The organism is Mycolicibacterium vinylchloridicum, assembly GCF_013404075.1.
GTDB lineage: Bacteria > Actinomycetota > Actinomycetes > Mycobacteriales > Mycobacteriaceae > Mycobacterium > Mycobacterium vinylchloridicum.
On the sequence record NZ_JACBJQ010000018.1, the window covers coordinates 1 to 54,997 of the forward strand.

The following is a 54,997-nucleotide window of genomic DNA, read 5'->3' on the forward strand; positions in this document are numbered from 1 at the left end:
GTGGCCAACGCCCACGGCACCGTCACCGGTGCCGCCGGCGGTGTGCTCCTGCGCCCCTTCGCCCGGCTCATCTCCAAGGCCGGTGACAGCGTCACCACCTACGGCGAACCCTGGAACATGAACTGACGACGAGCGTCTGACCCCGCTTTGGTGGAGCGGTTGGGCTAGCTGCCCAGCCGCTCCACCGCGGCGGCGATTCGCTCGTCGGTCGCGGTCAGAGCCACCCGAACGTGCTGCGCACCCCGGGCTCCGTAGAACTCCCCGGGAGCGACGAGAATGCCACGCTCGGCCAGCCAGGACAGGGTCGTCCGGCACGGCTCACCGCGAGTAGCCCACAAATACAGCCCCGCCTCGGAATCGTCGACGGTGAAACCCGCTGACCTCATCGCGGCGAGCAGAACATTGCGGCGGCGTGCATAGCGCTGCCGCTGCTCGAGTTCATGGGCATCGTCGTCGAGCGCGGCCACCATCGCCGCCTGCACCGGCGTCGGCACCATCATCCCGGCGTGTTTACGCACCGCCAGCAACTCGGCGACCACTTCGGCGTCACCAGCGACGAACCCGGCGCGGTACCCCGCCAGCGACGACGTCTTCGACAACGAGTGCACCGCCAGCAGACCGGTGTGGTCGCCACCGCTGACCGACGGATGCAACACCGAAGTCGCCTCGGCCTCCCAGGCCAAGCCCAGGTAACACTCATCGGAGACCACCAGCGTGCCGCGTCCGCGGGCCCATTCGACGACCTTGCGCAGGTGGTCGCGGCCCAGCACCTTGCCCGTGGGGTTGCTCGGCGAGTTGATGAACATCACCGCGGGCGACTCGGGACCCAGCTGGGTCACCGAATCGGCCGGGATCACCCTGGCGCCGGCCAGCCGCGCACCCACCTCATAGGTCGGATACGCCAGCTCTGGCACCACAACCACGTCGTCGGCTCCCACCCCGAGCAGGGTCGGCAGCCACGCGATCAGCTCCTTGGTGCCGATGACCGGCAACACCGCGTGCTCGGCCAGGTCGGTGACGCCATAACGGCGGTGCAGCGCGGCCACCGCCGCTGCGCGCAGCGCGGGCGTGCCGGCTGTCGTCGGATAGCCCGGCGCACTGCTGGCCGCGGCGAGGGCCTCCCGGATCACCGGAGCCACCTCGTCCACCGGGGTGCCGACCGAGAGGTCGACGATGCCGCCGGGGTGCGCCCGCGCGGTCGCGGTCACCTCAGCGAGGGTGTCCCACGGAAAGACGGGCAGCACCGCCGAGACGGGGTGCCGCCGCACACGCAGCGGGATGTGAGGCGTCAGTCCTCTTCCTTGGGCGGCAGATCCTTGACCGACTGCGGATCGTTATCGGTCTGCCCGACCTTCGAGGCGCCGCCCGGCGAACCGAGCTCGGCGAAGAAGTCGGCGTTGATCTGGGTGTAGCCCGACCACTGATCGGGGACGTCGTCCTCGTAGTAGATCGCCTCGACCGGGCAGACCGGCTCACACGCACCGCAGTCGACGCATTCGTCGGGGTGGATGAACAACATGCGAGCGCCCTCGTAGATGCAGTCGACCGGGCATTCCTCAATACATGCCTTGTCCTTGATGTCGACGCAGGGTTCGGCGATCACGTACGTCACTGAGGTTCTCCTCGGTCTGTCGTCTCTGTGTGGCTGTTCTTCGGTGTGGCTGTGTGTCTAGCGCGGGCGCTGGGAACGCCTAGTATCCGATGCCGGTAACCGGGTAGGCGAGTCAGTGTGCCCTAACTTTTCGGTCCCCGGTACCACTCCACTCAGGTGTTCCGCGCGGTTACTGATACTAGACGAAACGTATATTAACCAGCTACAGCAGCAGATCGCGTGCTGACACCGTCGCTGCGTCGACAATCGCCGGGCACGTCATACCGCATACGCGGAGCATCAAGTCGGACCGCTTCGCTCAGCAACCCTCGACCACGGCTGGCAAGAGGTCGCCGACGTCGCACTGACCTGGCTGAAGGCGCAGAACCTGACGAGCTGAATCAGGCCGCGCGGTCGGTGTAGGTGGTGGTGCGCTGACGGGCCGGGCGACCGATGCCCTCGGCGATGGCGACCAGCTCCTCCACCGACTTCGCCGACCCGTTCTCCGAACCTGCCATCCGCGAGATGGTCTCCTCCATCAGCGTGCCGCCGAGATCGTTGGCGCCACCGGTCAGCATCACCTGGGTGCGCTCCACACCAAGCTTGACCCAGCTGGTCTGGATGTTGGAGATCCTGCCGTGCAACATGATTCGCGCCAACGCGTGAACCGCACGGTTGTCGCGGTGCGTCGGGCCCGGCCGCGCGCCGCCGGCCAGATACAGCGGCGAGCTCTGATGCACGAACGGCAGCGGAACGAATTCGGTGAAGCCGCCGGTGCGGTCCTGGATGTCGCGCAACACATTCAGGTGGCCCACCCAGTGCCGCGGGGTGTCCACATGCCCGTACATCATCGTCGAGCTCGACCGCAGACCGACCTCGTGTGCGGTGGTGACCACCTCGATCCACATCGAGGTGGGCAGCTTGCCCTTGGTGAGCACCCAGCGGACCTCGTCATCGAGGATCTCGGCTGCCGTACCGGGGATGGAGCCGAGACCCGCTTCCCGCAGTGCGGTCAGCCAATCGCGAATGCTCAAGCCGCTCTTGGTGACTCCGTTCGCGATCTCCATCGGAGAGAACGCGTGCACATGCATGGACGGCACCCGCGCCTTGACCGCGCGCACCAGATCGGCGTACCCGGTGACCGGCAACTCGGGATCGATACCACCTTGCATGCACACCTCGGTGGCGCCCGCGACATGCGCCTCCCAGGCGCGGTCGGCGACCTCCTGCGTCGACAGCGAGTAGGCGTCGGCGTCACCCTTGCGTTGCGCGAACGCACAGAACCGGCACCCGGTGTAGCAGATGTTGGTGAAGTTGATGTTGCGGTTCACGACGAACGTCACGTCGTCACCCACAACATCCTTGCGCAGCGAATCTGCCAGTGCGGCAACAGCATCCATCGCAGGACCGTCAGCGGTGGCCAGAGCCAGGTACTCGTCGTCCGAGCATCCGGCCGGATCGCGCTCAGCGGAGCGCAACGCGGCCAGCACATCGGTGTCGAGCCGTTCCGGCGCGCGGGCGGCGAGCTCATGCACCTTCTCGCGGATCGACTCCCAATCGCCGAACGCGCTGCCCAAATCGCTGCGGGTCTCTGTCAGCCGGCCCTCGCTGTCGATCGCGGTATGCAGATCCGTGCGGCCCAGCGACTCGGTGGCCTCGTCGGGCTCCTGCCACGGGCGGCCCACCGGATTGACGTCGAGCGCGAAACCGGTATCCGGGTCGGCCAGTGCCTCGACATGGCCCTGCACCCGGGGATCGATCCACGCCGCGCCGGCCTGCACATACTGCGGCTGCGCCGTCAGTCGCTGCACCAGGTCGTAGCCGGCCTCGGCGGTGATCGCGGCGAGATCATCGAGCGCCGGCCAGGGCCGTTCGGGATTGACATGGTCGGGTGTCAGCGGCGACACCCCGCCCCAGTCATCGACGCCCGCTCCGATCAGGGCCAGGCACTCCTGGCGGGACACCAGGTTCGGCGGGGCCTGAATGCGCACCTTGGGCCCCATCACCAGGCGGGTCACCGCCAGGGTGGCCAGGAAGTCGTCGATGCCGGCGTCGGGCACCGCGGCCATCGCGGTGTGGTCCTTGGCCCGGAAGTTCTGCACGATCACTTCCTGGACGTGGCCGAATTCCTTGTGCGAGCGCCGGATTGCGTGAATGGTCTCGGCGCGCTCGGTCAGCGTCTCCCCGATACCGACCAGCAGACCGGTGGTGAACGGGATCGACAGCCGGCCGGCGTCATCCAACGTGCGCAACCGCACCACGGGATCCTTGTCGGGACTGCCATAGTGAGCGGCACCGCGGGTCTCATATAGCCGGCGTGACGTCGTCTCGAGCATCATGCCCATCGACGGCGCCACCGGCTTCAACCGCGACAGCTCCGACCAGCTCATCACGCCGGGGTTCAGATGCGGCAGCAGCCCGGTCTCCTCGAGCACGCGGATCGCCATCGCCCGCACATAGTCCAGGGTGGAGTCGTAGCCCCGTTCGTCGAGCCACTGCTTGGCCTCGGGCCAGCGCGCCTCCGGACGGTCACCGAGGGTGAACAAGGCTTCCTTGCAACCCAATTCGGCACCGCGCCGCGCAACGTCGAGGATCTCGTCGGGCTCCATGTACATGCCGCGGCCCTGCGCGCGCAGCTTGCCGGGCACCGTGACGAACGTGCAGTAGTGGCAGGTGTCCCGGCACAGGTGGGTCACCGGGATGAACACCTTGCGCGAGTAGCTGATCGGAAGCCTGCCCGTCGCGCCGCGGCGGGCTGCCGATTCCAGACCGGCGTCGCGCACCCGGGCCGCACTGGTACACAGTTCGGCGAGGTCTTCGCCGCGCGCGGTCATCGCGATCGCGGCTTCGTCCACATTGAGCGCGACCCCGTCGCGCGCACGACGCAGGACGCGTCTCATCGCGGCAGGCGAGGGAGCTTCAGACCGCGCCGGAATCACCGGCATGGGCAGCGGACTGCTGGGCTGCGAGTTCAGGGCCACTCCCCGGTAACCGTCGACAGCTGGGAAATCATCCGCGCGTCTCACAATCTGAAACTCGGGTGACGGACATGGTCCACACAGTAGTACCCGCATTAAGCGGCGTGGTCGCGTGTCTCAGCGGGTCACAAACGTGCAAACACGGCAAAGAAATTTGTAACACTGCACTGCCCGCAACGTAAGTTGTCATTGTTAGCTGCAATCCGAGTTGGGGGTTTAGCCATGACCGTGTCCATCCGTTCCTCTCTGATGGCAGGTGCGGCGGCGATGGTCGTCGGAACCATGGCGATCGCACCGGTGCAGCCATCGGCCCCAGCCTCGATCACGGCGGATTCCGTGCGCCTCTCCGCCGCGACGGCGCCGCTGGTCAATCAGGTCAATACCGCCGCTGCCGCGCTCGGTGCGGCCGACCCGGTCGCACCGGCTCAGCAACCCCAGGCCCAGAAGTCGGCGACAGCGAACAACACCGCGTCGAACATCATCGACCAGGTCTACGGCGTTGCCAGGTATTGGGCGAACTACATGTCGCTGGAACTTGGCCCCTGGCTCCTCGGATGGGTTCCGTTCGGCTATCTCATCAACGATCAGATCTACATCTGGTACCCGAATTTCACGCTCCCGGTGGTCGACAGCTTCGTCTACGACTTCCTCGATCCGGTGGTCAACGACTTCTGGAACCCGACCGTGTGGCGTGACGGCCTGACCGCCGTTTTGAACACCGCCCGGGTCGGGCTCAGCGTCGTGACCCAGCAGGAGATCGCCTACTTCTGGAGTCTGGCCTGGTTCCCGATCCCGCTGCCGCCGCTGCCGCCGCTGCCGTTCGCCGCAACGAAGGCGCCCGCCGGTGCGGCGAGTTCGGCCGCGGCCATGGAGAAGACCGCGACGACCAAGACCTCCGGAACGGGTCACTCCGCCCGGCCGCAGGCCGCCAAGCAATCTCAAGACACGACGGACACGGTCGATACACCCGATGAGCCGGTCGTCGCCGCGGCTGCCGGCACGCCGAGCGCCTCGAAGACCGTCAAGGCCGACAGCAGCAAGCCGTCGTCCGGCAAGAGCACCAAGGCCGGCAGCGACACCGGCAAGAAGTCGACGGGCGGCTCGGCACGCAGCCACGGCCCGAAGGCGGACAAGGGCGGCGACTAGCTGGATCGGTTGCGCCGCCACAGGAACCATGCCGGCGGCCCGGCACCCAGCGCCAGGAACGCCAGCACCGAATAGGCCATCACGCCGGGGCCGCCGAAGACGATGTCACCGCCTGGGCCGCCGAGCGTCAACGCGGCGACGGTGATCAACCACGTCAGCAACGGCAGTGCCGCCAGGCGCGCGGAAACCGCCCAGTGGGCGGCTGCCCACACCAGGGCGAGATTCACCAGACCGCTGACGAGGGCGCTGATCGGGAACGGCACCGCGCCGAGGTAGAACGGGAGAAGCAGCGCTCCGGCCACTGCCGATAGGACACCGTCGACGGCCAACAGCGCCAGCACCACCGCGCGGAGTGCCGGATCGGTCGTGCCCGGGTCTTCGGTGACCTCGACGGAGGCGGGCGGCTGCTTCAACCCCGTCTACTGCCCGAGGTCGAGACCGGCCAGAAGATCGGTCTCCCAACCACGCTCATCGGTGGGACCCGCCGTGCCCTCGACGAGGACGTAGTGTTCGGCGGACAGCACCGGCAGGACGACCTTGTTGGACAGGGTGAAGGCCCGCCGGGTCGGACCGACCAGCATCTGGGTGGCGTGGGCGGCGATGGCATCGACCTTGGCGTCGACATGTTCGGGTGCCTCGATGACGGCGGTGATCTGGTCGTCGGTGAAGCCGAACACGACGTCGGCGGGGGGCCGGATCCAGTCGGCCAGCACATCGGAGTCGCTCAGTGCATTGCCGGCCTCGCGAAAAGCGGTGGCGCCGATGCCACCCCAGTAGAACTTCGGCACCTTCCACGTCGCGGCGGCGACGGCGGCGGTGGTGATGCGGTGGGTCTGGATGTGGTCGGGGTGGCCGTAGCCGCCGCCGGGGTCATAGGTGGCCACGACGTGCGGACGCAGTTCGTCGATGATGGCGACCAAAAGGCCGACGGCTTCGTCGAAGTCGGCGTCGACGAACTTGGTGTGGCCGCGCTCGGGGGTGCCGGGCATACCCGAGTCACGCCAGTGGCCCGCGCCGCCCAGGAACCGCGGCCCGGGCAGGCCGAGCGTCTGCAGGGCGGTCGTCAATTCGTAGATCCGATAGCCGCCGAGCTGGTCGGCCGCATCGACTGCCAGTTCCAGCCACCGCTCGTCGATGATTTCGCCCTCTTCGCCGAGGGTGCAGGTGACGACGGTGACCTCGGCTCCGCGCTCGACGTAGCGGGCAATGGTGACGCCGTTGTTCATCGTCTCGTCGTCGGGGTGGGCGTGCACGAACAACAACCGCGGAGTCTCCTGCGAAGCCACGAGGGTCACCCTACCGTTGCCGGTGGCATAGATTCGGCCCGTGAACCGGCGCGACCTGGAGTTCGGCTGCGCGGTTTTGGCGATCGGTCTGCTGGCCGGTCTCGCCGGGGCTGCGACGACGTTGGTGCTGCACGCCGTCGAGCACCTCACCTATCACTACAGCTTCGGAACGCTGCTCGACGGTGTCACCGGGTCGAGCCCGGTGCGACGGGCGGTCGGCCCGATGATCGGTGGCACCCTGGCCGGCCTGGGTTGGTGGCTGCTTCGCAGGCGGACGCGGGTGCCGTCGCTCACCGACGCCATCGACGCGCCCGGTCCGATGCAGCGGTTGACGTTGACCATCGACGCCGGACTTCAAGTGCTGCTCGTCGGAGCCGGCGCGTCTCTTGGCCGGGAGGGTGCGCCTCGGCAATTCGCGGCCGCCCTCGGCGATTTGGGCACGTCTCGGTGGACGCTGACTCCGCAGGACCGCCGGATTCTGCTCGGCTGCGCAGCCGGTGCGGGTCTGGCGGCGGTGTACAGCGTGCCGATGGGCGGCGCCCTGTTCGCAATCCAGATCGTGCTGCGCAGCTGGAGTCTGCGAATCGTCGGCACGGCACTGATCACGTCGAGCATCGCGGTGGCGGTGGCCGCTCCGGTCACCCACCTCGAAGTTCCTCTGCACTGGCCCAACCCGGAACTGTCCTATCTGCTGACCGGGTTCGCCGTCCTGCTCGCCCCGGTGGCGCTCGCGGTGGGCCGGGGATTCAACCGGCTGATGGACTCCGCCAGAGCTCGTCGGGTCGGTGACTCGTGGCTGTTGATTCCGGCGGTCGCCGGCGCCGGACTGCTGATCGGCGTCCTCTCGCACTGGTGGCCCGAACTGCCGGGCAACGGCAAGAGCGTGCTGACCGTGAGCGTCGCCGACGGGCTGACCCTCGCGTCGGCCGCGGTCATCCTGCTGCTCAAGCCGATGCTGACCGCGCTGTTCCTCCGCGCCGGCGCCGTCGGCGGCATGCTCACCCCCGCGCTGGCGACCGGCGCGGCAATGGGTTCGGTGGTGGCGGTGGCGGTGAACACCTGGACGCCGTTGACGGTCAGCGTGCCCGCGGTGTCATTGGCCTGCGCCGCGGGCGTCCTGGCGATCACCCAGGGCGCGCCGACGTGGGCGGCGCTGTTCGTGTGGGAGCTGGCCCGCCCGCCGCTGTGGCTGCTGATCGTGTTCGCCGTCGCGGCGACCGCGGCCCATCTGCTCGACCGCCGACTCACGAGGCGCGCCGACCACGCGGCACTGCACTGACCTCACTTGCAGAGGTCGGCGACCTGCTTGCGGTCGAAGTCGCCCTCGGCCTGCCGGGCGGCCTGGCGTGGATCGCTGTACGGCACACCCGCCAGCGCGTTCATCCCGACATCCTGCAAATCGCGGGCGAACGACCGGATCGCATCGGCAAGACGGACCGGGGTATTGGCGTCGAGCTGACGAAGGAGGTAGTCACCGGCACCGAGCATCGCCAGGCTCGCGTCAGGGGCCGGCAGAGCATTGCGTGCCTGCATGGTGGCCACCATCTCGAACGCGTTGCACACCCGCGCCTTCGGATCACCGGGTAGCGCAACGGCATTGGCGTCGTCCGCCGATGCGCGCACCATCGCCCACACCGATATGGCCAGTGCGATCGCCGCGATCGGAATGGCGAACGGCGCCAGCCGCTGCCAAATTGTCGGCGCGGTAAACATTGGCGCAGAACGAACTTCGACATCTTCGTCGGCATCCGACATCAATTGACTATATCGGCGGGAAATGGCCCGGGAACCGACAATGGACGGATTTCCAGTGAAAGTGCATGAGCATCAATGTTTCTGGATAGCATCGACTGCAGAATGAATTCCCAATTTCGAAGATGATGACCCATTCTCGAAACAGCCCACCCACTTCTGACCAGTGCTCGCCGGGAAACGGTTTCTCAGCGACCCCTGACAACGGCCGCCGCATCAGGTAGAAGGACGTGGTGGAAAACTCGCCGCTTCGACAAGCAATGGCCCGCCGACTACACCGGCGTGCGATCGCCACCGGCGAGATCAGCGTGCCCGCGGTGCCCGGAATGCTCGAAGAATATGTGGCGATGTGCACGGGTCTTTTCGACAGCCTGGGCCGGGGGTTCACCGACGAGCAGATCGACAACCTGCGCAACATCCTGCGTGACCAGCTGGGCGAGGCCTTCGCCGCGTCACCGCGGTCGGAGATCGTGATCAGCTACGAAGCGCCAGTCGGCATGGTGGTGAATTACCACGTGAAGTGCCGCTGGTGGTCAGTCGAGGGCGCGTACGAGAACTGGATCGCCACGCGGGAACCACCGCTGTTCGGCTCCGAACCCGACGCTCGGGTGTGGACGCTGGCCGGCGAAGCCGCCGACCCCGCCTCGTTTCCGATCCTCGACCTGGGCGCGGGGACCGGACGCAATGCGCTGGCGCTGGCCAGGCGCGGTCATCCTGTCGACGCGGTGGAGATGACGCCGTCATTCGCCGAGACCATCCTCGTCGGGGCACAGAAGGAATCGCTGACGGTCCGGGTATTGCAGCGCGACATCTTCGCGACTCTGGACGACCTGCGTCGCGACTACCAGCTGATCCTGCTGTCCGAGGTGGTGTCCGACTTCCGGTCGGCGGATCAGCTGCGCGGAGTCTTCGACCTGGCCTCGCAGTGCCTGGCCCCCAGCGGCCTGCTGGTGTTCAACGCGTTCGTCGCGCACCGGGACTACACGCCCGACGAGGGTGCTCTTCAGCTGGGCCAGCAGTGCTACACGACGATCTTCACCCAATCCCAGATGTCCGGCGCGCTGGCCGGTTTTCCGCTGACACTGGTGTCCGACGAGTCGGTGTACGACTACGAGAAGGGCCATCTGCCGGCCGAGTCATGGCCTCCCACCAGCTGGTATGCCGATTGGGTCAGCGGCCAGGACGTCTTCGACGTGCCCCGCGCGGAGCGCCCGATCGAGATGCGGTGGTTGGTCTATCAGAAGGCCGGTGCCCTCGGCGGGCCCCGCGCCGGGTGACGAACTGGACAATATTTGCTGGCGCTGTATCGGGCTATGTACCTATCGGGTGACGCCCGTCACAGGAGCCCCACGCGCATCGCGATATTGCGATATTTGCGGGCGCGAAGACCCTCAGGTGAGCCGACATCACCCAGACGAACGGATTTGCCTGGCCCGCAAGGACTTTCTCCAGGTCAGGCAACGACGCCGGCGAACAGATTGGCAAAAATTCTCAGGAAGAGTCTTTAGCCTTATCAGCCTCCTCTCAGGTATCGTTCTGCATTAGCTATGCCGCAAACAGCGGAGGGAGACGGCATGCGACGGGCCTTGGGGCCATTCCTCACCACAGGAGTGGCGCTGGTGGCGGCCACTGTGGTCGTCGCAAACCCCCTCGCGCCCCCATCCAGGGATATGCAGATCTCGACCACCCAGTTGTCGACCAGTCCCGACCTGCTCAGCCCGTCCGACAAGTCACTGCTCAGCGCCCTGACGCCGCAGTTGCCGGTATCGAATCTCGGCCCGGCGCTGGCGCAGATCCTCGCCGCACTGGCCGCCGACGCCGACCGCATCAGCCGCGAGGTCGCCTCGGCGATCGGCCCCGATGTGGTGGTCGCGGCGGCCGCACCCGAGCAAACGGCCTACCGGCCCGAGCCCGTGGTCGCGCCGTTCATCGAGTCCCCCAACGCGGCTTCGCTCGCCGCCAGCACCGGCTTTGCTTCTGCGGTCGCCAGCTCTGACGTGGTGCAGGTGTTGAACGGCCTCGTCGCCGACACTTCGTATCTCGGCGGGAAGGTCGTCGAGGCCTCCGTCGCACTCGTCCAGGTCATCATCAGGGTCCCCGAGTTCGTCATCGTCGCGGTGGTGGACCTGCTCAACGGGAACATCACTGGCGCACTGGACACGGTCAAGGCGGCCATCAAGGCGTTCTTCGGCCCCGGGCTGATCATCCTCGACGGGATCCGAGACGTCCTCTATGGCCGGCAGGCACCGGCGGTGCCGCCGACCGCGGCCAAGCGCCTGGTCGAGCAGGTCACCGGTGCCGAGACCCCGAAGCCCGCGACGGGCGGGTCGGCACGTCCGAGCCGCGAGGGCACAGGCGAGGGCGAATCGGGTCGCAAGCAGGTCGAGACGCCGCAGGTGGCCATCGCACTCCGGCCCACCCCGACGGCATCGAGGTCGACCACGACGTCCACCAAAGCGCACAGCAACACCAAGGCGTCGTCGGGGTCGACACGCTCTACGGCGGGTTCGGCCCGGGATTCGAAGCCCGGCGCCAGCTCGGACTCGTCCTCCGACTGACCCGACCTGCCAAAAGCCGCAGCTCGTCTCCCGGGGCAGTCATTGCGCCTTCAAAAAACTCGCTCCGCAAAGGCGGATTTCCCCTTTTCTCAGTGTGCTCTCAGGTAGTTTTCGCTGGTCGGTACAGTTCGGGGGAAGGGGCTTGAAATGCCTGCAGCAATCAACGCGCTCCACAAGACCAGCATCGCGCTCGCCGGGGCAGCCGTCATCGCGGTCAGTCCACTGAGCCCGAGCCAGGACGTCCGGATCGCGTCGGTGCACCTACCCGAAATCCAGCTCACCGACCTCACCGTGCCGGCGTTCGGCGCGATCCCCTACCAGATCGGCATCAACGTGCTGGGCGACCTGCTCGCCGCGACACCGATCCTGGTCGGCAGCACCCAGCAGTGCGAGACCTACTGCCTGGGACCGAACACGCCCGCACCCGACCCGACCTACGCGCCGTTCACCGGCTGGGGCCTCGTCGGACTGGGCCAGGGGCTGATCTCCAGCCCAGTTGCGCTTGTCAGGGCATTGCAGGCCGGCCAGGACCCCGCCCAGGCGCTCGGCGTCGCGCTGCTCGCCATCCAGGTGCCGATCACCAACACCTTCAGCCTGCTGACGGCATCGCGCACTCCCTTCGGCGGCTTCGGGCTACAAGCCACCCTCGAAAGGACCTTCACCGCATCCCAGGACGCACTTGTTGCCGGCTATCAGATCGCCGCTCAAGCGCTGGTGCAAGGGCCACTGACAATGCTCGGCGGCGCCGTGGCCGGGGCGACGGCCTTCGCATCGACACTCGCGCAAACCGGCGATGTCGTCAGCGCATTGACCGCTGGTCGTGCACCGATCCAGCAGGCTGTCACCGCCGCCGTGTCCGACCTCGCATTCAAGATCGACACGGGGCGGGCGCGGGTGTACGCCGACCTCACCAACGGTCCAGGGGTGACCACCCGGCCGATCCCGACGGTCCCGCCCCCGGCCGGGGCAACCTCCCGCCTTGCCAAGACCACGAAGCCGACGAAAACTGTTGCCGACAACGACAAGTCAGTAACCAAGAAGGGTTCGGTCGCCGGCTCGAAGCGCGCGCACAAGGCCGCGTCCGCGGAATAGGACTACTGGGCGGCCTTGGCCCAGCGGCCGGCGTCACCGACGATGCCGACCGGCACCGCGCCGGTCAGGCTCACGTTCTGCACGCTGGGACCCACCGCGACGATGGTGGTGTCCTGCAGGATCGGCAATACCGTCGACAGGTTCCACAGCCGGGGTTCGACCAGATTGATCACGTCGTCGATCTTTGCCGAACCATCAAGGGCCGCATCGATATTGGGCTGAATGCTGCGGTCGCAGATGCCGGTGAGGTTCGAGGGCGCCTGCACCAGCGCGCCGGAGTCGGGCACCGGCACCGGCGGGGACGTCTGCGTCGTGGTGGCCGGGCCGGGCGACGGGCTCGATGACGGCGTCGACGATGTGGTGGAGGGCGTGGCGGGCGGGGCTGTCGGCACGGCGGTCGCCTGTAAGGCCGGGCACCCGTAGCGGGACGCGAGCACGGTGGCCAGGTCACCGCCCGCGGCATGCCAGCCGACGATCGCGTCGACTCGGTTGTTCACCAGCGCATCCCCATACAGCACCGGCGGATCGAGCGCCAGCACGGTCGCAGCGATGCCGACACTGCGCAGTTGATCGGCCGCGGTGTTGGCGACGGCCACGGCGGTCGGGTCGTTGGCGGCCACCCCGATCACCAGCGACAGCGTCTCGCCGTCCTTGCTGATCCGTCCGCGAGTGATCTCCGGCGGGCCGGGCTGCGGTGTGGCAGTGCGTGATCCGGCCGACGGTGGCGGCTGCACCGGCGATTCGGTTGGGGTGCGGTCGATCTGGAAGCCGGCCTGCTCGAGCAGCTCGAGCGACCGCTGCGGACCCAGTGCGGGCGGCGCGGTGGGCACATAGCCCGGATCGCTGGGCGCACGGACCTGGGCCTGGGCCAGGGTGACGGTGTTGTCGCTGCCGGCACCCACCGCGGCGAGCAGATCCACGTCGAGCAGGCCCAAAATTCCTTTGCGCACAGCCGGATCCGATAGCTTCGGCTCGACCGCCCGCAGGGTCAGCTGCATGACCCGCGGGGTGACGATGCGCGCCGTACGCACATCGGGGATGGCCGACAGCTGCGCGAACGCCGCCGCACCGCCGTGTACCTGCGCCACCTGCGTGTCACCGTTGCGGATCGAGTCGGCCAGGGCGGCAGGCGCACCCGCTCGGCGGAACAGGATCTGATCGGGATGGGCGGGCGGCCCCCAGAACCGGTCGTTACGCGCCAGCAGGATCTCGTCGCGCTGCGGGTCGATGTTGTCCACCCGGAACTGGCCGGCGGTCACCGGCAGCGCGCGGGCCAGGCCGGCCGGGAAGCCGCCGGGCACGTCCTTGACGATGTGGGCGGGCAGCAGATCGTTGAACAGCTCCCGCCACGCGGGGTATGGCTGGGAGAAGGTGACCACCGCGGTCTTGCCGCCCTCGATCGACTGCACGCCGGTGATCAGGTCGTAGCCCGCCGGGTCGACGACGCCGGGCTCGCTGACCATCTGGCGCCACAGGTACCAGAAGTCGTCGGCGGCGATCGGGGCGTTGTCGGTCCAGGACGCCTCGGGACGGATCTTGTAGGTGACGGTGAACGGGTTCTGGTTGGTCACTTCGGCCGAGACCAGCAGCGTGGGGTCCATCTCCCAGCGCGAGCCGGTCGACGTGGTCGGGTCGGGCACCGGCCGGAACGAACTGGGCAGGACCAGCGCGCTGATGGCGGCGTTGACCGGCGATTGATCCGAGAGCAGATGCGGGTTGAAGCCGGCGCCGATCGAGTCGATGCCCATGATGATCTGGGTGGCCCGGGCCGGTGGCGGCGGCGGTGCATTCGTGGTCTCGGTGCTCTGCGGAGCGGGCGGCGGACTGACCGTACACGCGGCCGTGACCAGCACCGACCCGAACACAGCCAGGGCTTGCAGGCTGCGTCGTCTGTCCGGCACGCCCATCAGAGTAGCGATAGGCCCGGGTCAGCCCTGCTGCTTGGCTCGGGACTTGGCCCTGGCCCGGCTGGTGGCGTCCAGCTCCACCTTGCGGACCCGGACGATCTCCGGAGTCACCTCGACGCACTCGTCGGCCGCGCAGAACTCCATCGCCTGCTCGAGGTCGAGTTCCAGCGGACGCGCCAGCGTCTCCATCACATCGGCGGTCGAGGACCGCATGTTGGTGAGCTTCTTCTCGCGGGTGATGTTGATGTCGAGATCCTCGGCGCGCGGATTGATTCCGACGACCTGCCCCTCGTAGGTGTCCTGCCCGGGCTCGACGAAGAACTGCCCGCGGTCGGCCAGCTGGATCATCGCGAACGGGGTGATCTGGCCGGCACGGTCGGAGACGAGCGATCCGGTGTGCCGGGCGCGGATCTCCCCCGCCCACGGCCGGTAGCCGTCGAACACCGCGTTGGCGATACCGGTGCCACGGGTCAGCGTCAGGAAATCGGTGCGGAATCCGATGAGTCCGCGGCTGGGCACGATGAAGTCCATCCGCACCCAGCCGGCCGCGTGGTTGGTCATCTCTTCCATGCGGCCCTTGCGGGCGGCCATCAGCTGCGTGATGGCACCGACGAACTCCTCGGGACAGTCGATCGTCATGGCCTCGAAGGGCTCGTGCAGCTTGCCGTCGACGGTGCGGGTGACCACCTGCGGCTTGCCGACGGTCAGCTCGAAGCCTTCGCGCCGCATCTGCTCCACGAGCACGGCCAGCGCGAGCTCACCACGGCCCTGGACCTCCCACGCGTCCGGGCGGCCGATGTCGACGACCTTGATGGACACATTGCCGATCAGTTCGGAATCCAAGCGGGACTTGACCATTCGCGCGGTCAGCTTGTGACCGGACACCTTACCGGCCAGGGGTGAGGTGTTGGTGCCGATCGTCACCGAGATCGCGGGCTCGTCGACGTGGATGCGCGGTAGTGCGTGTGCGTGGTCGGTGTCGGCGAGGGTGTCGCCGATCATGATCTCGGGAATGCCCGCAACCGCGACGATATCCCCCGCGACGGCCTCGTCGGTCGGGGTGCGTTCGACGCCCTCGGTGACCAGCAGCTCGGTGATCTTGGCGTTCGTGATCACGGGGTGGCCGTCGACGTCACGCATCCAGGCCACCTGCTGGCCCTTCTTGATGCGGCCCTTGTAGATGCGGATCAGGGCGAGCCGGCCCAGGAATGCCGACGCGTCGAGGTTGGTCACCAGCGCCTGCAGCGGCGCCTCGGGATCGCCCTGCGGCGGCGGGATGTGCTCGAGCAGCACGTCGAACAGCGGGTCGAGGTTCTCCCCGTCGGGGTTCTCGCCGTTGGCCGGTTGGGTGGTGCTGGCGATGCCCGCACGGCCCGACGCGTAGAGCGTGGGCAGGTCGAGCGCCTTCTCGGCGGCCGCCTGCGCTTCCTCGTCAAGATCGGAGGCGACGTCGAGCAGCAGGTCGTGGCTTTCCTCGACGACCTCGGCGATGCGGGCGTCGGGCCGGTCGGTCTTGTTGACCACCAGGATCACCGGCAGGTGCGCGGACAGCGCCTTGCGCAGCACGAACCGGGTCTGGGGCAGCGGCCCCTCCGAGGCGTCGACCAGCAGCAGCACCCCGTCGACCATGGACAGCCCGCGCTCCACCTCACCGCCGAAGTCGGCGTGGCCGGGGGTGTCTATGACGTTGATCACGGTCATGGAACCGTCGGGGTGATGACGGTGCACAGCGGTGTTTTTCGCCAGGATCGTGATGCCCTTTTCCTTCTCCAGGTCACCGGAATCCATCAGGCGTTCGATGGTGTCGTCGCCGCGGTGGGTCAGGGCACCGGACTGCCGCAACATGGCGTCCACCAGCGTGGTCTTGCCATGGTCGACGTGCGCCACAATGGCGACATTGCGGAAGTCTTGGTTGTTCACGGCCCTGATTCTCGCAGCGCAGGTGCCCTTTTGCGAAAACGGGGAAGGACCAGCAGGGCCGCACCCAGGAAACACAGCGCCCCGAGGAAGGTGCCGAGGTTGGCCAGCAGCTCGTCCTCGGTGATGCCGGTGCGCCGCACGAACGCGCCCACCGCGGAGGCGCCGAAGGCGATCGAGCCGATCATGTTGATCCACTCGGCCTGCCAGTCCCGCGAGCCCAGTGCGATCAGACCTATCGCGATGGTGGCCGCGGCCACCCCGAGCGCCGCACTGACCAGGAAGGCGATGGACCCCAGCGCATCCGGGGCCCAGACATAGTGGCGCCGCACCCCGGTGGCGTGCGCCCAGACCGCGCTGCCGGTGCTGATGTTGAACAGGATCGTTCCGGCGAATTGAATTGCCGCCGAGAGCCATTCCAGCCTCTGGGGCGGTGCCGACAGCATGAGTTGCATCCAGGCAGCGGCGGTGAAGAACCAGGATCCGATGAAGCACAACCAGTTGGCCGCACCGGCACCGGCAACCGTCGAGAAACCGGGCAGGGTCGCCAGCGCGAAGAAGGAGGAACCGACGGCGAACAGCCAGCACTGCCGCGACAGGGTCGCCAGGGTCCCCACACTCGGCATTTCAGCAGGCAATCCACACCGGATGCAAACCCCGCGGAGTTAGCCTGGGTTACCGCCGTCAATTGGAGGTTTGACATGACGGTTTATGAAGTTCTCACCATCGCGGTCATCGTCGTCCTGGGCACCGCGGCGACCGCCGCCATCTATCTCGGATTGCTCAACTGGATCGGCGGGGCGTACATCGTGCGGTGTGCCACGTGTCGGCACCTGACGGTCTCGTCGGATCGCCGGCAGCCGCAGTCCTGCGCGCACTGCCGCCATCCGGTGCTGATGCATCCGGTGCACGCCGCCCATCACCCGCGAGAAGCCGCCGACGTGCGAGTCACCGGCGACCCCCTCAAGTACTAGGTCCGATGTAGCCACTTCTCAGCGCCTCGCTCCGCTGCGGCGCATCGGCGTGACTAGGGGTAGGACAGCAGGACCATGACGCGCCCGCCTGGCGGTGGTGCGGCGAAATCATCCGGGTCGAACCCGTAGTACGTGCGTTGGTCGTCGGTGATCTGGTCGATCACCTTGCCGGTGGCGTGCAGCCGGCCGTCGCCGGCGTCTTTCATGACGCCACGGAAGTCGGGCACCGACATCGATTCCGCGAGCAACAGCGCCTGCCCACCGCCGTCGAGGTCGACCAGAATGCCGGCACCCGCGTAGTTGTTGCCGCCACGTCCCGTCCCGCGCGGCGCCCAATACACGGGTTCCGACGCCGTCCGACCTTCCACCCGCCGATAGTCGCCGACGTGAGTTTCGGCGTCCGCGACGGTGACCTCGGGCAGGTGCGCGATCGTCCGCTTTTCGGCCAGCCACATCCAGCCCAGCGGGATGCAGACGATGCCGTACATCAGCACCATCAGCATCAGCACCGGCTTCCAGGCGATCTCCCAGGACAGCCGCCGCGGTGACACCGGCAACCCGGACAGCTGATCGTCGAGTTCTTTGCGGCCGAATCTGAAGACGTACCAAGCCAATACCCGCGCGCACGCCATGCAGCCGAGGATGATCAGCCCGACGATCCCGGTGACGCGCCAGTAGAACGTACTGTCGCCCTGGTTGGCGGTGGCGGCGACCATGACCGCCGGAATAGGAGCGGTCAGCAGAAGCAGCAGGGCGTAGGACGGGTGGCTGCTCAGGTAGACGTAGTTGACCCGAGCCTGATTGTTGGCCGCATACAGGGTGAAATCACCGATGTCGGCGCGGACCACAGGCGCCCAAGAGCCTTGCACGACACGTGGTTTGACCAGTGAGCGCACGAAGAAGAACCCGGCGATCAGCGCGACCACGAGCGCGCCCCAGAAGGTGCCCGGCATCGACTCCCCTGTGCCCGGCACCCCGAACGCGCCGTGGATGTCGATGGCCTTGCCGATGAAGAAGGCCAGCGGCAGTGCGAAAAACAGTTCCACCAACCAGATCTGGATGAGCTGCGGAATCCGTGAGCCGATCCGGTCGAACGCCAGCACCCGTTGCCAAATGAAGCGAAGCACCGCCACGGCAAGAACCCTCAGCGCGAAATCGGTGCGGTCGGGGTGAATTCGACGGGCATGGCTTCCAGCCCGCTGACGAAGTTGGCGGGCCGCAGCGGCAGCTCGACACCCTCGGCAAGCCGCAGATCCGGCATTCGCGCCAGCACCCGCCGGGTCATGACCGTCAGCTCCAGGCGGGCCAGTTGATTGCCCAGGCAGAAGTGCGTGCCGAACCCGAAGCTGACGTGGTTGTTGGGGGCGCGGTCGATGCGGAACACATCAGGATCGTCGAAGACCGTCTCGTCGAAGTTCGCCGATTCGAACAGCAGCAGCATCTTCTCGCCGGCGCGCAGCGCGGTGCCGTGAAAGTCGGTGTCGGCGGTCAGGGTTCGGCACATGTTCTTGATCGGCGAGGTCCAGCGCAGCATCTCCTCGACCGCGCCGGGCAGCAACTCGGGATCATCGCGTAGAGCCTGCCACTGATCGGGATGCCTGCTCAGTTCGGCGGTCCCGCCCGACAGCGTGTGGCGGGTGGTCTCGTCGCCGCCGATGAGGATCAGCAGTGTCTCGGCGAGGATCTGCTCATCGGTGAGCCGCTGGCCGTCGACCTCGGCGGCGATCAGGACGCTGACGAGATCGTCGGCAGGCTCCCGGCGGCGGGACTCGACGAAGGCGCCCATGAACTCGTTGTAGGCGGTCAGCGCGTTGGCCGCCGTCATAAGCGATTCCTCGGAGGCCACCGAGCTCAGCGCCACCACCATGTCGTCGGACCAGGACAGCAGGGTGGCGCGGTCTTCTGGTGCCACGCCGAGCATGTCGCCGATGACGGCCATCGGCAGCGGTGCGGCCAGGTCGCGGACGAAGTCGCACTCGCCACGCTCGCACACCGCATCGATCAGCGTATCGCACAGATTCTCAATGGAATTCGCCTTGTCCCCGACCCGCTTGCGGGTAAAGCCCGCGTTGACCAGCTTGCGCCGCAGCAGGTGCGCGGGATCGTCCATGTCGATCATGTGCGGCAGCGGCGGGGTGGTCGGGCGGATACCGCCGGCGTTGGAGAACAGCTCGGGGGCGCGCTCGGCGTCGATCACCGCCCGGTAGGTGGCGGCGGCCGCCAGGCCGTTGCGGTCCCGGAAGACCGGCTGATGTTCGCGCATCCAGCGGTAGGCATCACGCGCCTGCATGCTGGCGTAGAACCGGCCGTCCATCAGATCGACGCCGGCGGTGACGTCCGTGAGCACGCCCCAGATCATAGGGCGACGGGCTCACGCCCCAAGGCGTTTCGAGAGCTCCGGCAGCCAGGCCCGGTCCGCGGGAACCCAGTCGAGTGCGTCCAGCTCCCTCGCGTCGACCCATCGCAGCGCGCGGTGGTCGTGCGGGTGCAGGGCCCCGCCGGTACGGGTGACGAGATAGGCGCGCAGGATCAGCGACTCCGAAATGGCCACGTCGGCGCCGAGCCGCTCACCGACCACGACGTCGACCCCGAGTTCCTCGCGCAGCTCCCGCACCAGCGCGTCGGCCTCGGTCTCGCCTGGGGATACCTTGCCGCCGGGCAGCTCCCACAACCCGGCGAGTTCCGGCGGACGCCGGCGCTGTGCCACCAGAACCGTCGCGCCGGAGATCAAGGCTCCGGCGACGACGATCTGGGACACGCCAATGAGCTTATGTCGTGGCGGGATTCGCCTTCACGATGGTCAGCTCGTAATCGTTGCTCTGCCACCCGTTGAGGAAGGCACCGATCGGGACGGCCATGTCCTGGCCGTATCCCGGCCCGCTGTCGTTGAAGTACACCGTGCCGTTCACCAGATCGACGGCGATCACCACCGCTTCGTGGTTGGCGCGGGTGTAATTCGGGGTCGCCGACGTCCGGTAGTCCGGCTGGGTGCTCCAGACCGAGTCGGTGTTGATGGTGACCATCGTCGCGTTGCCCGCGGCCAGCGCGGCTTCCAGGTCACTCAGCGCGATCTGAGCGTCGGCAGAGGTGGCACCGGTGATCCTGTTACCCGCCTCGTCGTAGACGCCGTACCGCTTGGTCGTCGCCGTGACATTCCAATCGGGGTTGGTGTTCATCAGCTGGACCGCGTCTTTGACCGCCACCCCGTTGGCGATGTCCTCGTCGAGGTACATCCGCCGGCCCGGGTAGACGACGCTGGCCGTGGTCTTGGCCAGATTCACCATCGTCGTCTCGTCGGGCTTGTTCCCGGTGACCTGGCCGACCGCCATCGCCGTCGCCATCAGGGTGCAGTTCGAGTAGCTCTGTTTGACCCAGTAGACGGAGTTGTCGCGGTCGCCGTAGTAGCCCGTACCGGGCACCGAAACCACGATCTCGCGCTCGACCGTGTCCGGCTTGGCCACACCCAGCCGGACCGCGATGGTGTGCAGAGCATGCTGCAGCATGCCAAGCGCGCCAGGCAGATCGGCCGCGGTTCCGTTGTCGACCCTGATCGTGAAACGGTCGGTGATGCCGGGGGTGACCAGCTCCGCGTTCGGCGTGTATCGGTATGTGCCCGTTGCACTGTCGTAGGTCACCGTGCCGTGAGTGGGCTGCTTGCTCACCCCGTAGGTGACCGGGTAGCCGTTGTTGCTCACCCCGTTGGCGTCTACCCGGATCGTCTTGCCGGAGCCCGACGGCAGGTACCAGGTCGGTGACAGCGTGGGCGTCCGGTTGAAGAAGATGTAGCTCAGCTGGCGGGACAGGTCGCTCCACATCGACGCCCACGTCTGCGTCGGTGTGGCCGCCGCCGTCGCGCGGGCCGTGGGCGTGACCGATCGCAGTGCGGTGGCCTGTTCGGCCGCAGCCGCGGCCGGTGCACCCGGATCACCATTGGTTCCGGCAACCCCGTTGATGCCACCCTTCCCGCCGGTGCCGCCGTAGGCGGTGCCGCCCCAGCCGCCGCTCGCGCCGGACCCGGCCGCGCCGCCGTCACCGCCGCCCTGGCCACCGTTGCCGCCATTGCCGCCGTTGCCGCCGATGGCGCCCTTGCCGCCGTTGAATCCGTAGCCGCCCGACCCGGCCGCCCCGGCCCATCCGCCGTCACCGCCGTCGCCGCCTCCGGTTCCGCCCTGGCCACCGTTGCCGCCGTACCCGCCGTTGCCGCCGCCACCGCCTGTTCCGCTTCCGGTGCCGGCCCCGCCACCCTGACCGCCGGCACCGCCGTTGCCGCCGCGGCCGCCTGCCGCGTTCGCGCCGCCGGCACCGCCGTCGCCACCATTGCCGCCGTAGCCGCCAAGGCCGCCATTGCCATTGGGATCGGTTGTGTAGCCGCCGAACGAGCCGACGCCGCCGTTGCCGCCGCGGCCGCCCGCGCCGCTGCGACCGCCGGTGCCATTCGCCGAAATGACGAACAGGTAGCGGCCGGCTCCCCCGGCACCGCCGTTGGCACCGCCGGCACCGCCGAACCCGCCGTCGCCGCCGTTGCCGCCGGGCGCGCCGTCTCCTTCGGCGACGGTGCCGGGCCATCTCGCGTTGCCGCCCTGGCCGCCCTGGCCCCCCTGGCCGCCGATTCCGCCGTTGCCGCCGCTGCCGAAGACGAAACTCCCGTTTCCGCCGTCGCCGCCCTTGCCGCCCGGTCCGCCGTCACCGCCCGTGCCGCCGTCGACGTTGGGGCCGACGACCGGGCTCGTGCCGGGCACCCCGGTCTGTCCGGTACCGCCGTCGCCGCCGTAACCGCCGCTACCGAAGACCGACAGCAGACCGACGTTGCCGCCGGCACCGCCGTCACCTCCGCCGAAGCCGCCGGCACCACCCGCGCCGCCGTTGCCCGACCAGAGTCCGCCGGTGCCGCCGTGGCCGCCGTCGCCGCCGTGGTCACCGGTGGCGCCGTAGTAGGGGCTGGTTCCACCGGCACCACCCGCGCCACCGTTGGCGAAGATCGACAACAGTCCCCCGCTGCCGCCGTCGCCGCCCTTGCCGCCGTTGGTGGATGCACCGCCTGCGCCACCGGTTCCGGCGAAGCCCCACACCGACACCAATCCGGTGTTGCCGCCGTGGCCGCCGTCGCCGCCGGTGGCACCGATCGGAATCGCGTTCCCGCCGGCGCCCCCCGCGCCGCCGTTGCCGAAGTAAAGGCCGCCGGTTCCGCCGTTACCGCCTTGCCCGCCAGTGCTGTTGACCTCGGCCTCGCCGGCGAGCACCCCGCCAGCGCCGCCCTTGCCGCCGTTGCCGAACATGCCGGCCGATCCGCCGTTGCCGCCCTTGGTGCCCTGCGCGAATGCCTCACCGCCGGCGCCGCCTGCGCCGCCGTTGCCGGCGATCAGACCGCCGGTTCCGCCCTTGCCGCCGGTGCCTGCCTCCACGCCTGCCCCGCCGGCACCGCCGTTGCCGAACCAGCCGGCCGCGCCACCGTTGCCGCCGTTGAACCCGGCACCGCCGTCGCCGAAGAATCCGCCGTTGCCGCCCTTGCACGCGTTCACGCCGGTGCAGGTGTCGGACGTCCACGAGTAGCCATTGCCGGCGATGAGGCCGGCGTTGGGATGCGCGGCGGTCCCGTTACTGAAGAAGATGCTGACGACCTCGTCGGGCGTCGGCATCGCCGGAACCGCTGCCGCCCTGGGCAACGTCACGCGCGCTGCCGCCGACGTGGGCTTCGACGACTTCGGCGCGGCCTTTGGCGTGGAGCGCACGGTCGGCCGATGCTGGCCGGTGGACTTGGTACTGCTGCTGGATGTGCTCGGGCCTTTCGCGCCCTCCGAGCCGCCCGCGTCGGCCGATGCCGTCGCGGGCATCGAGGCCAGCGCGGCACCGATGCCGATGGCTACCGCCGACGCGCCGAGCCAACCGCCGAACTCGACGGGAAGCGCCCTGATTCGGGTGATCGTAGGCATGGCAAAGGAATTCATCAGCGCCCCCGGAGTTGATGTGCGAATGTGCCCGGATTCCGTCCCTCTTCTCGAGACGGGGCCTGTCGAGCAACGCACGCAACGTAGCACCGTTGTGGCAAACACGTCCCGAAATTGAGACAGATGTCCCGGTTTCTCGGCCTTCCCCTCGGGTGCCGGCAGGAGAAGACTTGTGCCATGCCACTCACCGATGAAGAAATTGATTCCGCCATCAAGGATCTCGACGGCTGGGAGCACGCCGACGGGGCGCTGCGCCGTTCAGTGAAGTTCCCGACGTTCCTCGACGGCATCGATGCGGTACGCCGGGTCGCCGAACACGCCGAGGACCGCGACCATCATCCCGACATCGATATTCGCTGGCGGACAGTAACTTTCGCCCTCGTGACACATTCCGAGGGCGGGATCACCGACAAGGACGTGCAGATGGCGTCCGCTATCAACGGGATTGTCGACGACCGCTGATCGCGATCCAGGCCAGCGTGGCCAGCGTTGCCGCGATGTAGGCCAGGCCCGGCCAGGCCAGATACCACGGCCGGCCGATCTGCCAGATCGTCGGCTGGGCGAAGCTCAGCAGCCACGGCACCCCGATCAGCGTCAGCACCAGCCAGCCCCACCCCAGCACGCGCGCGCCCGCGCGCGATCGCCACGGGCCGTGGATGAGCCAAACCATCAACGGCAGCAACCACACCCAGTGATGGGTCCACGAGATCGGCGAGATCAGCAGGCCGAACAGCTGCACCACCAACAGCGAACCGAGCCGCTCACCGTCCAGCGCACGCCAGGCCAGCAGCGCCAGAACCGCGGTCACCGCGATGCCGGCCAGCACCACCGGCCCGTAGCCGGCGTCGTGGCCGAGGATGCGGGAGATTGCGCCGCGCCAGGATTGGTTGAACGAGGTTCCGATCGGGCCGACGCGTCCGGCGTCACCGAGCAGGTCGGTGAAGTAGAAGCGGGCCTGCTGCCCGATCACCGCGACCGACAGCGCGACGGTGCCGAAGAACACCACCGCCGAGAAGATCGCGGCGCCCCAGCGGCGCACACCCAAGAAGTACAGCCCGGTGACGGCCGGTGTCAGCTTGATCCCGGCGGCCACGCCGACCAGCAGACCTGAGAGCCACCACCGGCTGCTGTAGGCGGCGACCAGGACGGCCAGCACCAGGATGACGTTGATCTGGCCGTAGTCGAAGTTGCTGCGCAGCGGTTCGATCCAGATGCCCACCGCGGTCCACAGCATGGCGACGCGGTGACCCTGCCAGGCCGGCACGCCGAGCAGCCGCTGACTGACCCGGACCACGCCGTAGAGCGCGGCGACGATGCCGAGCTGCCAGCAGAACGCGACCAGTCCGAACGGCAGGAGGTGCAGCGGGTAGAACACCAGCGCCGCGAACGGCGGATAGGTGAACGGCAGCGGGAAGTCCGGCGTCTGGTCGGCGTAGACGTAGGAGTACAGCGTGCCGGGGTGGTCCAGCGCGCCCGCACCGCCGAGATAGACGTGAAGGTCGACGAAGTTCGCGCCGTTGGGCACCAGGTAGGTCCACGCGAACCGGGCGGCGATGCTGACGACCAGCACCACCGGGGCCAGCCAGGCTGGCCGCGCCGCCGAGGCCACCGGGGCCGCTGTGTCCACCGTGCGACTCTAGCGACGGACGCTGCGCCGAGGTCGATACCGGTCACCATCGGCCATCACTGCCGTAACGGTTGAATAAACACCACACGTGTCACTTGAGTAACTCTAGTAACGGACTACCTTCGGGTTAGACCTGCACTCGAGGGATTGGGATGACCATGCCACGTATATCAAAGCTGTTCGCCGCCAACGCAATTGCGGCTGCCGGGCTATGCTCGGCAGCCCTCGCGCTGAGCCCGTCCGCTGCCGCTGACCCGGGCGTCTCGCCCGCCGTTCCCGGCGTGCCCGCGCTCAACATGTTGCAGCAATTCGCCACGAACCCGGCCAGCGCCGCGGCGCTGCTGCAGACCTTCGGAACCGCGCTCAGCGGCGCGTCGGCGCTGACCGGAGCACCGTCGACGCTGCCCGTGTCGCCGATCGGCGGCGCGCCGGCCACGCTGCCGGTGTCACCGATCGGTGGCGTCCCGGCCGCTCCCGCACCGGTTGCGGCGCCCGCACCGGCCGCCGGCGGCATCGCCGGACCGATCATCCCGCTGCTCAACCAGCTCGGGGTGCCCGGCGACCTGGCCAACCTGACGCCGTCGAACGTGCCGTTCCCGGTGAAGATCGGCGACAACCTGGCGGTCGGCAACCCGGCGCCCATCGCCCCGGTGGCCACCGAGGTGGCCGGCCCGGCCGGTGTGCCGCCGGCCAGCAGCCCGGTCGCACCGACCACACCGGGTGGGGCTGGCATCGGCCAGCTGCTGCCGCTGTCCGCTCTGCCCTGACCAATCACCACCCGATGAGGGAGTTCACCGTGCCGCAGATCGCCAAGCCGGCTCTTCTGCTGACCACCGCCGCGCTCGTGGCCGCGACCAGCCTGGCGTTCAGCCCGGTCGCGGCCGCGGACCCGGCCATCCCGCTGGATCCCGGCCAGCTGCCCGGCCTCGACGCCATGCAACTGCTCGGGCCGGTCGTCCAGCAGGCCGCGGGGAACCCCTCATCGGCGCAGTCGCTGCTGCTCGCGGCGGCTTCGCAACTCGCTGGTGGCGCAGCCACGCCGGGCGGCTCGGCGGCGCTGGCCCAGCAGGTCACCAAGTTCGTGCAGGAGGGCGGGGCCGCCGGCCCCTCCGCCGCATTGCCGTCGGCGGCTCCCCCCGCCGCCCAGGCGACTGGCATCGCGCACGGCACCACGCCGCTGCTGACGCCCGGCACGGGCAATGGCCCCGTCCCCCTGCCTGAACACCTCCCCGATGGCGCCGCGCCCAGCGCGATCTTCGGCACCGAGGCGCATCTGCCCATCGGCATCGACCCGACGCACGCCGTCGGCCCGGCGCCGGAGGCACTTCCAGAGGTGCCCACCCCGGTGACGGTCGTGAACCCGGCCGCGCCGCCGACCCCGACCGCGACACCAGTCGGCAACTCGATCAACGTCGCGACACCGAACCCGGCGCCCACGGCGGCGACTCCCCCGAACTACGACCCGGCGGCGCCGCCGACGCAGGACTTCATGTACCCGTCGATCAGTAACGGCTGTCTGAAGGACGGCGGCAACGTCATCGCGACCGCGATCTCGGTGGCCGGCCCGGCGAAGATCCCCACCCCCGGACCGGCGGCCGGCCAGACCGCCTACGTGTTCACCGCCGTCGGCACTCCCGCCCCGGCCGCCGAGCAGAAGCTGCCGCTGAACGTCACCTGGGTCAACCTGACCACCGGTAAGTCCGGCAGTGTCACACTCAAGCCCAACCCCGACATCAACTCCGCGGGCCCGACCACGCTGACCGCCATCGCCGACACCGGCTCGGGCAGCATCATGTCGACGATCTTCGGCCAGGTGACCACCGTGGACAAGCAGTGCACCTTCATGCCGACGATCGGTTCCACCGTCGTGCCATAAAGCGCGAAAAGCCGCGCTAGGGTTGGGAAATCGCAATCCCAACTTAGGGGCGGTTCGTATGGAGATGCTCGATCCCCTTGACGCGATGTTGCTGACGGCCGAGCTGATCTCGAGCCCGATGCATGTCGCGCTCGCGCTGATCATGAGCCCGCCCGAGGGCATGACCGGCACGGCGTTCGTCGACGAGATGTATCAGCAGGGCCTGACCGCGTCCGACCCGGTGGACCCGCGATTGCGCCGGCGTCCGCACCGCGGAGTGGAGACCGGCGGCTTGTGGGTGTGGCGCGACGTGGCCGATCTCGACCTGAGCCGCCACCTGCACCGGCTGACGATGCCGCGCGGTTCGAGCACCGACGACCTGTGGGCGCTGGTCTCCGAGTTACACGCCGAGCCGCTCGACCGGTCGGCACCGCTGTGGCTGGCGTATCTGATCGACGGCCTCGACGGCGATCGGTGCGCCTTGTACATCAAGATCCATCACATCGTCGTCGACGGTGTCGCGGGCCTGAAGATGATCGGCGATTCGCTGACCGACGATCCGGATCGGCGCGCGATGGCGCCGTTCTACGCCAGCACCCAGCCCGCCAAATACCCGCGGCGCCGCAGCCTGAATCCGTTGTCGGTGGTGCGGGACGTCGCGGGCGCCGCGGCATCGGGGGTGAGTCTGGCTCGCCATGTCGCGTCGGCGGAATTGGCGAACATCATCGGCGGGCTGACCACATCCACGGTGGCGACGCCGTTCGGCGCACCGCACACCAGGTTCAACACCAAGCTGAGCCCGTACCGGGTATTCGCGGCAACCAGCTTGGACCGCAAGCGAATTCGAGCCATCCAGGATGCGGCCGACGTGACCGGCAATGACGTGGTGACGGCGTTGATCACCGGTGTGCTGCGGGATTGGCTGACCAAACAGGACGAGCTGCCCGATCAGTCGTTGGTGGCGCTGTGCCCGGTGACGGTCCGCGGGCGCGACGCGGCCGGCGACGACGGGCACGGCAACCAGTTCGGCCTGGGGCTGTGTCCGCTGCCGACCGCCGTCGAGGATCCGGCCGAGCGGCTTCGCCTGGTGCACTATGCGATGTCGAACGTCAAGCACCAGGTCGCCGCCAACGGGCCCGGCGCGATGCTGCTCGTGCTGATGCCGGCCGTCGTGCCGACGGCGCTGTCCCCGATGTTGCCGTTCGGCTCGCGGGTGAAGCCCAGCTACAACCTGCCGATCTCCAATGTGCCGGGACCGCAGACGCACAGCTATTTCAACGGAGCCAGCGTCGACGAGATCTACCCCGTGTCTGTCGTGTACGACGGGATGGCACTCAATGTGACGCTGTGCTCCTACGCCGACCGGATCGGCGTGGGCTACATCGCCGACCGCGACGTGGTGGGCGACGTCGACGACCTGGTTCCGCTGACCGAAACCGCGCTCGCGGAACTCGAGGCCGCCATCGGGGTGGCCTAGCTGCGTTGATCCAGAACTGAGAGCGAAAATTCGGGCGAATCGTCGCTCTCAGTTCTGCCTCAATGCCAGTTAGTACGCCATGAACAGGATTTCGTCCCGGCCATAGTCCATGCCGGGGTGCGCCGCGGCCAGGTGTTGCTTGGTCAGATCGACCAGCTCGTCCTCGTCCTTGGCACTGATCGCCTCACCACACGGGCAGTTGATGTGCGTCTTCATGCTTCCTCCTATTTCTTGGCTGCAGCTTTCATCTTCTTCTTGTACGCCCTGACCTCTTCCAGCGACCCCTTGTCGACCACATCGGCGATCGACATGTGGGTGCCGGCCTTGCCGTAATCGCCGGCCGCCTCGCGCCAGCCCTTGGGCGTGACGCCGTACTGCTTGCCCAGCAGGGCCAGGAAGATCTTGGCTTTCTGTTCGCCGAATCCGGGCAGGGCCTTCAGTCGGCGCAACACCTCGGCGCCGTCGGGGTCGCCGTCGAGCCACAGCCCGGCGGCGTTGCCGTCGTAGCGGTCGACGATCTCGCGGGCCAGGTCCTGCACCCGCTTGGCCATTGACCCCGGAAAGCGGTGCACGGCAGGCGTTGTCGAGAATTTCTCGGTGAACTGCTCGGGGTCGTAGTCGGCGACCAGCCGAGGGTCGATACCGCCGATCCGCTCGACGATCTTGCGCGGCCCGGCGAAGGCGGTTTCCATCGGGATCTGCTGATCCAGCAGCATTCCGGTCAGCAAGGCGAACGGATCCTCACTCAAAAGATCGTCGGACGCGGGATCCTGGGTGAGCTGCAATCTCGCCATGGCAGTCAGTTTAGGTCCAGGCACAGCTAGCAGGACAGGAGTGGCACATGTCGGGTGCGGTAGCGCTCGCACTGGCGGTCGCGCTCGCCGCGGTCGCGCTGATCGTCGGCGCCATCGCCGTCCTGACCCGCAGCGTGGTCAGCACTCCCGCCGAGCGCACGGTGCACGCCGCGCTGCACACCGCCTCGCTGGCGGCCCGCTCGCTACGCAAGGGCCTGGACGCCGACTCCGCCGCCGGCGCCGCCCCGCACCTGCGCAGCCTGACCGGCTCCGACGGCGTCGCGATCTACGACGGCGACACGGCCCTGCTCGCCCTCGACCCACCCGACGATGTGTTGTGGACGCCGGCCGCCCTGGAGATCTCTCACCACACCGCCCGCGACGCGATCGCCGGCCAGCGCCGGGTGCTGGCCCGCGAACAGTCCCCCGCCGTCGTGGCCCAGCCGATCCTCGACGACGACGGCACTGTGATCGGCGTCCTCGTCGTGGTCAATGCCGACGAGCCGTCGCCCGGAATGCTCGGCGCCATCGCCGAGGTCGCGCGCTACGCCGCCAGCCAGCTCGAGCTCGCCGAGCTCGACGCGTCGCGGGCCCGCCTCGACCGCGCCGAGGTGCTCGCGCTGCGCGCACAGATCAGCCCGCACTTCATCTACAACGCGCTGAACACCATTGCCTCGTTCGTCCGCACCGACCCCGACCGGGCCCGCGACCTCATCCTGGAATTCGCCGACTTCACCCGGTATTCGTTTCGCTCCGCGGGGCCCTACACGGTGCTGGCCGACGAGCTGCGCAACATCGACCGCTACCTGACGCTCGAGCGCGCCCGCTTCGGCCCGAATCTGTCGGTGACACTGCAGGTCGCACCGGAGGTGCTGACGGTCGTGGTCCCATTCCTGGCGCTGCAGCCGTTGGTGGAGAACGCGGTCCGGCACGGCCTGGCCGGACGCCAAGGCGGGTCGATCGAAATCGTCGCGCGCGACGAAGGTTCCGACTGTGTCATCAGCGTGGAGGACGACGGTATCGGCATGGACCCCGAGGTCCTGCGCTCCGGGCACGGCGACGTCCTCGGCGAGGGCGAGCAGACCGCCCACGTCGGACTGAGCAATGTCGACCATCGCCTGCGTGCGGCCTTCGGCAACGACTACGGTCTGGTGGTCGAGACCGCCCCGGACGCCGGTACGAAGGTGATCATGCGGGTGCCGAAGTTCCGCACGGGCGTCAGAGTTTGACCGGAGGAGACAACGATGGCAGGGCTGTGGGTGCTGGCGGTCGACGACGAAGCCCCCGCGCTCGACGAGCTCACCTACCTCCTCGGTGAACATCCCGACGTCGCCGAGGTGGCCGGCGCCGGCGACGCCACCTCCGCGCTGCGCATCATCAACGAACGCACCGTCGACGCGATCTTCCTCGACATCAACATGCCAGGCCTGTCCGGCCTCGAATTGGCCAGTGTACTGGGCAATTTCGCGCATCCGCCCGCAGTCGTCTTCGTCACAGCGCACGACGACAAGGCGCTGGCGGCCTTCGAGGTCGGCGCGCTGGACTACTTGCTCAAGCCGATCCGCAAGGAGCGTCTCGACGAGGCCGTCCGCCGGGTGATGTCCGCCCGCACCGCAGAGTCCGCCCCATCGGCCGACGAACCGCAGGCCGACACCATCCCGGTCGAGCTCGGTGGCGTCACCCAGCTGGTGCGCTGCGACACCATCGGCTGGGTGGAGGCCGAAGGCGACTACGCCCGCCTGCACGCCGCCTCCGGATCGCATCTGGTGCGAATTCCGTTGAGCACCTTGGAAGACCGCTGGCGCAACCGCGGCTTCCAGCGGGTGCACCGCTCCTATCTCGTCGCACTGAACATGGTGACCGGCCTGCGCACTTCCGGCGCGTCGACGATGGTGCGGATGCGCGCCAACGGCGCATCGGCGGCGGTCGAACTGCCGGTCAGCCGCCGCCAGGCCCGCGAACTGCGCGATCGGCTCATCCGCGACCCGATGCGGACCTTCCGCCCCGGTACCACCAATGACTAGGCCGAGCCGCCCGCAGCGCGAACGCGTGGTGCTGGCCCACCGGCGCGGCACCCGCGTGGTGCACACCCGCGTCGAGGTCCAGGAGCAGACCGAGATCGGCGACGCCCTGGTACGCGGCCTGGTGCGAGCCCAGCTCGGTCTGGCACTGCGGCTGGCCCTGCTGGTGGCCGGCGGCATGGCCGCGCTGCCATTGCTCAATGCGGTGTTCCCAGAACTGTCCAGCGCCAGCGTGTTCGGGGTGCGGCTGAACTGGCTGACCCTGGCGGTACTGGTCTACCCCGCGCTCTACGGTGTCGGCCGGCTGTTCATCCGGCTGGCCGAACAGGGCGAGCGCGACTTCATGGGCGTGGTCGACGACGAGAGTCCGCCATGAGCGCATCGACGGCGACGGCCCTCACCGCCGGTGGCCTGCTGGCCGCCGCCGTGGCGACGGTGGCTGTCGGCGCCTACGGGGTTCGGCTCTCGCGCACCACGTCCGACTTCCTGGTGGCCTCCCGCACAGTCGGCTCACGCTGGAACGCTGCCGCGATCTCCGGTGAATACCTGTCGGCGGCTTCGTTTCTCGGTGTCGCCGGGCTGATCGCCAAGTACGGAGCCGACGCGCTGTGGTATCCGGTCGGGTTCACCGCGGGCTATCTGGGCCTGCTGTTGTTCGTCTCCGCCCCGCTGCGGCGGTCCGGCGCCTACACCGTGCCCGACTTCGCCGAGTTCCGGCTGGGCTCGCCTCAGGTCCGCCGGGTCGCGATGATCGTGGTGGTGACGGTCTGCGTCCTCTACCTGATCCCGCAGTACCAGGGCGCCGGTATCGCCCTGAAAGCCCTTCTCGGCGTGCCTGTTTGGCTGGGCCCGTTGGTTGTCGGCGGGATCGTGATCGTCAACGTCGTCGGCGGCGGGATGCGGTCCATCACGTTCGTGCAGGCGTTCCAGTACTGGCTCAAGCTGACCGCCGTCGCCGTCCCGGCACTGGTGCTGCTGATGCATTTCGGTCACGGGCACGCCCAGCTCGGTGGCCCGCTCCCTCCGACGGTGGACCAGCAGACCGTCGTCACCGTCGAGACCGATGTCGTCGTCACCGTCGCCGACCCTGCCGGGGTGACGGTGAACTCTGAGCCGCTGCCCGGCGCCGGTCAGTACAGCCTGCCGGAGGGAACGACCCTGACACTGGCCGCGGGCGCCCAGACCCCCGTCGTCGCCGGGGCGCCGGCCAGCGGCACGGCATGGATTCAGAACGGCGGCGGGCTGGGTGGCAATCACCCTCTTTACCAAGTGTTTTCGATCATGGTGGCGACATTTCTTGGGGCGATGGGCCTGCCGCATGTGCTGGTTCGCTTCTACACCAACCCCGACGGGCGCGCAGCACGCCGGACGGCCTTGACCGTGATCGGCCTGCTGGCGTTGTTCTATCTGTTCCCTGTCCTGCTCGGGGTGTTCGCCCGGCTGTATGTGCCCCAGCTGCTCGTCACCGGCAAGGCCGACGCCGCCGTGTTGCTACTGCCGTCGGCCGCGATCGCCGGGCTGCCCGGTGAGCTGATCGGGGCGCTGGTCGCCGCGGGCGCCATCGCGGCCTTCCTCGCGACGTCGTCAGGGCTGCTGGTCAGCATCGCCGGCGCGCTGTCCACCGACGTATTGCGCGGCCGGGTCAGCGATTTCCGGCTGGTGGCGCTGATCGCGGGGCTCGTCCCGATTCCGCTGTCCCTCGTCTCCCCTGTGCTGGACCTGTCCCGCGGCGTCGGACTGGCCTTCGCCGTCGCGGCCTCGACGCTGTGCCCGCTGCTGGTGCTCGGCATCTGGTGGCGCGGGCTGACGGCGGCGGGCGCGATCGCGGGTCTGACCGTCGGCGCGTTGGCCTCCGGGGTGGCCATTCTGATCGCGGTCACCGGCTGGGTCGACGACGACGTGCTCGGCGGCTGGCTGACGACGCTGATCGGCTATCCCGCCGCCGTCACGGTCCCGCTGGCGTTCGCGACGATGGTGCTGGTCAGCCGGTTCACCCGAGGCGATGTGCCACCCGACGTGGCGCGCATCTTCGCCCGCATGCACGTGCCGGAACGGCTCGGGATGGGCCTGGAACGAGTCCCGCGCGGCTGATCAACAACCGTTCAGCGCCGACCGCCAACCGTTCACCGCATGGTCCGCGCGAGCCCTAGGGCTGTGATGCACCTCTCAATACGGTAGTGAACACATCGGAGTTCACACCCCCCGAACTGAGGAGCATGTGGTGCCCACAACCGACCTGCCGCCGGCCGAAACCCAACCCAGCGGCGCGGAGTATCTGGCCGTACAGGCCAGTCCCGAGTTCCAGGAGCTGCGCAGCACGTTGCGTCGCTTCGTCTTCCCCACAACGGCGTTCTTCCTGATCTGGTACGCCACCTACGTCCTTCTCGGCGCGTTCGCCCACGACTTCATGGCGATCAAGGTGTGGGGCAACGTCAACGTCGGCCTGCTCATCGGTCTCGGCCAGTTCCTGACGACGTTCCTCATCACCGGCCTGTACGTCCGGTTCGCCAACCGCGAGCTCGACCCGCGTGCCGAAGCCATCCGCACCGAGATGGAAGGCGCCGCGAAGTGACCACCACCCTGCTCGCCGAGGCCAGCCGGCTCGGCAACCCTGTCGTCAACATCAGCATCTTCGTGGCCTTCGTACTCATCACGCTGTTCATCGTGATCCGGGCCGGCCGCTCCAACACCAATGCCACCGAATTCTTCACCGGCGGCCGCGCGTTCTCCGGACCGCAGAATGGCATCGCCATCGCCGGCGATTACCTTTCTGCAGCAAGCTTTCTCGGTATCGCCGGCGCCATCGCGGTGTACGGCTACGACGGCTTCCTGTATTCGATCGGCTTCCTGGTCGCCTGGCTGGTGGCCCTGCTCCTGGTGGCCGAACTACTGCGCAACACAGGCAAATTCACGATGGCCGACGTCCTGAGCTTCCGGCTCAAGCAACGGCCGGTACGGGTGGCCGCCGCCACCTCGACGCTGACGGTGTCGCTGTTCTACCTGCTGGCGCAGATGGCCGGCGCCGGCGGACTGGTCGCGCTGCTGCTCGACGTCCACGGCCGCACAGCACAGTCCGTCGTGATCGCGGTGGTCGGTGTGCTGATGATCGTCTACGTCCTGGTCGGCGGCATGAAGGGCACCACCTGGGTGCAGATCATCAAGGCCGTCCTGCTGATCGCGGGGGCGGCGATCATGACGCTGCTGGTGCTGGTGAAGTTCGGCCTGAACTTCTCCGACATCCTCGGTTCGGCCCAGCAGATGGTGCACGACGCCACCACCAAGGGGGTGGCCAGTCGCGACGTGCTGGCCCCGGGCGCGCAGTACGGCGCCAACACCACCTCGAAGATCAACCTGCTGTCGCTGGGGTTGGCGCTGGTGTTGGGCACGGCGGGCCTGCCGCACGTACTGATGCGCTTCTACACCGTGCCGACCGCGAAAGAGGCTCGGCGATCGGTGGTTTGGGCGATCGGCCTGATCGGCGCCTTCTACCTGTTCACCCTGGCACTGGGCTACGGCGCGGCGGCCATGGTCGGCCCGGACAAGATCCTGGCCGCGCCGGGTGGGCAGAACTCGGCGGCACCGCTGCTGGCGTTCGAGCTCGGCGGCGTGATCCTGCTCGGCATCATCTCGGCCGTCGCGTTCGCGACGATCCTGGCCGTGGTGGCGGGCCTGACGATCACCGCGTCGGCATCGTTCGCCCACGACGTGTACGCCAGTGTGCTCAAGAGCCACAAGGTGACCGAGGACGAACAGGTGCGGGTATCGCGGATCACCGCGGTGGTGCTCGGTATCGCGGCGATCGGGCTGGGCATCCTGGCCAACGGCCAGAACGTCGCCTTCCTGGTGGCGCTGGCGTTCGCGGTGGCGGCCTCGGCGAACCTGCCGACGATCGTGTACTCGCTGTACTGGAAGCGATTCAACACCCGCGGCGCGCTGTGGAGCATGTACGGCGGTCTGATCAGCTGCTTGGTGCTGATCATTTTCTCGCCGGCCGTGTCGGGCAACAAGAGCGCGATGATCCCGGGCGCGGACTTCGACTTCTTCCCGCTGGCCAACCCCGGCATCGTGTCGATCCCGCTGGCGTTCATCCTCGGCATCGTCGGCACGCTGACGTCGAAGGACACCGGCGACCCCGAGCTCAACGCCGAAATGGAGGTGCGGTCGCTCACCGGCGTCGGCGCCGAGAAGGCGACCCACCACTGAATGAGGTGAGAATCTCGCCGGGTCCGGGAATGGTGTGGGTGTGCCGACGTTGTTGATGCACACATGAGCCTGACCCGGCGAGATTTCGCCTTCGCCCTGCTGGCCTACGCCCTCGCCGCGATCATGGTCGGCACCACCCTGCCGACCCCGCTCTACGCGCTGTACTCCGAGCGCATGCATTTCTCGGTATTGACCACCACCGTCATCTACGCCACCTACGCCGGCGGGGTGCTGTTCGCGCTGCTGGTGTTCGGCAGGTGGTCGGACGCCATCGGCCGACGTCCTGTTCTGCTGGCCGGTACGGTGTTCGCACTGGCCAGCGCCGTGGTGTTCTTGGTCGCGGACTCGGTGCCGCTGCTGCTGGTCGGCCGGGTGCTGTCGGGACTGTCGGCGGGCATCTTCACCGGCACCGCCACCGCGGCCATCATCGAGGCCGCGCCACCGAGCTGGCGGACCCGCGCACCTGCGGTCGCCACGATCGCGAACATCGGCGGACTGGGCTCCGGTCCGGTGCTGGCCGGCATCCTGGCACAGCACGCCCCCAGTCCGCTGACGCTGACCTTCTTCGTGCACATCGGGATGGTCGTGCTGGCCGCGATCGCGGTGCTGCTGGTTCCGGAAACGTCCAGCCGGACCGGAAAGCTGGGACTGCAACGACTTTCGGTTCCACCCGAGGTGCGGCCGGTGTTCGTCATCGCCGCGCTGGCCGCGTTCGCCGGGTTCACGGTCACCGGCCTGTTCACCTCGGTCGCGCCGTCCATGCTGACCACCATCATCGGGATCGGGGACCATGCGCTGGCCGGAGTGATCGCCGGATCCATCTTCGGTGCCTCGGCGGTCGCCCAGATCTTCGGTACCCGTATCGAACCACGGCGCGCCGTCGCGATCGGCTGCGCCATCCTGACCGCGGGCATGGGAATTCTCGTTGTGGCGCTGCACTATTCGTCGCTCGCCGGATTGATCGCCGCGGCGGTGGTCTCTGGTATCGGCCAGGGCATCAGCTTCAGCCGCGGACTTGCCGCCGTCGCCGAACTCACCCCCGCGCAGCGCCGGGCCGAGGTCAGCTCCACCTACTTCGTGGTGGCCTACATCGCGATCTCGATCCCGGTGATCGGCGAGGGTTTCGCCGCCCAGGCCTGGGGCCTGCGCACCGGGGGCACAGTGTTCGCCGTCGCCGTCGGGGTGCTGGCGCTGGTTTGCCTGGGGGCGATCCTCTGGCAGGAATCCCGGACGAAATCAGGTAGATCTACCTACGCCGACGCGGGCTAGATTTTCACCCATGACACTGGCGTTCCCCACGCCCGCAGAGGTTGCGGCGCAGACTTCGCCGGATCGCGACCGGGCTATCGACGTGATCCGGATCGGCTCGCTGCTCGGTGTGGTGGTGGGCCACACCGTGATGGCGACGAGCATCATCACCGACGGTGTGCTGCACTGGGACAACCTGCTGACCACCTCCCCTGTCTTCCAGGCCGCGACGTGGATCTTCCAGATCATGCCGCTGTTTTTCTTCGCCGGGGCCGCGGCCAGCATGGCGTCGTGGCGGGCCGACGTGAGCTGGGGCCAGTGGCTGATGAAACGCTGCGCCAGACTCTTTCGGCCCGTCTTCTACTACCTGACGTTCTGGGCGGTGGCGCTGACGGTGCTGCGCCAGGTCCTGCCGCCCCACGTATACGACCCGGTGGCCGGCGTGTCCACCCAGCTGCTGTGGTTCCTCGGCGCGTACGTGCTGATGCTGGCCGCGATGCCATTGCTGGCCCGGATCACCACCGCAGCACACCTGGTCACCGGCGTGACGGTGGTCTATCTGGCGGTCGCGACGGTCGACGCCGTGCGCCTCACGATTCCCGGCTGGCAGGCATTGGGGTTTGCGAATCTGGCGGTGTGGCTGATCCCCGGCATGTTCGGGGTGGCGTACCGCCGCGGGCTGCTACACCGCAGCGGCACTCTGCCTGCCGCACTGGCGATGTTGGCCGTCAACGTCGCGCTGGTTACCTTGGGCCCCTACAGCCTGAGCCTCGTCGGTATCGAAGGCCAGCGGCTGACGAATATGTCGCCACCGTCGCTGCTGTTGGCCGGGCACGCAATCATGATGTGCTGCTTGATCATTGCCGCGATTCCCGCGATCGGAAGGTGGGCCCGGCAGCCGCGGGTGTGGTGGTTGACGGCGATCGGCAACTCCGGGGCGATGACGCTGTACCTGTGGCACATGCCCGCCCTGCTCGGCGTACACCTGCTGTTCGACGTCACCGGCCACCCCCGCTACCCCGGCCGGCCGGACTTCCTGGCGATCTCCGTCGTACAACTGCTACTCATGGCGGTGCTGGTCGCGGTGTTGTTCGTGACGTTGCGGCCGCTGGAGAACAATCCACTGCCCGGCTGGGATGGCCCGGTCGCGGTCAGCGGTGCACGCAGTGTCGGCGTCGGAATCCTGCTGTGCGTCGCCGGAATCGCCACCCTGGCGTCGGTGAAATGGGGGCTGAAGGACGACGGCCTGTACTGCGTGGCGGTGATGGTGCTCGCGCTGATCGGCGCGCGCGTACTGTCAGCTCGCTTCAGACCATCTCCGCCGGCCGGCGGAAGTCATTCTGCGGCAACGCTTCCCGAGCAGATCGCGGGCTAGCCGCTCTTACGGCGGAACTCCCGGCGGTTCCCAGCCGCCCCGTGCGAGCGGGATTGCTTGGCGCCGGCGTCGGTGTGCGAGGAACCGCCGGCCGCCTTCGCCTTCTTACGCTCCAGCGCCTCACGGAACTTTGCCTTGGTGTCGTCCTGCGGATCGGACTCAGATTCGGCCATGCTGGTCAGACTAGCGTGGCAGTGCACACTTCAGCGGATGCCGGGCGGCATTCCGTAGACGTGCGAGATCGGCATCGTCAGCAGCACCCGCCGATCGTCGACCATCGCGCGACGGTAGTCATCCCAGTCCGGATGCTCTCCGGCGACATTGCGATAGAGCGCGATCAGCGCTTCGACGGTGTCGTCGTGCGGCGAGGCCGCCGGTGGGGTGAGGATGGCGTTGCCCTCGGCGACCGCATACGACCAGCCGTCATCGGAGGAGACCAACAGCGTGGCCCGCGGGTCGCGGCGCAGGTTGCGGGTCTTGGCCCGCGGCTCGGTGATGGACACCTCGACGACGAGATTGCGCGGGTCGAAGTGGTAGGTCACGTTGGACAACTGCGGTCTGCCGTCGCGTTTGATGGTCGCCAGCACGGCCAGTTTGTTACCCGCGATCACCGCGAGCAGCTTGTCGTCGAACACGTGACGGGACATCCATCGAGACTACGTCGCTAGCATCGGGAGCATGACCCGCTACGCGGCTTTCCTGCGCGGCGTGAACGTGAAAGGCACGACCATGAAGATGGCCGATGTCGCCGCCGCGTTCACCGGCGCCGGATTCACAAACGTCAAGACCGTGCTTGCCAGCGGCAACGTGCTGCTCGACAGCGGTGCCGCCGCGAAGACGGTCCGCACGAAAGCCGAAGCCGCACTGCGGGATGCGTTCGGCTACGACGCCTGGGTACTGGTGTACGACGTCGACACGGTGCGCAAGGTGGCCGACGACTACCCGTTCGAAGCCGAGGTCGAGGGCCAGCAGTCGTACGTGACGTTCGTCAGCGACACGAAGGTTCTCGACGAGCTCGCCGCGCTGGCCGACGATGCCGGACCCGACGAGAAGATCACCCGCGGCGACGGCGTCCTCTACTGGCAGGTGCCCAAGAACTCCACCCTGGACTCGACCATCGGCAAGACCATGGGCAACAAGCGCTACAAGTCCTCGACCACCACGCGCAATCTGCGCACCCTGGCAAAGGTAGTGAAATGAGCACCCCCAAGATCGACGCCAGCGATCTGCGCGGCGTCTCGGAGACCGCACTGATGACGCTGTACGGCCGGGCCCATCAGGCCGGCCTGCCCGGCGCGATCCTGCACGACCCGATGGCCATCACGCTCGTCGAGTCCATCGACTTCGATTTCGACAAGTTCGGCCGCAAAGGCCAGGAGATGGCCCTGCGCTCGCTGGCCGTCGACGCCTGCGCCGTGAACTATCTCAAAGAGCATCCGAGAGCCACGGTCGTCGCGCTCGCCGAGGGCTTCCAGACCAGCTTCTGGCGGTTGACCGAGGCGATACCCGACCCGCAGTTCCGATGGCTGTCAGTGGACCTGGCCCCGGTAATCGCGCTGCGCGAGCGGCTGCTGCCACCCTCACCACGGATCACCGCGCTCGGACAGTCCGCGCTCGACTACAGCTGGATGGACCGGGTGGACAGCTCAGGCGGTGTGTTCATCACCGCCGAGGGCCTGCTGATGTACCTGCGGCCCGAGGAGGCGATGGACCTGATCACCCAGTGCGCCAAGCGTTTTCCGGGCGGACAGATGTTCTTCGACCTGCCGCCGACGATAGTGAAGAGGCTCGCCCCGAAGGGGCTGAAGTCCTCGAAGCACTACCGGGTTCCGCCGATGCCGTTCAGCCTCAGCACCGTCCAATTGGCCGATCTGGTCAATACCGTGCCGGGAATCAAAGCGGTGCACGACGTCCCGATGCCCAGCGGCCGCGGCTTCCTGTTCAAGCGGCTGTTCCCAGCGATCTGGCACTTCGGTCCGACAAAGCGTTTCCGCGGGGCCTACACCCTGCTCGAATTCGGCTGAGTCCTAGCCGAACGCCGAGTCCAGGTACTGCAGCGCCTCGTGCTTGCCCAGCCCGAGCGCGCGGGCGGCCTCCACATAGGCATTCGCCGCGGCGGCCATCGCGGCGTCGGCCGGATCGGCCCGCGCCACGAACGTCCCGAATCGGCCGCGGGTTTCGACGATCCCGGCGGTTTCCAGCTCCCGGTAGGCGCGCGCCACGGTGTTGACCGCCAAGCCCAACTGGCCGGCCAGCTCACGCACCGTCGGCAATCGGGTGCCGGGTGGCAACCGTCCCTCGCGGATACCCGCGATGACCTGCGTTCTGAGCTGATCGAACAGTGGACGGGCGGCCGCTGCGTCTATGCGCAGTCCAAGCCCCAACTCCGACACACGCTAAGTATCGCTTAGACCGGCTATTTTGGGGGATGTGCGTATCGCGGTGCTGAGCGGGGCGGGGATATCCGCCGAGAGCGGCGTGCCGACGTTCCGCGACGACAAGACGGGCCTGTGGGCCAAGTACGACCCCTATGAATTGTCCAGCACCGACGGCTGGCAAAGCCACCCCGAGCGGGTGTGGGCCTGGTACCTGTGGCGGCATCACCTGGTCGAGCGGGTCGAGCCCAACGACGGCCACCGCGCGGTGGCGGCGTGGCAGGACTACGCCGATGTCACCGTGGTCACCCAGAACGTCGACGATCTGCACGAGCGGGCCGGCAGCAAGACCGTGCACCATCTGCACGGCAGCCTGTTCGAATTCTGGTGCGACACCTGTGGTTCTCGCTACCACGGCCCACTGCCGGACATGCCCGAGCCCGAGCTGGAGAAGATGCCTCCGCAGTGCGAGTGCGGCGGGCTGATCCGTCCCGGCATCGTCTGGTTCGGCGAGCAGCTGCCCGACGAGCCGTGGCAGGCCTCGGTCGAGGCGGTGGCCAATGCGGACGTGCTCGTGGTCGTCGGCACCTCGGGGATCGTCTACCCGGCGGCCGGGCTGCCCGAGGTGGCGCTGGCTCGAGGCGTGGTCGTGGTCGAGGTCAATCCCGAACCCACCCCGCTGACCGGTAACGCGACCATTTCGATCCGGGAGTCGGCCAGTTCGGCGCTACCGCGCCTGCTGCAGCGGTTGCCCGAGCTGTTGCAGGCCAGACAGAACTAGCCGGCCTTACTCGCCCGGCCCAGCGCGACCTCCTGCGCGGGCAGCGGCACCCACGCCGGCAACATGTCCTCGCGCCGCGCGGTGTCGATCGTGAACCCGGCGGCCGCGATCGAACGCTCGGTCGCGCGGTGGGTGTGGCAGTTGCCGGCGAACCGCGGCCAGATCGTGGCGTCGGCCAGCCGCTGCAGGCCGCCCCGCCAGCCGTCGCTGGCGATGTGCTCGAAGTAGCGCAGTTGCCCGCCCGGTTTCAGAACGGCGTTGAGCTGACGCAGCACCCCGTCGGGGTCGGCCACCGAGCACAGCACCAGCGAGCACACCACCGCGTCGAACGGTTCGGTCGGCGGCATGGTCTCGATCGTGGATTCGATCACCGTGACGGGAACCGGCGCCGCGGCGGCGGCCTCCTTGGCGAGTGGCGCCAGGCGGGTTTCGGGCTCGAGTGCGAAGACCTCGGTCACCGAATCGGGATAGAACGCGAAGTTGGATCCGGTGCCCGCACCGACCTCCAGGACACGCCCGGACAGGTCTAAGAGATTGGCCCGGCGGAGGTCCCGCATGGCTCGTGATTCATGGGCGGACAGCACCTTCCAGAAGCGGGCGAAGAAGGGGTTGTCAAAAGTTTCTGTAGCCATCGTTGTAGCGTCCTTTCGGCTCTAACCACCCTAGTCGCAGGCCGTTTTCGCCCCTGACCTGCGAGTAAGGTACTCGCCGGTAACCGGGGACCTGACTCATGGGTAACCAGCCACCTGACTCGGGAGTAAGAATTGCCATGGTTTTCCGAATCGTGGCTCAATGATTCCTTAAAAGTGACTCATAGAGTCCTGGGTATGTGGATCGACGACACCAGTGCCGATGTCATCAAGATCGATTTCGACGAGCTCTACCACGGCGATTTTCTCGTGGAGGGCGATACCTCGGAGCAGTTCGAGGATCTCCCCCCGCTCGCTAACGCCAGCTGAGCGCAGCGCCACAAGGCGCCACCACCGCTTGCGTGCGGCGTGGCGCCTTCTGGAACTTCTGAACGCGTGACAGTGCCCGCCTGTGATCAGGCGGGCACTTTCGCGTCTGCGGTGTCTTTTCCGGGCTCGACCATTGCGGCCAGCCGGCCGGCGATGATGTCCTCGGCTTCGTTGACGATGCGGCTGATGAGCTCGCCGCAGGTCGGGATGTCGTTGATCAAGCCCATCGCGGTGCCCACGGTCCAGATGCCGGCATCGATGTCGCCGTCGTCGAACACCTTGCGGCCACGCACACCGGCCACCAGATCCTTGACGTCCTCGAACTGACCGCCGCCCTTCAGGATCTCCACGACCTCGCGGGAAACGACGTTGGAGGCCACCCGGGCGGTGTTGTGCAGGCTGCGGAAGATCAGCTCGGTGCCGCGCTCGTCGCCGGCCACGATCGCTTCCTTGACATTCTGGTGGATGCAGGACTCGACGGTGCACATGAAGCGCGAGCCCATGTTGATGCCGTCGGCGCCGAGGGCCAACGCGGCCACCAGGCCGCGGGAATCGGCGAAGCCGCCCGAGGCGATCATCGGGATCTCGATCTTCTCCGCCGCGGCCGGGATCAACACCAGTCCCGGGATGTCGTCCTCACCCGGATGTCCGGCGCACTCGAAACCGTCGATGCTGATGCCGTCCACACCCAGGCTCTGCGCCTTGACCGCGTGGCGCACCGACGTGCACTTGTGCAGCACCTTGATGCCGTTGTCGTGGAACATCGGCAGGTGCGGGGCCGGGTTGGATCCGGCAGTCTCGACGATCTTGATGCCGGCATCGACGATCACCTGGCGGTATTCGTCGTACGGCGGCGGGTTGATGGCCGGCAGGATCGTCAGGTTGACCCCGAACGGTTTGTCGGTCATGTCCCGGGTGCGGGCGATCTCATTGGCCAGGTCCGCGGGCGTCGGCTGGGTGAGCGCGGTGATGAAACCCAGCCCACCGGCATTGGCCACGGCCGCAACAAGTTCCGCGCGACCGACCCATTGCATGCCGCCCTGGGCGATCGGGTGCTCGACACCGAATGCCTCGGTGAACTTCGTCTTGATCGTCATTCCCTTACCTCGGCGCCATCCGGATCGCGCCGTCCAGGCGGATCACCTCGCCGTTGAGCATCGGGTTCTCGACGATGTGCACGGCCAGCGCGCCGTACTCATCGGGGTCGCCGAGGCGGGCCGGGTGCGGCACCTGCTTGCCCAGGGAATCCTGCGCTTCCTGCGGAAGCGAGCCCAGCAGCGGAGTCTTGAACAGGCCGGGGGCAATGGTGACGACGCGAATGAGTTCGCGGGCCAGATCACGCGCGATCGGCAGGGTCATGCCGACGACGCCGCCCTTGGACGCCGAGTAGGCCGCCTGGCCGATCTGGCCGTCGAACGCGGCGACGGACGCCGTGTTGATGATGACGCCACGCTCCTCGCCGACCGGATCGGTCTTGGAGATCCGTTCTGCGGCAAGGCGCAGCACGTTGAAGGTGCCGATCAGGTTCACCTGGACGACGGCGTTGAACCAATCCAGCGGGAAAGGTCCGTCCTTGCCAAGGGTCTTGACCGCGTTGCCGATACCGGCGCAGTTGACGTTGATGCGCAGCGGCCCCATTTCCTCGGCGATGTCGAGGGCGGCCGACACCGACTCGGGGTCGGTGACGTTGGCCTGCGCGAAGCGGGCACGCGGACCGAGTTCGGCCACCACGTCTTCACCCTTGAGGTCGATCACCACGACCGATGCGCCCTTGTCGAGCAGTCGCTTGGTGGTGGCCAGGCCCAGACCCGAGGCACCGCCGGTGACGACGGCTACGGCGTCCTTGATCTCCACGAATGGGTTTCCTTTCGATAGGTCGACCTACTGGTTGGTCGGGACTATACCCAGTCCCGCAGAACGGCTTCGTTGTCGGCTCCCGGAACGCCCGGCGCCCTGGGTGTTTCGAGCCCGGTCCGGGAAAACCGGGGCGCGGGGGCGGGGAACGTCGAGCCCGCCTCGGTGTAAAAGGTGTCGCGCTCGGTGTTGTGCGGTTCGGTGTCGACTTCGGCGAACGACAGCACCGGTGTGCAGCAGGCGTCGCTGCCGGTGAAGACCTTGGCCCAGTGGTCGCGATCGTGGGCGGCGAAGGCTTCGGTGAGCACCGCTCGCAGTTCGGGCCAACGGGTGGTGTCGTTCTGATCGGGCAGGTCGGCGGCGTTCAGGCCCAGCTTCTCGAGCAGTTCGGCGTAGAACTGCGGTTCGATCGCGCCGACCGCGACGTAGCGGCCGTCGGAGCATTCGTAGGTGTCGTAGTAGGGCGCGCCGGTGTCGAGCATGTTGGTGCCGCGGACGTCGCTCCACATGCCCATGTGGCGGAAGGCCCACATCATCTGAGCCAGCACGCTGGAGCCGTCGACCATCGCCGCGTCGACGACCTGCCCCTCGCCGGAGCGTTCCCGCTCCCACAATGCGGACAAAATGCCGACGAGCAGGAACATCGAACCGCCGCCGAAATCGCCGGCCAGGTTCAGCGGCGGGACAGGACGTTCATTGACCCGGCCGACGGCGTGCAACAAACCATTGAGCGAGATGTAGTTGATGTCGTGGCCGGCCTGCTGACTGCGCGGGCCGGTCTGACCCCAGCCGGTCATGCGGCCGTAGATCAGTCGCGGGTTGACCTTGGCGCAATCCTCCGGGCCCAGCCCGAGACGCTCGGTGACGCCGGGGCGGAACCCCTCGATGAGTACGTCGGCCTTGGCGACGAGCCCGAGCACCATGTCACGGTCGGCCGGATCCTTGAGATTGGCGCCGACCGAACGACGGTTGCGCAGCAGGTAGTCATTGCTGGGAGTCCCGGTGCCCTTGCCGAGCCGATCGACCCGGACGACGTCGGCGCCCAGGTCGCCGAGGATCATCGCGGCGTGCGGGCCCGGGCCGATGCCGGCCAATTCGACGACGCGCAAACCGCTCAGTGGTCCGGCCATAGGTGTCTACCCTCCAGTTGATTGATCGCCGCCTTAACTATTTACACCTGGGCTGACCCGGCGCGGGCTGCGCCCCCGGATGCGCCTAAGGTGCAGCCATGACGACCATCGACGCTTACGCCGGGATCCCGGAGTTGACCGTGTCGCTCGACGGCGGAGTTCTGACGGTCACGCTGAATCGTCCGGACAGCCTCAACTCACTCAATGCCGCGATGCTGCGCACGCTGGCCGATGTCTTGGCGCACGCCGCCGACGACCCACAGGTGCGGGCGGTGCGCCTGGGCGGGGCAGGCCGGGGATTCAGTTCCGGCGCGGGCATCAGCGCCGACGATCAGTCGAACCGGCGGCCGGACACACCGGACGAAGTGCTGCAGGAGGCCAACCGCGCGGTGCGGGCGATCACGGGTCTGCCCAAGCCGGTGGTGGCCGTGGTGCAGGGGCCGACCGCCGGGGTCGGGGTGTCGTTGGCACTGGCCTGTGACATCGTATTGGCTTCGGAGAAGGCGTTTTTCCTGTTGGCGTTCACCAAGATCGGGCTGATGCCCGACGGCGGAGCGTCGGCGCTGGTGGCCGCGTCCATCGGCCGGGCCCGCGCGATGAAGATGGCGCTGCTGGCCGAACGCGTCTCGGCCGCCGAGGCTTTCGATATCGGCCTGGTCAGCACGGTGTACCCGGCCGACGAGCTGGAGGCCGGGGTGGCGGCGGTGATCGACAAGCTGGTATCCGGGCCGGCGATCGCGCTGCGCAAGACGAAGCAGGCGATCAACGCCGCGACACTGACCGAGTTGGATGCCGCGATCGGCCGGGAGAGCGAAGGACAGCTAACCCTGTTGGGATCCAAGGACTTCCGCGAGGGCACCAAGGCGTTTCAGGAGCACCGCTCGCCCACGTTCACCGACGACTAGCGTCCACTGTCGCGCGACGTCTCACTTTTCCGGAACGCGATATCACCCGTGATATCGCGTTCCGGAAAAGCCACCCACCAACGTGGAGACGGGGCGCAGGGTTCACCGGGAAACTGTCGGACCTCCTCGCCATCATAAGGCGGTGCCGAACTACACCTACCGAGCCGAGTGGTCTGACGACTACTGCCAGTACGTCGGACTGTGTCTGGAGTTCAAAGGCCGTTTCGCGACCGCACTGACGCCGCATGAAGCGATCGAGCGTGTTGAGAAAATGATCGCCCGAGAACTCGAAGAACTGGCCGACCTCGGCATCGATCCACCGCAGTCGCTGACCGACCACCACTACAGCGGCAAGTTCGCGGTCCGCACCTCCCCCGTGCTGCACGAGCGACTGATCGTCGAAGCCGCCGAGCAGGGCATCTCATTGAACAAATGGGTGAGCTACAAACTCGCGGGTCGCCCGGCGCCCAGCCTCGACGACCTTTCGACTGACCGAAAATCGTTGGACGTGACCTCGATGCGTCAGCGACCATCGACGTCATGAGCACGCCCTGCGACATCGACGAGCCGGTGAGAACCACCGGCCGATGGCGCGTGCTCGCGCCCTTCCAATTCCGTGAGTTCCGTCTGCTCATCGCGGCGATGTCGCTGTTCCTGTTCGCCGAGGGTATGTGGACCGTGGTGATGGCCCTGCAGGTCATCGCCCTGGCCGACGACCCCGCCGCGCTATCGCTGGTCGCGGCCTGCCTGGCCGGCGGCATGCTGGCCTTCATGCTGGTCGGCGGTATCGTCGCCGACCGCGTTCCCCAGCGCGCGATCATCATCGCCGTCGAGGCCGCCAACGCCACGGCAACCGGCGCCGTCGCCGTCCTCGGCTTGCTCGGCGACCTGCGGCTATGGCATATGGCCGCTGCCGCAACGGTTCTCGGTATCGGCGCGGCCTTCTTCTTCCCGGCCTACAACGCCTATCTGCCGCGGATCCTGCCGGCTGAACACCTGCTGGCCGCCAACGGCGTCGAAGGCGCTGTCCGGCCGACCCTGCAGCAAGCCATCGGTCCCGCGGTGGCCGGTGTCCTGGTCGGACTCACCTTCCCCGCGCTCGGCTCGGTGACGGTGACGGTGCTGATGGTGATCGGGCTGGTGCTCCTGGTGTCGATGCGCCCCGGCCCGGGCGAGCACATCGTCATGGCCGTCGAACGCGAAAAGCCCCACGTGCTCACCGATCTGCGCGACGGCCTGAGCTTCGTGGTACGCACGCCGTGGCTGCGCTGGACCCTGCTGTTCGCCAGCACCTGGGTGTTCCTGGCACTGGGCCCGATCGAGGTGCTGTTGCCGTTCATCGCCCGCGAGCGATTCGCCCACGGCGAGCAGGTCTACGGGCTGATGCTCGCCGCGTTCGGGGTGGGCAGTGCGATCGGCGCGGTCGTCGTGTCCTCGCGACCACTGCCGAGGCGCTACCTCACGGTGATGATGACGATGTGGGGGGTGGGCTCGCTGCCGTTCGTGATCGTCGGGACCACGTCCTCCCTGCCGGTGATGCTGATCGCGCTGTTCGTCATCGGTCTCGCCGAAGGCGCCGGCGTCATCTGGGGCACCTTGCTGCAGCGCCGGGTGCCGCCGCACATGCTGGGCCGGGTGTCGAGCCTGGACTTCTTCGTCTCACTCGCGTTCATGCCGGTGTCGATGGCTGTCGCCGGGCCGCTGTCGAAGGTGGTTCCCGTGGAGGTCATCTTCGCCGTGACCGGTATCGCGCCCGTGCTACTGGCCGCGATCGCGCTCATCGCGGCGCGGATGCCACGCGACGAAATCGCCCACCCGTTGAGCTAACGCCAGACGCCGAACATCGGCGGCAGTCCCAGCACCATGATCAGCCCCCACACCACGTGGGTGAGCACCGGAGCGAGGACTCCGCCGGTGGCTCGGCGTTCCCAGGCGCACACCGTGCCCAGGATGATGGCGGCGAAACCGAGCATCGGGTTGCCGGTCGCCGTCGTCGTAACGGCATACAACAGTGTGGAGACCACCACCGGATGGAACCTGCCCAGCGCGCTGTACAGCGCGCCACGGAAGAACAACTCCTCGGCGAAACCGTTCACCAACGTGATCACCACGACCAGCAGCAGGCTGCCGTGATTGGTGTATTCCAGTACCCGCGTGATGAATTCGGCCACCGGCCCGATCTCGCGGGCCACCAGACCGCCGACCACGAATATCCCGCCGAGCAGCAGCCCGACCGCGATCCCGGTGATGACCGGCCGCTGGTTACGGTCGCGCCAGCGGATACAGCCCAGATGCAGCGGCCCCGACAGCAGCGCACCCAACGCCCAGGTCGCAGCCAACGCAAACGTCAGCCAATAGAACGTCGTGTCGCCGGGCGTCCGGGTCAACGAGTAGCCGAGCAGCGCCGCCCCGAGCACCAGCACCACACACACCACGATCCGCCTGCGTCGCACCATCGACGGCCATTCCTGTTGCGGCGCAGCATTATTGGTGACAACAGCGCGAATGTCGGCCAGCGTGGCCATCAGGGGAGAACCTTCGACAGCAGCAGGTCCAGGCCGGTGCGGAGCGCGCCGGCCAACGGTCCGGGCACCGCGTCGATCAGCCCCAGCGCGGGTCGCGCGACCGCCGGCGTCACCGTCGCCACCATCCGCCGCAGCCGCAACACGTCTCCCCCGGCCCAGATCGGATCACTGTCGGCGAGGTGATGCGGGTCGGCCAGCTCGTCGACCGGACGCGGCCGCCGGCTGGACACCGCCGCGGCGACGGCGTCGTCGATGGCGGTGAGGCCACCCGGCGGATCGGGCACGTGGTCACGTAGGACAGTGTCGGAGGCCGTCATCGGATGGTCCAGCGATTCGATGAGATCGGCGGCCAACCCGCTCGGCACCGGCACCGCGGCACCCGCCACCCGGCCGACGACACCACGCGGCACGATGTCGCGCATCGGCAGGCCGGCACGGACGGCGCCGACCGCGTCGATATAGGTCGACAAGAGTTCGCGATAGGTCATCCTGCCCGGCCCGGCGATGTCGTACGACCCGGCGGGCACCACGGCCGGGTCGGCCGCGGCCAGCAAGTAGTACAGCACGTCCCGGATCGAGATCGCGTCGATGTCGTGATCGGCCCAGGGTGGCAACGGGATCAGCCAGAATCGGTCCCCGACATAGCGGACCATTTCGAACGACGTCGACCCGGCGCCGACGATCACCGCCGCCCCGAGCCAGACCAGTTCGGGGCCGCCGTCGATGGCGAGCGCCGCGGCCACCTCGGCGCGGCCGGCCAGATGTTCGGACAGACTGCCGCCGTCGGGCACGAATCCGCCGAGGTACACGATCCGCTTCACTGCCGCCGCCTTGGCCCCGGCCGCGACATTGGCGGCGCAGGCATTGTCACGCCGGCGAAAGCCGGGCTGGCCGATCGCATGCACCAGGTAGTAGACGACGTCGATCGGGCCGGCGACGGTGAACGCCGTCTCGACCGACGTCGGATCGTCGGCATCCAACACGACGGCCTGCACGCGATCACACCAGCCGAACCGGCCGAGCTTCGCCGGGTCCCGGGTGGCCGCGACGACCTCGTGTCCGGCCTCGAGCAGCCCGGCGATCAGCCGGGAGCCGACGTACCCGGTGGCACCGGTGACCAGAATCCGCAGTGCGTTCACGCTAGGACTATCGGCAATCTGGCGCCGGCGCAAACCTAGTCAGGGTCGCGGTGCAGGTCGATGAGGTGTTCGTACACCGCGGCGTTGAGGTTGTTGCCGTCCAGCTCGGCGTCGGTCAGCTCGCGCCGGACCTTGGCCGGCACGCCGGCCACCAGCGAGCGCGGCGGCACCACCATGCCCTGCGGTACCACCGCACCGGCGCCCACGATCGACCCTGCGCCGATCACGGCGCCGTTCAGCACGATCGCGCCCATCCCGACCAGAGACCCGTCCTCGACCGTGCAGCCGTGCAGCACGGCGTTGTGCCCGACGGTCACGCCGGCACCGATCCGCACCGGGAATCCCGGGTCGACGTGCACGGTGGCGCCGTCCTGGACATTGCTGCCGTGGCCGACGTCGATCCACTCGGCTTCGGCACGCAGTGTCGCCGAGTACCAGACGCTGACGCGGGCCGCGAGCCGTACCTGACCGATCACGGCCGCGTTGGGCGCGACCCAGGATTCGTCGTGCAGTTCGGGAGAGTGCCCGCGGATGGACATGATCAGGGGTTCGGCCATGGGCGTCATCGTAGGCAGACGCCCATCAGCTGCCCTGGAACACCTTGCGGTAGCTCGACGGTGACATGCCCAGACCACGGCGCAGATGGTGGCGCAGGTTGGCGCCCGAGCCGAGGCCGGCACGGCGGGCCACCTCGTCGACGGGCAGGTCGTGGGTTTCCAGCAGTTCGCGGGCCAACTCGACGCGCCGGCTACGCACCCACCCGCCGGGCGACTGCCCGGTCTCCTCACGGAACCGGCGGCAGAATGTGCGTGCGCTCATCCGGGCGTGCCGGGCCAGTTGTTCGATCGACAGTGGCTCGTCGAGATGATCCAGCGCCCATTGACGGGTGGCCGCCGTCGACGCGTACCCGCCCTGCTCGCCGGGGATCTGCCGGTCGATGAACTGGGCTTGACCACCTTCGCGCCACGGCGGGACGACGCAGTAGCGGGCCACTTCGTTGGCCACCGACGCGCCGTGGTCGGCGCGAATGATGTGCAGGCACAAGTCAATTCCGGCGGCCAGCCCCGCCGAGGTCAGCACGTCGCCGTCGTCGACGAACAGCACGGTCTCGTCGAGCCGCACACCGGGATGCAGCGCGCGCAGGTCGTCGGCCCAGCGCCAGTGCGTCGTGGCAGACCTGCCGTCGAGCACGCCGGCGGCGGCCAGGACGAACGCGCCGGTGCAGATCGACACCATCCGGGTGCCGGGCCGAATCGAGGCGAGCGCGGCGGCGGCGTCGGGCTCGAGCACCCCGTCCATGCGGGCGGGCCGGTACCGGGTTCCGGGGACGACGACGGTGTCGGCGCTCGCCAGCGCCTCGGGGCCCGCACCGGGCACGATCGCGTAGCCGTGCGTGGTGGCGACGGGTTCACGGCTCAATCCGCAGACCACCACGTCGTACAGCGGAGCGCCGTCGGGCCCGGAGGCCGCGCCGAACAAGAGCGGCGCGATCCCGGCGTCGAAACCGACGACCTGGTCCAGCAGCAGAACCGCCACCCGATGCACGCCGCCAGTCTGGCATGTTTTTGACGGATAGTGTCATTCTTGCCACTAGCCGAAGCCGCACCGGTCCGCCAGAGTGATCCGGTGACCTCCGCTTCCACGTCTGAGACCTCCGGTCAGCGCACCCGCACCGGTCTGCACTGGGCCTGGGTGGTGGCCGCCGTGAGCTTCTTGGCGATCCTCGGCGCGGCCGGCTTCCGATCCGTGCCCGGCGTGATGATGAACCCACTGCACCACGAATTCGGCTGGTCGCACGGTGTGGTCGGGCTGGCGATGAGTGTCAACATGATGCTGTTCGGCCTGACCGCACCGTTCGCCGCCGCCCTGATGGACCGCTTCGGCGTGCGCCCGGTGCTGGCGGCGGCACTGCTGATGATCGCGACGGGTTCGGCGGCCAGCGTGCTGATGACGGCGAGCTGGCAGCTGGTGCTGCTGTGGGGCGTGCTGGTCGGCGGCGGCACCGGCGCGATCTCGATGGGCTTCGTCGCCACCGTCGCGGTCCGGTGGTTCGAGCAGCGCCGCGGTCTGGTCACCGGTGTGCTCACCGCCGCGAGCGCCACCGGGCAGCTGATCTTCCTGCCGATCGTCGCCGAGGTGACGACCCGCCACGGCTGGCGCTGGGCCTCGCTGATCGTCGCCGCCGCAGCCCTGGCCGTGGTGCCGCCGGTGCTGCTGCTGATGCGCAACTACCCCGCCGACAAGGGCCTGCTCCCCTACGGCGCCACGGAAGCCGTAGCGCCGCAAGTGGTTCCGGCGTCGAGCTTTCGCGCCGCGTTCGACGGCTTACTCATCGGTGCGCGGGTGCCGGCGTTCTGGCTGCTGGCAGGCAGCTTCGCGATCTGCGGTATGACGACCAACGGACTGATCGGCACTCACTTCATCCCGGCCGCCAACGATCACGGCATGCCCACCACGGTCGCGGCGGGGCTGCTGGCGACCGTCGGCGTGCTCGACGTCGCGGGCACGGTCCTGTCCGGCTGGCTCACCGACCGCGTCGATCCTCGGCTGCTGCTTGTCGTCTACTACCTTGGCCGCGGGCTGTCGCTGCTGGCGTTGCCCGCGCTGCTTTCGCCGCATGCCGAACCGGGCACCTGGGTGTTCATCATCTTCTACGGGCTGGACTGGGTGGCCACCGTGCCGCCGACGATCGTGCTGTGCCGCGAGTACTTCGGTGCGCGTTCGCCGGTGGTGTTCGGCTGGGTGTTCGCCGCCCACCAGGTCGGCGCGGCCGTCGCGGCCGCCGGCGCGGGGCGGCTGCGCGACTTACAGGGCACCTACGATCTGGCGTTTCACCTTGCCGCCGGCCTGTGCGCGGTGGCCGCGCTGCTCTGCTGGCGGGTGCGCCGGCCAGGGCTCTGACCAGCCGTTTTACCGGCCGTTTTGAGACTCACACTTTGCTGCACGTACGATTCTTCGCGGCGCGGCGGTAACGGGGACCCGCATTTCGCCGACTCCACTAGAGACTCAAAGGAGCCGAAGTGAGCACTCGTACCAAGTCCCTGGGCGTCGCCGCGGCGCTGGCCGCCATCGCCGTCGCGATTCCCACCGCAGTCCAGGCCTACGCCGATCCGACGCCCACGACCACCACCCCGGCCGCGCCGGCGACCACGACGACGATCCCGGTGCCGAGCGTGAGCACGCTGCCCGACCCGCAGGGCCCGGGCTGCGACGCCTACAAGAACCGGATCCCGGCCGGTGCCGGCTCGTTCACGAGCATGGGGACGCAGAACGCGACGGCGGCCATCGCCGCCAACCCGGATCTGAGCACCTTCAGCGCGGCGATCTCCGGCGGGCTCAACCCGGCCGTCAACATCGTCAGCGTGATCGACGGCGGCCCGTATGTGGTGTTCGCGCCGACCAACGATGCCTTCGCCAAGCTCGACGAGGCCCAGCTGGCGGAGCTCAAGAGTGACCCGGCTCTGCTGACGTCGACGCTCTTCTACCACCTGGTGCTCGGCTACCTCGGCCCCGACGACCTGCACGGCAAGATGCCGACGCAGCAGGGCAGCGTCGTGGACGTCACCGGCAAGGGCGGCGACATCAAGATCAACGACGACGTGAAGGTGCTGTGCGGCTACACCGCCGCGGGTGCGTACATCTACATGATCGACACGGTGCTCAGCCCCGGCGAGGCACCGACGCCGAACACGGCGTCCAGCACCACGAGCACGTCGGCCACCGAAACGACCTCGACGACGCCGACGACATCGACCTCGCTGCCGGCCGAGGCGCCGCCGACCACACCGACGACAACGACGAAGCCGGCCTAGCGCGCCTTCCAGACTGGAGCACGCTTCTCGGCGAAGGCCAGCGGGCCTTCCTTGGCGTCTTCGGATTTCATCAGCGCGCCGATCTCACGCATGGTGCGCCCCCAACCGGCTTCGTCGGCGGTGATGACGCCGTCGTCCACACCGGCCGCGACGCGCTTGCTGGCCTGAACGGCCAGCGGCGCATTGACGGTTATCCGTTGTGCCAGAGCCAAAGCCGCATCGACGACGGTGCCGTCGGGCACCACTTCGTTGATCAGCCCCCACTGGTGCGCCTCGGTCGCGGTGATCGGTTCGCCGGTGAACAGCAGGTGCATGGCCACCTTGCGTGGCAACTGGTCGACGATGCGGAACACGCCACCGGCGGCGGCGACCAGGCCGCGCTTGACTTCCGGCAGGCCGAATTTGGCGCTTTCCTGCGCGACGACGAGGTCGCTGGCCAGCGCCAGTTCGGTCCCGCCGCCCAGCGCAGTGCCGTTGACCGCGGCGATGGTGGGTTTGTCGATGAAGTGGCGGACGTAACCGGCGAAGCCCCACTCCGGATGGTGCGGGTGAAAGAGGTTCTCCCGCCGCGAGATTGCCTTGAGGTCGGCACCGGCGCAGAACGACTTGTCGCCGGAACCGGTGATCACCACGGCCCAGACATCCGCGTCGTCCTGGGCCTGCTGCAGCAAGTCACCGACGGCGGTGCTCACCGCACCGTTGACGGCGTTACGCGCGTCGGGGCGGTTGATGGTGATGAGCGTGACGTTGCCCCGCCGCTCTGAAAGAGCGGCGGGGGTCTCGACGTCGGTCACTACAGCAGCTCGAGAATGGTGGCGTTGGCCTGGCCGCCGCCCTCACACATGGTCTGCAGACCGTACTGAATGTTGTTGTCCCGCATGTGATAGAGCAGCGTGGTCAGGATGCGGGCACCGGAACCGCCCAGCGGGTGGCCCAACGCGATGGCACCACCGTTGGGGTTGAGTTTGGACTCGTCGGCGCCGATGTCCTTAAGCCAGGCCATCGGCACCGGGGCAAAGGCTTCGTTGACCTCGAACGCACCGATGTCGTCGACGCTCAGCCCCGACTTCTTCAACGCCTTCTGGGTGGCCGGGATCGGAGCGGTCAGCATGATCACCGGGTCAGCGCCGGCCAGGGTGGCGGTGTGCACCTTCGCCAACGGCTTGAGACCCAGGTCCTTGGCCTTCTCGGCCGACATGATCAGCAGCGCGGCCGAACCGTCGGAGATCTGGCTGGAGTTGCCGGCGTGGATCACGCCGTCCTCGGAGAACGCGGGCTTGATCTTGGCCATCGACTCGACGGTGCCGCCGCGGCGGATACCGCCGTCCTCGAGCACCACGGTGTCGTTGCCGTCGGCGTCCTGGGTCTTGATGCCGACGATCTGATCCTTGAACGCGCCCGAATCCTGTGCCGCAGCAGCCTTTTCATGCGAACGCAGGGAGAACTCGTCGAGCTGGGTGCGACTGAAGCCCCACTGCTCGGCGATCATCTCGGCGCCGATGCCCTGGTTCGGCGTCTTGGCGTAGCGCGCCTTGAACGACGCACCGTAGGGGTTGCCACCGTTCGCGAGCGAGGCGCCCATCGGCGTGCGCGACATCGACTCGACACCACCGGCGACGACGACGTCGTAGTGGCCGGCGATCACGCCGGCGACGGCGAAGTTCAGCGACTGCTGGCTGGAGCCGCACTGACGGTCCACCGTGACTCCGGCGACGGTCTCGGGCCACCCGGCGCTCAGCACCGCGGTACGGGCGATGTCGAGCGCCTGCTC

General features: G+C 68.1%; 58 protein-coding genes (1 of these 58 cut by a window edge). 29 read left to right on the top strand and 29 right to left on the bottom strand.

Features of this window, described 5'->3' with window-relative positions; all coding sequences use genetic code 11:
- Positions 1 to 126: MspA family porin (locus tag HPC46_RS16395; protein ID WP_179471683.1), on the top strand; the 126-nt coding region annotated here is incomplete at its 5' end.
- Between the two features lie 38 nt (positions 127 to 164).
- On the opposite strand, the gene dapC is transcribed toward HPC46_RS16395, so the two are convergent.
- The 3 genes from dapC to HPC46_RS16410 all read right to left on the bottom strand — a co-directional run bounded on the left by dapC (position 165) and on the right by HPC46_RS16410 (position 4,536).
- The gene (dapC, locus tag HPC46_RS16400) at positions 165 to 1,268 is read right to left on the bottom strand and encodes a succinyldiaminopimelate transaminase (protein WP_325096690.1); all 1,104 of its coding nucleotides are present in this window, start codon (positions 1,266 to 1,268) and stop codon (positions 165 to 167) included.
- Positions 1,269 to 1,288: 20 nt separating this feature from the next.
- Positions 1,289 to 1,612, bottom strand: a complete 324-nt coding sequence (fdxA, locus tag HPC46_RS16405) for a ferredoxin (protein WP_005147036.1) — start codon at positions 1,610 to 1,612, stop codon at positions 1,289 to 1,291.
- Between the two features lie 380 nt (positions 1,613 to 1,992).
- Positions 1,993 to 4,536 (bottom strand): bifunctional FO biosynthesis protein CofGH, encoded by a 2,544-nt coding sequence (locus HPC46_RS16410; RefSeq protein ID WP_218894274.1) that lies wholly within the window; start codon positions 4,534 to 4,536, stop codon positions 1,993 to 1,995.
- A 255-nt stretch (positions 4,537 to 4,791) separates the two neighbouring features.
- Here HPC46_RS16410 and HPC46_RS16415 point away from each other — a divergent pair, with 255 nt between their 5' ends.
- Positions 4,792 to 5,715, top strand: a complete 924-nt coding sequence (locus tag HPC46_RS16415; RefSeq protein WP_179471685.1) for a hypothetical protein — start codon at positions 4,792 to 4,794, stop codon at positions 5,713 to 5,715.
- Here HPC46_RS16415 and HPC46_RS16420 read toward each other — a convergent pair.
- The gene (locus HPC46_RS16420; protein ID WP_179471687.1) at positions 5,712 to 6,128 is read right to left on the bottom strand and encodes a hypothetical protein; all 417 of its coding nucleotides are present in this window, start codon (positions 6,126 to 6,128) and stop codon (positions 5,712 to 5,714) included. The genes HPC46_RS16415 and HPC46_RS16420 overlap by 4 nt on opposite strands.
- A 6-nt stretch (positions 6,129 to 6,134) precedes the next feature.
- Complete coding sequence (gene mshB, locus HPC46_RS16425; protein WP_179471689.1) at positions 6,135 to 7,001, bottom strand: N-acetyl-1-D-myo-inositol-2-amino-2-deoxy-alpha-D-glucopyranoside deacetylase; 867 nt, start codon at positions 6,999 to 7,001, stop codon at positions 6,135 to 6,137.
- A 40-nt stretch (positions 7,002 to 7,041) separates the two neighbouring features.
- Here mshB and HPC46_RS16430 point away from each other — a divergent pair, with 40 nt between their 5' ends.
- Positions 7,042 to 8,280: a chloride channel protein gene (locus HPC46_RS16430; RefSeq protein WP_179471691.1), complete on the top strand. Its 1,239-nt coding sequence runs from the start codon at positions 7,042 to 7,044 to the stop codon at positions 8,278 to 8,280.
- 2 nt (positions 8,281 to 8,282) lie between these two features.
- Here HPC46_RS16430 and HPC46_RS16435 read toward each other — a convergent pair whose 3' ends face one another.
- Positions 8,283 to 8,756 carry a hypothetical protein gene (locus HPC46_RS16435; RefSeq protein ID WP_179471693.1) on the bottom strand — a complete coding sequence of 158 codons (474 nt, stop codon included), beginning with the start codon at positions 8,754 to 8,756 and terminating at the stop codon, positions 8,283 to 8,285.
- A gap of 257 nt (positions 8,757 to 9,013) precedes the next feature.
- Between HPC46_RS16435 and HPC46_RS16440 the strand changes: the two genes are divergently transcribed.
- From HPC46_RS16440 to HPC46_RS16450, 3 genes are all read left to right on the top strand, one after another.
- Positions 9,014 to 10,030, top strand: a complete 1,017-nt coding sequence (locus HPC46_RS16440) for a class I SAM-dependent methyltransferase (protein ID WP_179471939.1) — start codon at positions 9,014 to 9,016, stop codon at positions 10,028 to 10,030.
- 297 nt (positions 10,031 to 10,327) lie between these two features.
- Positions 10,328 to 11,311 (top strand): hypothetical protein, encoded by a 984-nt coding sequence (locus HPC46_RS16445; RefSeq protein WP_179471695.1) that lies wholly within the window; start codon positions 10,328 to 10,330, stop codon positions 11,309 to 11,311.
- 147 nt (positions 11,312 to 11,458) lie between these two features.
- The gene (locus HPC46_RS16450; protein WP_179471697.1) at positions 11,459 to 12,403 is read left to right on the top strand and encodes a hypothetical protein; all 945 of its coding nucleotides are present in this window, start codon (positions 11,459 to 11,461) and stop codon (positions 12,401 to 12,403) included.
- 2 nt (positions 12,404 to 12,405) lie between these two features.
- On the opposite strand, the gene HPC46_RS16455 is transcribed toward HPC46_RS16450, so the two are convergent.
- The 3 genes from HPC46_RS16455 to HPC46_RS16465 are packed head-to-tail and all read right to left on the bottom strand — an operon-like array spanning position 12,406 to position 16,853.
- Positions 12,406 to 14,310 (bottom strand): ABC transporter family substrate-binding protein, encoded by a 1,905-nt coding sequence (locus HPC46_RS16455; RefSeq protein ID WP_179471699.1) that lies wholly within the window; start codon positions 14,308 to 14,310, stop codon positions 12,406 to 12,408.
- Positions 14,311 to 14,331: 21 nt separating this feature from the next.
- Positions 14,332 to 16,230, bottom strand: coding sequence for a translational GTPase TypA (gene typA, locus HPC46_RS16460; RefSeq protein ID WP_179471701.1), 1,899 nt, complete (start codon positions 16,228 to 16,230; stop codon positions 14,332 to 14,334).
- Positions 16,227 to 16,853 carry a hypothetical protein gene (locus tag HPC46_RS16465; RefSeq protein ID WP_179471703.1) on the bottom strand — a complete coding sequence of 209 codons (627 nt, stop codon included), beginning with the start codon at positions 16,851 to 16,853 and terminating at the stop codon, positions 16,227 to 16,229. Before HPC46_RS16465 ends, typA begins: the two co-directional genes overlap by 4 nt.
- A gap of 75 nt (positions 16,854 to 16,928) precedes the next feature.
- Here HPC46_RS16465 and HPC46_RS16470 point away from each other — a divergent pair, with 75 nt between their 5' ends.
- Complete coding sequence (locus HPC46_RS16470) at positions 16,929 to 17,201, top strand: hypothetical protein (RefSeq protein WP_179471705.1); 273 nt, start codon at positions 16,929 to 16,931, stop codon at positions 17,199 to 17,201.
- A gap of 53 nt (positions 17,202 to 17,254) precedes the next feature.
- Here the strand turns inward: HPC46_RS16470 and HPC46_RS16475 are convergent, their stop codons facing one another.
- From HPC46_RS16475 to HPC46_RS35535, 4 genes are read right to left on the bottom strand one after another with little or no spacing between them, the layout of a single operon-like run.
- On the bottom strand, positions 17,255 to 18,334 hold the full coding sequence (locus HPC46_RS16475) for a hypothetical protein (RefSeq protein ID WP_179471707.1): 1,080 nt from the start codon (positions 18,332 to 18,334) through the stop codon (positions 17,255 to 17,257).
- Between the two features lie 11 nt (positions 18,335 to 18,345).
- Entirely contained in the window at positions 18,346 to 19,560 is a 1,215-nt protein-coding gene (locus HPC46_RS16480) for a cytochrome P450 (RefSeq protein ID WP_179471709.1), read from the bottom strand.
- A gap of 12 nt (positions 19,561 to 19,572) precedes the next feature.
- On the bottom strand, positions 19,573 to 19,959 hold the full coding sequence (locus tag HPC46_RS16485; protein WP_179471711.1) for a (deoxy)nucleoside triphosphate pyrophosphohydrolase: 387 nt from the start codon (positions 19,957 to 19,959) through the stop codon (positions 19,573 to 19,575).
- 10 nt (positions 19,960 to 19,969) lie between these two features.
- Positions 19,970 to 22,837 (bottom strand): Ig-like domain-containing protein, encoded by a 2,868-nt coding sequence (locus tag HPC46_RS35535; RefSeq protein ID WP_179471712.1) that lies wholly within the window; start codon positions 22,835 to 22,837, stop codon positions 19,970 to 19,972.
- On the opposite strand from HPC46_RS35535, the gene HPC46_RS16495 reads away from it, so the two are divergent.
- A complete protein-coding gene (locus HPC46_RS16495; protein ID WP_179471714.1) occupies positions 22,809 to 23,264 on the top strand; it encodes a hypothetical protein in 456 nt (151 codons plus the stop codon). The genes HPC46_RS35535 and HPC46_RS16495 overlap by 29 nt on opposite strands.
- A gap of 59 nt (positions 23,265 to 23,323) precedes the next feature.
- Positions 23,324 to 23,608 carry a 4a-hydroxytetrahydrobiopterin dehydratase gene (locus HPC46_RS16500; protein WP_179471716.1) on the top strand — a complete coding sequence of 95 codons (285 nt, stop codon included), beginning with the start codon at positions 23,324 to 23,326 and terminating at the stop codon, positions 23,606 to 23,608.
- Here the strand turns inward: HPC46_RS16500 and HPC46_RS16505 are convergent.
- Entirely contained in the window at positions 23,583 to 24,773 is a 1,191-nt protein-coding gene (locus HPC46_RS16505) for a mannosyltransferase (RefSeq protein ID WP_179471718.1), read from the bottom strand. The two genes, HPC46_RS16500 and HPC46_RS16505, sit on opposite strands and share 26 nt — an antisense overlap.
- Before the next feature lie 158 nt (positions 24,774 to 24,931).
- Here HPC46_RS16505 and HPC46_RS16510 point away from each other — a divergent pair, with 158 nt between their 5' ends.
- Genes HPC46_RS16510 through HPC46_RS16520 form a run of 3 tightly spaced genes read left to right on the top strand, consistent with a single transcriptional unit; the run spans position 24,932 to position 28,105 of the window.
- Entirely contained in the window at positions 24,932 to 25,540 is a 609-nt protein-coding gene (locus HPC46_RS16510; RefSeq protein ID WP_179471720.1) for a hypothetical protein, read from the top strand.
- Between the two features lie 14 nt (positions 25,541 to 25,554).
- Positions 25,555 to 26,649 (top strand): Rv1157c family protein, encoded by a 1,095-nt coding sequence (locus tag HPC46_RS16515; RefSeq protein ID WP_179471722.1) that lies wholly within the window; start codon positions 25,555 to 25,557, stop codon positions 26,647 to 26,649.
- Positions 26,650 to 26,707: 58 nt separating this feature from the next.
- Positions 26,708 to 28,105, top strand: coding sequence for a wax ester/triacylglycerol synthase family O-acyltransferase (locus HPC46_RS16520; RefSeq protein WP_179471724.1), 1,398 nt, complete (start codon positions 26,708 to 26,710; stop codon positions 28,103 to 28,105).
- Positions 28,106 to 28,174: 69 nt separating this feature from the next.
- Here the strand turns inward: HPC46_RS16520 and HPC46_RS16525 are convergent, their stop codons facing one another.
- Together HPC46_RS16525 and HPC46_RS16530 are read right to left on the bottom strand one after the other, a co-directional pair.
- Positions 28,175 to 28,321 (bottom strand): hypothetical protein, encoded by a 147-nt coding sequence (locus tag HPC46_RS16525; protein ID WP_005147085.1) that lies wholly within the window; start codon positions 28,319 to 28,321, stop codon positions 28,175 to 28,177.
- 8 nt (positions 28,322 to 28,329) lie between these two features.
- Positions 28,330 to 28,899 carry an HhH-GPD-type base excision DNA repair protein gene (locus HPC46_RS16530; protein ID WP_179471726.1) on the bottom strand — a complete coding sequence of 190 codons (570 nt, stop codon included), beginning with the start codon at positions 28,897 to 28,899 and terminating at the stop codon, positions 28,330 to 28,332.
- A gap of 47 nt (positions 28,900 to 28,946) precedes the next feature.
- Here HPC46_RS16530 and HPC46_RS16535 point away from each other — a divergent pair, with 47 nt between their 5' ends.
- From HPC46_RS16535 to HPC46_RS16570, 8 genes are all read left to right on the top strand, one after another.
- On the top strand, positions 28,947 to 30,128 hold the full coding sequence (locus HPC46_RS16535; RefSeq protein ID WP_179471728.1) for a sensor histidine kinase: 1,182 nt from the start codon (positions 28,947 to 28,949) through the stop codon (positions 30,126 to 30,128).
- 15 nt (positions 30,129 to 30,143) lie between these two features.
- Complete coding sequence (locus HPC46_RS16540; RefSeq protein WP_179471730.1) at positions 30,144 to 30,923, top strand: LytR/AlgR family response regulator transcription factor; 780 nt, start codon at positions 30,144 to 30,146, stop codon at positions 30,921 to 30,923.
- Positions 30,916 to 31,296 (top strand): hypothetical protein, encoded by a 381-nt coding sequence (locus HPC46_RS16545; protein ID WP_036424007.1) that lies wholly within the window; start codon positions 30,916 to 30,918, stop codon positions 31,294 to 31,296. The genes HPC46_RS16540 and HPC46_RS16545 overlap by 8 nt, the downstream gene beginning before the upstream one ends.
- Entirely contained in the window at positions 31,293 to 33,011 is a 1,719-nt protein-coding gene (locus HPC46_RS16550; RefSeq protein ID WP_179471731.1) for a sodium/solute symporter, read from the top strand. The genes HPC46_RS16545 and HPC46_RS16550 overlap by 4 nt, the downstream gene beginning before the upstream one ends.
- Positions 33,012 to 33,141: 130 nt before the next feature.
- On the top strand, positions 33,142 to 33,492 hold the full coding sequence (locus HPC46_RS16555; protein WP_179471733.1) for a DUF485 domain-containing protein: 351 nt from the start codon (positions 33,142 to 33,144) through the stop codon (positions 33,490 to 33,492).
- Complete coding sequence (locus tag HPC46_RS16560; RefSeq protein WP_179471735.1) at positions 33,489 to 35,123, top strand: monocarboxylic acid transporter; 1,635 nt, start codon at positions 33,489 to 33,491, stop codon at positions 35,121 to 35,123. The genes HPC46_RS16555 and HPC46_RS16560 overlap by 4 nt, the downstream gene beginning before the upstream one ends.
- A gap of 63 nt (positions 35,124 to 35,186) precedes the next feature.
- A complete protein-coding gene (locus HPC46_RS16565) occupies positions 35,187 to 36,392 on the top strand; it encodes an MFS transporter (protein ID WP_179471744.1) in 1,206 nt (401 codons plus the stop codon).
- 10 nt (positions 36,393 to 36,402) lie between these two features.
- Positions 36,403 to 37,746, top strand: a complete 1,344-nt coding sequence (locus HPC46_RS16570; protein ID WP_179471746.1) for an acyltransferase family protein — start codon at positions 36,403 to 36,405, stop codon at positions 37,744 to 37,746.
- Here the strand turns inward: HPC46_RS16570 and HPC46_RS16575 are convergent.
- Positions 37,743 to 37,919 carry a DUF5302 domain-containing protein gene (locus HPC46_RS16575; RefSeq protein WP_179471748.1) on the bottom strand — a complete coding sequence of 59 codons (177 nt, stop codon included), beginning with the start codon at positions 37,917 to 37,919 and terminating at the stop codon, positions 37,743 to 37,745. The two genes, HPC46_RS16570 and HPC46_RS16575, sit on opposite strands and share 4 nt — an antisense overlap.
- Before the next feature lie 30 nt (positions 37,920 to 37,949).
- Positions 37,950 to 38,393, bottom strand: coding sequence for a PPOX class F420-dependent oxidoreductase (locus HPC46_RS16580; protein ID WP_179471750.1), 444 nt, complete (start codon positions 38,391 to 38,393; stop codon positions 37,950 to 37,952).
- A 31-nt stretch (positions 38,394 to 38,424) separates the two neighbouring features.
- Here HPC46_RS16580 and HPC46_RS16585 point away from each other — a divergent pair, with 31 nt between their 5' ends.
- Both HPC46_RS16585 and HPC46_RS16590 read left to right on the top strand, forming a co-directional pair.
- Positions 38,425 to 38,946 (top strand): DUF1697 domain-containing protein, encoded by a 522-nt coding sequence (locus HPC46_RS16585; protein ID WP_179471752.1) that lies wholly within the window; start codon positions 38,425 to 38,427, stop codon positions 38,944 to 38,946.
- Complete coding sequence (locus tag HPC46_RS16590) at positions 38,943 to 39,770, top strand: class I SAM-dependent methyltransferase (RefSeq protein ID WP_179471755.1); 828 nt, start codon at positions 38,943 to 38,945, stop codon at positions 39,768 to 39,770. Before HPC46_RS16585 ends, HPC46_RS16590 begins: the two co-directional genes overlap by 4 nt.
- Before the next feature lie 3 nt (positions 39,771 to 39,773).
- On the opposite strand, the gene HPC46_RS16595 is transcribed toward HPC46_RS16590, so the two are convergent.
- Complete coding sequence (locus tag HPC46_RS16595; protein ID WP_005147110.1) at positions 39,774 to 40,139, bottom strand: Rv1152 family transcriptional regulator; 366 nt, start codon at positions 40,137 to 40,139, stop codon at positions 39,774 to 39,776.
- 37 nt (positions 40,140 to 40,176) lie between these two features.
- Between HPC46_RS16595 and HPC46_RS16600 the strand changes: the two genes are divergently transcribed.
- On the top strand, positions 40,177 to 40,902 hold the full coding sequence (locus tag HPC46_RS16600; RefSeq protein WP_179471757.1) for an NAD-dependent deacylase: 726 nt from the start codon (positions 40,177 to 40,179) through the stop codon (positions 40,900 to 40,902).
- On the opposite strand, the gene HPC46_RS16605 is transcribed toward HPC46_RS16600, so the two are convergent.
- Positions 40,899 to 41,534 (bottom strand): class I SAM-dependent methyltransferase, encoded by a 636-nt coding sequence (locus HPC46_RS16605; RefSeq protein ID WP_179471759.1) that lies wholly within the window; start codon positions 41,532 to 41,534, stop codon positions 40,899 to 40,901. The genes HPC46_RS16600 and HPC46_RS16605 overlap by 4 nt on opposite strands.
- A 195-nt stretch (positions 41,535 to 41,729) precedes the next feature.
- Here HPC46_RS16605 and HPC46_RS35540 point away from each other — a divergent pair, with 195 nt between their 5' ends.
- The gene (locus HPC46_RS35540) at positions 41,730 to 41,861 is read left to right on the top strand and encodes a hypothetical protein (protein ID WP_005147116.1); all 132 of its coding nucleotides are present in this window, start codon (positions 41,730 to 41,732) and stop codon (positions 41,859 to 41,861) included.
- Positions 41,862 to 41,947: 86 nt separating this feature from the next.
- Here HPC46_RS35540 and HPC46_RS16610 read toward each other — a convergent pair whose 3' ends face one another.
- Genes HPC46_RS16610 through HPC46_RS16620 form a run of 3 tightly spaced genes read right to left on the bottom strand, consistent with a single transcriptional unit; the run spans position 41,948 to position 44,845 of the window.
- The gene (locus tag HPC46_RS16610; RefSeq protein WP_179471761.1) at positions 41,948 to 42,958 is read right to left on the bottom strand and encodes an NAD(P)H-dependent flavin oxidoreductase; all 1,011 of its coding nucleotides are present in this window, start codon (positions 42,956 to 42,958) and stop codon (positions 41,948 to 41,950) included.
- Positions 42,959 to 42,962: 4 nt separating this feature from the next.
- Positions 42,963 to 43,715 carry a 3-hydroxyacyl-CoA dehydrogenase gene (locus HPC46_RS16615; protein ID WP_179471763.1) on the bottom strand — a complete coding sequence of 251 codons (753 nt, stop codon included), beginning with the start codon at positions 43,713 to 43,715 and terminating at the stop codon, positions 42,963 to 42,965.
- 44 nt (positions 43,716 to 43,759) lie between these two features.
- Positions 43,760 to 44,845 carry a CaiB/BaiF CoA transferase family protein gene (locus HPC46_RS16620; protein WP_179471765.1) on the bottom strand — a complete coding sequence of 362 codons (1,086 nt, stop codon included), beginning with the start codon at positions 44,843 to 44,845 and terminating at the stop codon, positions 43,760 to 43,762.
- Between the two features lie 98 nt (positions 44,846 to 44,943).
- Between HPC46_RS16620 and HPC46_RS16625 the strand changes: the two genes are divergently transcribed.
- From HPC46_RS16625 to tet(V), 3 genes are all read left to right on the top strand, one after another.
- Positions 44,944 to 45,750 (top strand): enoyl-CoA hydratase, encoded by an 807-nt coding sequence (locus tag HPC46_RS16625; protein ID WP_179471767.1) that lies wholly within the window; start codon positions 44,944 to 44,946, stop codon positions 45,748 to 45,750.
- A gap of 142 nt (positions 45,751 to 45,892) precedes the next feature.
- Positions 45,893 to 46,294 (top strand): type II toxin-antitoxin system HicB family antitoxin, encoded by a 402-nt coding sequence (locus tag HPC46_RS16630; RefSeq protein WP_179471769.1) that lies wholly within the window; start codon positions 45,893 to 45,895, stop codon positions 46,292 to 46,294.
- A complete protein-coding gene (tet(V), locus tag HPC46_RS16635; RefSeq protein WP_179471771.1) occupies positions 46,291 to 47,577 on the top strand; it encodes a tetracycline efflux MFS transporter Tet(V) in 1,287 nt (428 codons plus the stop codon). Before HPC46_RS16630 ends, tet(V) begins: the two co-directional genes overlap by 4 nt.
- Here tet(V) and HPC46_RS16640 read toward each other — a convergent pair.
- Genes HPC46_RS16640 through HPC46_RS16655 form a run of 4 tightly spaced genes read right to left on the bottom strand, consistent with a single transcriptional unit; the run spans position 47,574 to position 50,959 of the window.
- Positions 47,574 to 48,275 carry a CPBP family intramembrane glutamic endopeptidase gene (locus tag HPC46_RS16640; protein ID WP_179471773.1) on the bottom strand — a complete coding sequence of 234 codons (702 nt, stop codon included), beginning with the start codon at positions 48,273 to 48,275 and terminating at the stop codon, positions 47,574 to 47,576. The two genes, tet(V) and HPC46_RS16640, sit on opposite strands and share 4 nt — an antisense overlap.
- Positions 48,275 to 49,405: an NAD(P)H-binding protein gene (locus HPC46_RS16645; RefSeq protein WP_179471941.1), complete on the bottom strand. Its 1,131-nt coding sequence runs from the start codon at positions 49,403 to 49,405 to the stop codon at positions 48,275 to 48,277. The genes HPC46_RS16640 and HPC46_RS16645 overlap by 1 nt, the downstream gene beginning before the upstream one ends.
- A 44-nt stretch (positions 49,406 to 49,449) precedes the next feature.
- Positions 49,450 to 49,971, bottom strand: a complete 522-nt coding sequence (locus HPC46_RS16650) for a gamma carbonic anhydrase family protein (RefSeq protein WP_179471775.1) — start codon at positions 49,969 to 49,971, stop codon at positions 49,450 to 49,452.
- Between the two features lie 25 nt (positions 49,972 to 49,996).
- Positions 49,997 to 50,959: a GlxA family transcriptional regulator gene (locus HPC46_RS16655; protein WP_179471777.1), complete on the bottom strand. Its 963-nt coding sequence runs from the start codon at positions 50,957 to 50,959 to the stop codon at positions 49,997 to 49,999.
- An 81-nt stretch (positions 50,960 to 51,040) separates the two neighbouring features.
- Between HPC46_RS16655 and HPC46_RS16660 the strand changes: the two genes are divergently transcribed.
- Positions 51,041 to 52,315, top strand: coding sequence for an MFS transporter (locus HPC46_RS16660; protein WP_325096691.1), 1,275 nt, complete (start codon positions 51,041 to 51,043; stop codon positions 52,313 to 52,315).
- Positions 52,316 to 52,434: 119 nt separating this feature from the next.
- Positions 52,435 to 53,226, top strand: coding sequence for a fasciclin domain-containing protein (locus HPC46_RS16665; RefSeq protein ID WP_179471781.1), 792 nt, complete (start codon positions 52,435 to 52,437; stop codon positions 53,224 to 53,226).
- Here HPC46_RS16665 and HPC46_RS16670 read toward each other — a convergent pair.
- Both HPC46_RS16670 and HPC46_RS16675 read right to left on the bottom strand, forming a co-directional pair.
- Positions 53,223 to 54,020: a crotonase/enoyl-CoA hydratase family protein gene (locus tag HPC46_RS16670; protein ID WP_179471783.1), complete on the bottom strand. Its 798-nt coding sequence runs from the start codon at positions 54,018 to 54,020 to the stop codon at positions 53,223 to 53,225. The genes HPC46_RS16665 and HPC46_RS16670 overlap by 4 nt on opposite strands.
- Positions 54,020 to 54,997, bottom strand: the 3' portion of a protein-coding gene (locus HPC46_RS16675; RefSeq protein WP_179471785.1) for a thiolase family protein. It continues 180 nt past the right edge of the window; only the last 978 of its 1,158 coding nucleotides appear in the window; the start codon falls outside the window, past its right edge — the gene reads right to left on this strand; its stop codon occupies positions 54,020 to 54,022. The genes HPC46_RS16670 and HPC46_RS16675 overlap by 1 nt, the downstream gene beginning before the upstream one ends.

What these genes read in the sequence shown, in the direction of transcription:
- HPC46_RS16410 (WP_218894274.1), bottom strand. Translation starts at nt 4,536, where the DNA reads ATGCCGGTGATTCCGGCGCGGTCTGAAGCTCCCTCGCCTGCCGCGATG.
- HPC46_RS16415 (WP_179471685.1), top strand. Translation starts at nt 4,792, where the DNA reads ATGACCGTGTCCATCCGTTCCTCTCTGATGGCAGGTGCGGCGGCGATG.
- HPC46_RS16435 (WP_179471693.1), bottom strand. Translation starts at nt 8,756, where the DNA reads ATGTCGGATGCCGACGAAGATGTCGAAGTTCGTTCTGCGCCAATGTTT.
- HPC46_RS16440 (WP_179471939.1), top strand. Translation starts at nt 9,014, where the DNA reads ATGGCCCGCCGACTACACCGGCGTGCGATCGCCACCGGCGAGATCAGC.
- HPC46_RS16445 (WP_179471695.1), top strand. Translation starts at nt 10,328, where the DNA reads ATGCGACGGGCCTTGGGGCCATTCCTCACCACAGGAGTGGCGCTGGTG.
- HPC46_RS16450 (WP_179471697.1), top strand. Translation starts at nt 11,459, where the DNA reads ATGCCTGCAGCAATCAACGCGCTCCACAAGACCAGCATCGCGCTCGCC.
- HPC46_RS16455 (WP_179471699.1), bottom strand. Translation starts at nt 14,310, where the DNA reads ATGGGCGTGCCGGACAGACGACGCAGCCTGCAAGCCCTGGCTGTGTTC.
- HPC46_RS16465 (WP_179471703.1), bottom strand. Translation starts at nt 16,853, where the DNA reads ATGCCGAGTGTGGGGACCCTGGCGACCCTGTCGCGGCAGTGCTGGCTG.
- HPC46_RS16470 (WP_179471705.1), top strand. Translation starts at nt 16,929, where the DNA reads ATGACGGTTTATGAAGTTCTCACCATCGCGGTCATCGTCGTCCTGGGC.
- HPC46_RS16480 (WP_179471709.1), bottom strand. Translation starts at nt 19,560, where the DNA reads ATGATCTGGGGCGTGCTCACGGACGTCACCGCCGGCGTCGATCTGATG.
- HPC46_RS16495 (WP_179471714.1), top strand. Translation starts at nt 22,809, where the DNA reads ATGCTGACGACCTCGTCGGGCGTCGGCATCGCCGGAACCGCTGCCGCC.
- HPC46_RS35535 (WP_179471712.1), bottom strand. Translation starts at nt 22,837, where the DNA reads ATGCCGACGCCCGACGAGGTCGTCAGCATCTTCTTCAGTAACGGGACC.
- HPC46_RS16500 (WP_179471716.1), top strand. Translation starts at nt 23,324, where the DNA reads ATGCCACTCACCGATGAAGAAATTGATTCCGCCATCAAGGATCTCGAC.
- HPC46_RS16510 (WP_179471720.1), top strand. Translation starts at nt 24,932, where the DNA reads ATGCCACGTATATCAAAGCTGTTCGCCGCCAACGCAATTGCGGCTGCC.
- HPC46_RS16515 (WP_179471722.1), top strand. Translation starts at nt 25,555, where the DNA reads ATGAGGGAGTTCACCGTGCCGCAGATCGCCAAGCCGGCTCTTCTGCTG.
- HPC46_RS16520 (WP_179471724.1), top strand. Translation starts at nt 26,708, where the DNA reads ATGGAGATGCTCGATCCCCTTGACGCGATGTTGCTGACGGCCGAGCTG.
- HPC46_RS16525 (WP_005147085.1), bottom strand. Translation starts at nt 28,321, where the DNA reads ATGAAGACGCACATCAACTGCCCGTGTGGTGAGGCGATCAGTGCCAAG.
- HPC46_RS16530 (WP_179471726.1), bottom strand. Translation starts at nt 28,899, where the DNA reads ATGGCGAGATTGCAGCTCACCCAGGATCCCGCGTCCGACGATCTTTTG.
- HPC46_RS16535 (WP_179471728.1), top strand. Translation starts at nt 28,947, where the DNA reads ATGTCGGGTGCGGTAGCGCTCGCACTGGCGGTCGCGCTCGCCGCGGTC.
- HPC46_RS16540 (WP_179471730.1), top strand. Translation starts at nt 30,144, where the DNA reads ATGGCAGGGCTGTGGGTGCTGGCGGTCGACGACGAAGCCCCCGCGCTC.
- HPC46_RS16545 (WP_036424007.1), top strand. Translation starts at nt 30,916, where the DNA reads ATGACTAGGCCGAGCCGCCCGCAGCGCGAACGCGTGGTGCTGGCCCAC.
- HPC46_RS16550 (WP_179471731.1), top strand. Translation starts at nt 31,293, where the DNA reads ATGAGCGCATCGACGGCGACGGCCCTCACCGCCGGTGGCCTGCTGGCC.
- HPC46_RS16565 (WP_179471744.1), top strand. Translation starts at nt 35,187, where the DNA reads ATGAGCCTGACCCGGCGAGATTTCGCCTTCGCCCTGCTGGCCTACGCC.
- HPC46_RS16570 (WP_179471746.1), top strand. Translation starts at nt 36,403, where the DNA reads ATGACACTGGCGTTCCCCACGCCCGCAGAGGTTGCGGCGCAGACTTCG.
- HPC46_RS16575 (WP_179471748.1), bottom strand. Translation starts at nt 37,919, where the DNA reads ATGGCCGAATCTGAGTCCGATCCGCAGGACGACACCAAGGCAAAGTTC.
- HPC46_RS16580 (WP_179471750.1), bottom strand. Translation starts at nt 38,393, where the DNA reads ATGTCCCGTCACGTGTTCGACGACAAGCTGCTCGCGGTGATCGCGGGT.
- HPC46_RS16585 (WP_179471752.1), top strand. Translation starts at nt 38,425, where the DNA reads ATGACCCGCTACGCGGCTTTCCTGCGCGGCGTGAACGTGAAAGGCACG.
- HPC46_RS16590 (WP_179471755.1), top strand. Translation starts at nt 38,943, where the DNA reads ATGAGCACCCCCAAGATCGACGCCAGCGATCTGCGCGGCGTCTCGGAG.
- HPC46_RS16605 (WP_179471759.1), bottom strand. Translation starts at nt 41,534, where the DNA reads ATGGCTACAGAAACTTTTGACAACCCCTTCTTCGCCCGCTTCTGGAAG.
- HPC46_RS35540 (WP_005147116.1), top strand. Translation starts at nt 41,730, where the DNA reads ATGTGGATCGACGACACCAGTGCCGATGTCATCAAGATCGATTTCGAC.
- HPC46_RS16610 (WP_179471761.1), bottom strand. Translation starts at nt 42,958, where the DNA reads ATGACGATCAAGACGAAGTTCACCGAGGCATTCGGTGTCGAGCACCCG.
- HPC46_RS16620 (WP_179471765.1), bottom strand. Translation starts at nt 44,845, where the DNA reads ATGGCCGGACCACTGAGCGGTTTGCGCGTCGTCGAATTGGCCGGCATC.
- HPC46_RS16625 (WP_179471767.1), top strand. Translation starts at nt 44,944, where the DNA reads ATGACGACCATCGACGCTTACGCCGGGATCCCGGAGTTGACCGTGTCG.
- HPC46_RS16640 (WP_179471773.1), bottom strand. Translation starts at nt 48,275, where the DNA reads ATGGCCACGCTGGCCGACATTCGCGCTGTTGTCACCAATAATGCTGCG.
- HPC46_RS16650 (WP_179471775.1), bottom strand. Translation starts at nt 49,971, where the DNA reads ATGGCCGAACCCCTGATCATGTCCATCCGCGGGCACTCTCCCGAACTG.